The organism is Georgenia thermotolerans (assembly GCF_009193185.1).
In the GTDB taxonomy this organism is placed as follows: Bacteria; Actinomycetota; Actinomycetes; order Actinomycetales; family Actinomycetaceae; genus Georgenia; species Georgenia thermotolerans.
Window position 1 is genome coordinate 1 of sequence record NZ_VUKF01000036.1, and the last position, 49,589, is coordinate 49,589.

The 49,589-nt window shown below is 75.0% G+C and carries 42 protein-coding genes and 1 riboswitch; of the genes, 24 read left to right on the forward strand and 18 right to left on the reverse strand.

Annotation, left to right across the window (positions count from 1 at the left end; genetic code table 11):
- The 3 genes from GD970_RS15640 to GD970_RS15650 form a co-directional block, all read right to left on the reverse strand.
- The coding region (locus GD970_RS15640) for a DUF58 domain-containing protein (protein ID WP_152203834.1) at positions 1-1,171 on the reverse strand (1,171 nt) is incomplete at its 3' end.
- Entirely contained in the window at positions 1,168-2,148 is a 981-nt protein-coding gene (locus GD970_RS15645; RefSeq protein ID WP_152203835.1) for an AAA family ATPase, read from the reverse strand. The genes GD970_RS15640 and GD970_RS15645, both read right to left, overlap by 4 nt.
- A gap of 97 nt (positions 2,149-2,245) precedes the next feature.
- A complete protein-coding gene (locus GD970_RS15650; protein ID WP_152203836.1) occupies positions 2,246-3,559 on the reverse strand; it encodes a glutamate-5-semialdehyde dehydrogenase in 1,314 nt (437 codons plus the stop codon).
- A 223-nt stretch (positions 3,560-3,782) separates the two neighbouring features.
- On the opposite strand from GD970_RS15650, the gene GD970_RS15655 reads away from it, so the two are divergent.
- The 3 genes from GD970_RS15655 to trxA all read left to right on the forward strand — a co-directional run bounded on the left by GD970_RS15655 (position 3,783) and on the right by trxA (position 6,114).
- On the forward strand, positions 3,783-4,604 hold the full coding sequence (locus GD970_RS15655; RefSeq protein ID WP_152203837.1) for an alpha/beta fold hydrolase: 822 nt from the start codon (positions 3,783-3,785) through the stop codon (positions 4,602-4,604).
- Between the two features lie 105 nt (positions 4,605-4,709).
- The gene (locus GD970_RS15660) at positions 4,710-5,633 is read left to right on the forward strand and encodes an NADP-dependent oxidoreductase (protein WP_152203838.1); all 924 of its coding nucleotides are present in this window, start codon (positions 4,710-4,712) and stop codon (positions 5,631-5,633) included.
- A gap of 106 nt (positions 5,634-5,739) precedes the next feature.
- Complete coding sequence (gene trxA / locus GD970_RS15665; RefSeq protein ID WP_152203839.1) at positions 5,740-6,114, forward strand: thioredoxin; 375 nt, start codon at positions 5,740-5,742, stop codon at positions 6,112-6,114.
- 37 nt (positions 6,115-6,151) lie between these two features.
- Here trxA and GD970_RS15670 read toward each other — a convergent pair whose 3' ends face one another.
- Positions 6,152-6,991 carry an LLM class flavin-dependent oxidoreductase gene (locus tag GD970_RS15670; protein ID WP_152203840.1) on the reverse strand — a complete coding sequence of 280 codons (840 nt, stop codon included), beginning with the start codon at positions 6,989-6,991 and terminating at the stop codon, positions 6,152-6,154.
- A 211-nt stretch (positions 6,992-7,202) separates the two neighbouring features.
- Positions 7,203-9,173: a penicillin-binding transpeptidase domain-containing protein gene (locus GD970_RS15675; protein WP_226925386.1), complete on the reverse strand. Its 1,971-nt coding sequence runs from the start codon at positions 9,171-9,173 to the stop codon at positions 7,203-7,205.
- Between the two features lie 237 nt (positions 9,174-9,410).
- Between GD970_RS15675 and GD970_RS15680 the strand changes: the two genes are divergently transcribed.
- Together GD970_RS15680 and GD970_RS15685 are read left to right on the forward strand one after the other, a co-directional pair.
- Complete coding sequence (locus tag GD970_RS15680; protein WP_152203842.1) at positions 9,411-10,127, forward strand: head GIN domain-containing protein; 717 nt, start codon at positions 9,411-9,413, stop codon at positions 10,125-10,127.
- 225 nt (positions 10,128-10,352) lie between these two features.
- Complete coding sequence (locus tag GD970_RS15685; protein WP_249043225.1) at positions 10,353-11,540, forward strand: MFS transporter; 1,188 nt, start codon at positions 10,353-10,355, stop codon at positions 11,538-11,540.
- Here GD970_RS15685 and GD970_RS15690 read toward each other — a convergent pair.
- The 5 genes from GD970_RS15690 to GD970_RS15710 form a co-directional block, all read right to left on the reverse strand.
- Positions 11,464-12,213 carry a VIT1/CCC1 transporter family protein gene (locus GD970_RS15690; RefSeq protein ID WP_152203844.1) on the reverse strand — a complete coding sequence of 250 codons (750 nt, stop codon included), beginning with the start codon at positions 12,211-12,213 and terminating at the stop codon, positions 11,464-11,466. The genes GD970_RS15685 and GD970_RS15690 overlap by 77 nt on opposite strands.
- A gap of 111 nt (positions 12,214-12,324) precedes the next feature.
- Positions 12,325-12,789: a universal stress protein gene (locus tag GD970_RS15695; RefSeq protein ID WP_152203845.1), complete on the reverse strand. Its 465-nt coding sequence runs from the start codon at positions 12,787-12,789 to the stop codon at positions 12,325-12,327.
- A gap of 4 nt (positions 12,790-12,793) precedes the next feature.
- Positions 12,794-14,038: an SLC13 family permease gene (locus tag GD970_RS15700; protein WP_152203870.1), complete on the reverse strand. Its 1,245-nt coding sequence runs from the start codon at positions 14,036-14,038 to the stop codon at positions 12,794-12,796.
- Positions 14,039-14,435: 397 nt separating this feature from the next.
- Positions 14,436-14,717 (reverse strand): isoamylase early set domain-containing protein, encoded by a 282-nt coding sequence (locus GD970_RS15705; protein WP_152203846.1) that lies wholly within the window; start codon positions 14,715-14,717, stop codon positions 14,436-14,438.
- A 212-nt stretch (positions 14,718-14,929) separates the two neighbouring features.
- On the reverse strand, positions 14,930-17,626 hold the full coding sequence (locus tag GD970_RS15710; protein WP_152203847.1) for an ATP-dependent DNA ligase: 2,697 nt from the start codon (positions 17,624-17,626) through the stop codon (positions 14,930-14,932).
- A gap of 366 nt (positions 17,627-17,992) precedes the next feature.
- On the opposite strand from GD970_RS15710, the gene GD970_RS15715 reads away from it, so the two are divergent.
- From GD970_RS15715 to GD970_RS15735, 5 genes are all read left to right on the forward strand, one after another.
- On the forward strand, positions 17,993-19,633 hold the full coding sequence (locus GD970_RS15715) for an ABC transporter substrate-binding protein (RefSeq protein WP_152203848.1): 1,641 nt from the start codon (positions 17,993-17,995) through the stop codon (positions 19,631-19,633).
- 173 nt (positions 19,634-19,806) lie between these two features.
- Positions 19,807-20,886 carry an ABC transporter permease gene (locus GD970_RS15720; protein WP_405002586.1) on the forward strand — a complete coding sequence of 360 codons (1,080 nt, stop codon included), beginning with the start codon at positions 19,807-19,809 and terminating at the stop codon, positions 20,884-20,886.
- Complete coding sequence (locus tag GD970_RS15725) at positions 20,886-22,025, forward strand: ABC transporter permease (protein WP_152203849.1); 1,140 nt, start codon at positions 20,886-20,888, stop codon at positions 22,023-22,025. The genes GD970_RS15720 and GD970_RS15725 overlap by 1 nt, the downstream gene beginning before the upstream one ends.
- A complete protein-coding gene (locus GD970_RS15730) occupies positions 22,022-23,722 on the forward strand; it encodes a dipeptide ABC transporter ATP-binding protein (protein WP_152203850.1) in 1,701 nt (566 codons plus the stop codon). The genes GD970_RS15725 and GD970_RS15730 overlap by 4 nt, the downstream gene beginning before the upstream one ends.
- 118 nt (positions 23,723-23,840) lie before the next feature.
- Positions 23,841-24,452 (forward strand): mycothiol transferase, encoded by a 612-nt coding sequence (locus GD970_RS15735; RefSeq protein WP_152203851.1) that lies wholly within the window; start codon positions 23,841-23,843, stop codon positions 24,450-24,452.
- Here the strand turns inward: GD970_RS15735 and GD970_RS15740 are convergent.
- From GD970_RS15740 to GD970_RS15760, 5 genes are all read right to left on the reverse strand, one after another.
- Positions 24,439-24,720 (reverse strand): DUF6510 family protein, encoded by a 282-nt coding sequence (locus GD970_RS15740; protein ID WP_152203852.1) that lies wholly within the window; start codon positions 24,718-24,720, stop codon positions 24,439-24,441. The two genes, GD970_RS15735 and GD970_RS15740, sit on opposite strands and share 14 nt — an antisense overlap.
- Positions 24,720-25,463: a ferredoxin reductase gene (locus GD970_RS15745; protein ID WP_152203853.1), complete on the reverse strand. Its 744-nt coding sequence runs from the start codon at positions 25,461-25,463 to the stop codon at positions 24,720-24,722. The genes GD970_RS15740 and GD970_RS15745 overlap by 1 nt, the downstream gene beginning before the upstream one ends.
- Positions 25,433-26,038 (reverse strand): molybdopterin-dependent oxidoreductase, encoded by a 606-nt coding sequence (locus GD970_RS15750; RefSeq protein WP_152203854.1) that lies wholly within the window; start codon positions 26,036-26,038, stop codon positions 25,433-25,435. The genes GD970_RS15745 and GD970_RS15750 overlap by 31 nt, the downstream gene beginning before the upstream one ends.
- A 9-nt stretch (positions 26,039-26,047) precedes the next feature.
- Entirely contained in the window at positions 26,048-26,680 is a 633-nt protein-coding gene (locus GD970_RS15755) for an NADPH-dependent F420 reductase (RefSeq protein WP_152203855.1), read from the reverse strand.
- A gap of 199 nt (positions 26,681-26,879) precedes the next feature.
- The gene (locus tag GD970_RS15760; RefSeq protein WP_226925387.1) at positions 26,880-27,638 is read right to left on the reverse strand and encodes an NADPH-dependent F420 reductase; all 759 of its coding nucleotides are present in this window, start codon (positions 27,636-27,638) and stop codon (positions 26,880-26,882) included.
- A 320-nt stretch (positions 27,639-27,958) separates the two neighbouring features.
- Here GD970_RS15760 and GD970_RS15765 point away from each other — a divergent pair, with 320 nt between their 5' ends.
- The 11 genes from GD970_RS15765 to ku all read left to right on the forward strand — a co-directional run bounded on the left by GD970_RS15765 (position 27,959) and on the right by ku (position 40,206).
- On the forward strand, positions 27,959-28,480 hold the full coding sequence (locus GD970_RS15765) for a MarR family winged helix-turn-helix transcriptional regulator (RefSeq protein WP_152203856.1): 522 nt from the start codon (positions 27,959-27,961) through the stop codon (positions 28,478-28,480).
- Between the two features lie 160 nt (positions 28,481-28,640).
- Positions 28,641-29,468, forward strand: a complete 828-nt coding sequence (locus tag GD970_RS15770) for an alpha/beta fold hydrolase (RefSeq protein WP_152203857.1) — start codon at positions 28,641-28,643, stop codon at positions 29,466-29,468.
- Positions 29,465-30,256 (forward strand): alpha/beta hydrolase family protein, encoded by a 792-nt coding sequence (locus tag GD970_RS15775; RefSeq protein WP_152203858.1) that lies wholly within the window; start codon positions 29,465-29,467, stop codon positions 30,254-30,256. The genes GD970_RS15770 and GD970_RS15775 overlap by 4 nt, the downstream gene beginning before the upstream one ends.
- Before the next feature lie 212 nt (positions 30,257-30,468).
- Positions 30,469-31,293, forward strand: a complete 825-nt coding sequence (locus GD970_RS15780) for an ABC transporter ATP-binding protein (RefSeq protein WP_152203859.1) — start codon at positions 30,469-30,471, stop codon at positions 31,291-31,293.
- Positions 31,294-31,388: 95 nt separating this feature from the next.
- Positions 31,389-32,417, forward strand: a complete 1,029-nt coding sequence (locus tag GD970_RS15785) for an aliphatic sulfonate ABC transporter substrate-binding protein (protein WP_405002587.1) — start codon at positions 31,389-31,391, stop codon at positions 32,415-32,417.
- Complete coding sequence (locus GD970_RS15790) at positions 32,414-33,349, forward strand: ABC transporter permease (RefSeq protein ID WP_226925388.1); 936 nt, start codon at positions 32,414-32,416, stop codon at positions 33,347-33,349. Before GD970_RS15785 ends, GD970_RS15790 begins: the two co-directional genes overlap by 4 nt.
- Before the next feature lie 2 nt (positions 33,350-33,351).
- Positions 33,352-35,388, forward strand: a complete 2,037-nt coding sequence (locus GD970_RS15795) for an AMP-binding protein (protein WP_152203860.1) — start codon at positions 33,352-33,354, stop codon at positions 35,386-35,388.
- A complete protein-coding gene (sfnG, locus tag GD970_RS15800) occupies positions 35,385-36,644 on the forward strand; it encodes a dimethylsulfone monooxygenase SfnG (protein WP_152203861.1) in 1,260 nt (419 codons plus the stop codon). The genes GD970_RS15795 and sfnG overlap by 4 nt, the downstream gene beginning before the upstream one ends.
- Positions 36,641-38,134, forward strand: a complete 1,494-nt coding sequence (locus tag GD970_RS15805; RefSeq protein ID WP_152203862.1) for an O-acetylhomoserine aminocarboxypropyltransferase/cysteine synthase family protein — start codon at positions 36,641-36,643, stop codon at positions 38,132-38,134. The genes sfnG and GD970_RS15805 overlap by 4 nt, the downstream gene beginning before the upstream one ends.
- Positions 38,131-38,628 carry a CoA-binding protein gene (locus tag GD970_RS15810; protein ID WP_152203863.1) on the forward strand — a complete coding sequence of 166 codons (498 nt, stop codon included), beginning with the start codon at positions 38,131-38,133 and terminating at the stop codon, positions 38,626-38,628. The genes GD970_RS15805 and GD970_RS15810 overlap by 4 nt, the downstream gene beginning before the upstream one ends.
- Positions 38,629-39,072: 444 nt before the next feature.
- On the forward strand, positions 39,073-40,206 hold the full coding sequence (gene ku / locus GD970_RS15815; RefSeq protein ID WP_152203864.1) for a non-homologous end joining protein Ku: 1,134 nt from the start codon (positions 39,073-39,075) through the stop codon (positions 40,204-40,206).
- A gap of 28 nt (positions 40,207-40,234) precedes the next feature.
- On the opposite strand, the gene GD970_RS15820 is transcribed toward ku, so the two are convergent.
- Positions 40,235-41,230, reverse strand: coding sequence for a TIGR03557 family F420-dependent LLM class oxidoreductase (locus GD970_RS15820; protein ID WP_152203865.1), 996 nt, complete (start codon positions 41,228-41,230; stop codon positions 40,235-40,237).
- Positions 41,231-41,487: 257 nt separating this feature from the next.
- On the opposite strand from GD970_RS15820, the gene GD970_RS15825 reads away from it, so the two are divergent.
- Together GD970_RS15825 and GD970_RS15830 are read left to right on the forward strand one after the other, a co-directional pair.
- Positions 41,488-43,479 carry an ABC1 kinase family protein gene (locus tag GD970_RS15825; protein ID WP_152203866.1) on the forward strand — a complete coding sequence of 664 codons (1,992 nt, stop codon included), beginning with the start codon at positions 41,488-41,490 and terminating at the stop codon, positions 43,477-43,479.
- 155 nt (positions 43,480-43,634) lie between these two features.
- Positions 43,635-44,966, forward strand: coding sequence for an HNH endonuclease signature motif containing protein (locus tag GD970_RS15830; RefSeq protein ID WP_170297294.1), 1,332 nt, complete (start codon positions 43,635-43,637; stop codon positions 44,964-44,966).
- Between the two features lie 166 nt (positions 44,967-45,132).
- Here GD970_RS15830 and GD970_RS15835 read toward each other — a convergent pair whose 3' ends face one another.
- Positions 45,133-46,215 carry an LLM class oxidoreductase gene (locus GD970_RS15835; protein ID WP_152203868.1) on the reverse strand — a complete coding sequence of 361 codons (1,083 nt, stop codon included), beginning with the start codon at positions 46,213-46,215 and terminating at the stop codon, positions 45,133-45,135.
- 291 nt (positions 46,216-46,506) lie between these two features.
- Positions 46,507-46,632, reverse strand: a riboswitch (SAM riboswitch).
- A gap of 102 nt (positions 46,633-46,734) precedes the next feature.
- The gene (proB, locus tag GD970_RS15840; protein ID WP_152203869.1) at positions 46,735-47,880 is read right to left on the reverse strand and encodes a glutamate 5-kinase; all 1,146 of its coding nucleotides are present in this window, start codon (positions 47,878-47,880) and stop codon (positions 46,735-46,737) included.
- 213 nt (positions 47,881-48,093) lie between these two features.
- Here proB and GD970_RS15845 point away from each other — a divergent pair, with 213 nt between their 5' ends.
- A complete protein-coding gene (locus tag GD970_RS15845; RefSeq protein WP_226925389.1) occupies positions 48,094-49,518 on the forward strand; it encodes an FAD-binding oxidoreductase in 1,425 nt (474 codons plus the stop codon).
- The last annotated feature ends 71 nt before the right edge of the window (positions 49,519-49,589 follow it).

Here is a 49,589-nt window from a genome sequence, read left to right on the forward strand (position 1 = left end):
AGCCCGCCGTGCGGGCGAGCCGGGCGAGGCGCTCGGCCCGGTCCCCGTCGTCGGCGCCGGCCGGCGCGGCCAGCGCCCCGCGCGCGAAGGTCTCGGCGCGCACCAGGAGCAGCACCCCGGCCGCGCCGTACGGGCGGGCCGGGACCAGGCGCCGCAGCGCCGGCTCGTCGTGGTCGGTGGCGACGGCGACCACCGCGCCGGCGGGCAGCTCCCGGGCGGCGTGCAGCACCGGGTCCAGGTCGCCCCAGTCCACCTGGGCGCGGGCCAGCTCGCGCAGCACGGCCTCGGCGCCGAGCACCCGCGCCGCGGTGCCCTCGCGGACGGTCTCTGAGGTCACCAGGGACAGCGACCAGCCCTGCCGGCCGAGGTGGACCGCGGCGGAGGCAAGGGCGCTGACCGCCCACTCGAACGAGCCGTCCTCGTCGGTGCCCCAGTGGGCCCGGGCGCGCGAGTCCAGCACCAGGGTCGCCCGGCGGCGCGCCGGGCGCTCCTCCTGGCGCACCATGAGCTGGCCGCGGTGGGCGGTGGCCGGCCAGTGCACGCGCCGCAGGTCGTCGCCGTAGCGATAGTGCCGGGTGCTCACGTCGTCCTCGCCCTGGGGGGCGACGCTGTGCGGGACGTGCCAGTCGCCCGCGTCGCCCTCGCGGGGCAGGCGCGCGCCGCCGAGCTCGTGCACGCGCGGCAGCACCACGAGCTCGGCCTGCTCACCGGGCTCGAGCCCGGACCGGGTCAGGCCGAAGGGGTCACGCAGCTCCAGGGCGAGCGGCCCGAGGGCGTACACGCCGCGCCGAGCCGGATGGAGCCGGTAGGTCACGGCGTGCCGCTCGCCGACCCGCAGGCGCGGGAGCACCAGGCGCGGCGTCTCCCCCAGCACGAGGTCGAGCCGCTCGGCGGCGAGGAACGGCAGGGTCGGGCGCCGGCCCTCGTTGCGCACCTCGAGGGTCACGGTGGCCTCGCCGTCGGGCCAGAGCAGGTCCGGGGCGACGCCGCGGCGCACGCCCAGCCGCGGGGTGCGGCGCCACCCGGTCAGCACCGCGAGCACCGGCAGGGCCGCGAGGAGCACCCCGATCCGGGTGATGTCGGGGTAGCCGAGGACGACGGCGGCGACCGCGGCCGCCAGCCCGGCGGCGAGGAAGGCCAGGCCGCGGGTGGTCAGCCGCGGCGGCCTCATCGCGGGCGGCTGGGGACGGGGACGTCGGCCAGGACGGCGCCGAGCACGTCCTGGGCGCCCATGCCGCTCAGCTCGGCCTCGCTGGCGAGCAGCACCCGGTGGGCGAGGACGGGGACGAGGAGCTCCTGGACGTCGTCGGGCAGGACATGGTCGCGGCCCTGGAGGGCGGCGCGGGCACGGGCGGCGCGCAGCAGCTGCAAACCGGCACGGGGGCTGGCGCCCAGGCGCAGGTACCGGCTGGCGCGGGTGGCGCTGACCAGGTCGACGACGTACTGGCGCACCGCCGGGCTGGCGTGGAGCCGCTCGACCACGCGGACGAGGCCGGCGACGGTGGCGGCGTCGGTGACCGGCGCCAGCCCCTCCAGCGGGGACCCGGCCCCGTGGGTGTCGAGCATGGCGAGCTCGGCCGCCGGGGAGGGGTAGCCCATGGAGATGCGCGCCATGAAGCGGTCGCGCTGCGCCTCGGGCAGGGGGTAGGTGCCCTCCATCTCCAGGGGGTTCTGGGTGGCCATGACGATGAACGGGGCGGGCAGGGGGTAGGTGCGCCCGTCGACGGTGACCTGGTGCTCCTCCATCGACTCCAGCAGCGCCGACTGGGTCTTCGGGGAGGCGCGGTTGATCTCGTCGCCGACGACCACATTGGCGAAGATCGCCCCGGGGCGGAACTCGAACGCGTGGGTGTCCTGGTTGAACACGCTCACGCCGGTGATGTCGGAGGGCAGCAGGTCCGGGGTGAACTGGATGCGCCGCACGGTGGAGTCGATGGTGTGCGCGAGCGTCTTCGCCAGCAGGGTCTTGCCCACGCCGGGCACGTCCTCGATGAGCAGGTGCCCGCCGGCCAGGAGCACGGTCAGGGCGGTGCGGACCGCCTCGTCCTTGCCCTGGACCACGGTGGTCATCGCGCGGTGGACATCGCCGACGACGGCGTGCAGGTGGTCGAGGTCGGTGTCGACGTCCCCGATGACGGCCGGTTCCATGGGCTGATGGTCCCGCATGGGACCCCTCCACGAAACCGTAATCGCCGTCCGATTTCAGCGAGGCGTCAACTTTCCTTGCCGAGGCGCCCCGATCCGGCTACTCCCGGATCTGCCCGTCGCCCTCGACGATCCAGGTGGTCGTCGTCAGCTCGCCCAGCCCCATCGGGCCCCGGGCGTGCAGCTTCTGGGTGGAGATGCCGATCTCCGCCCCGAGCCCGAACTGGCCGCCGTCGGTGAAGCGGGAGGAGGCGTTGACGATGAGCGCGGCGGCGTCCAGCTCGGTGGTGAACCGGCGGGCCGCGGCGAGGTCGCGGGTGCAGATGACCTCGGTGTGCCCGGAGGAGTAGCGCCGGATGTGCGCGAGCGCCTCGTCGAGGGAGTCCACGACCTTGACGGCCAGGTCGAGCGAGAGGTACTCGGTCTCCCAGTCCGCCTCGGTGGCCGGCTCGAAGCGCACGCCCGCGGGGGCCGCGGCGGCGGTGGCGTCGTCGCCGTGGATCGTCACGTCCTTCGCGCGCAGCGCCTCGAGGACGGCGGGGAGGAACTCCCCGGCGACGTCCCGGTGGACCAGGAGCGTCTCGGCGGCGTTGCACACGCCGGTGCGCTGGGTCTTGGAGTTGAGCACGATCGGCAGCGCCTGGGCGACGTCGGCGCCGGCGTCGACGTAGACGTGGCAGTTGCCCACGCCGGTCTCGATGACCGGCACCAGCGACTCGCGCACGACCGTCTGGATGAGGTCGGCGCCCCCGCGCGGGACGAGCACGTCCACCAGCCCGCGGGCGCGCATGAGCTCGACGGCGCCGGCCCGCCCGTGGGCGTCGATGGACTGCACCAGCTCGCGGGGCAGGCCCTGGGCGGCGAGCGCGTCGCCGAGGATCTCCACGATGAGCGCGTTCGAGCTCGCCGCGGCCGAGCCGCCGCGGAGGATGACGGCGTTGCCGGACTTCAGCGCCAGGCCGGCGGCGTCGACGGTGACGTTGGGCCGCGCCTCGTAGATCATCCCGACGACGCCCATGGGCACCCGTACCTGGCGCAGGCGCAGGCCGTTGGGCAGCGTCGAGCCGCGCACGACCTCCCCCACCGGGTCCGGCAGGGCGGCCAGCTCGCGCAGCGCGTCGGCGATGGCGCCGATGCGGGCCGCGTCCAGCGCCAGCCGGTCGAGCAAAGAGGTCTTCATGCCCGCGGCGCGGCCGCGCTCGAGGTCGTCGGCGTTGGCCTCGACGATGCGGGCCGCGCCGGCGACGAGGGCGTCGGCCATGGCGTGCAGCGCGGCGTCCTTCTGGGCGCGGGTGGCGGTCGCCAGGGCCCGGGAGGCCTCCTTGGCGGCGCGGGCGACGTCGAGGACGGCCGTGCGCACGTCAACGGCGGACGCGCCCGGCTCCTGGGCGGGCGAGACGAGGGTGTCGCTCATGGCCTCAGGGTACGGGGACCGCCCGACAAGCGGTATGACGCTGCTCACGTGCTGGGAACGGGCGGGTCGGCCCGGGCGGGAACGGCGCCCACGGCGCCCCGCGCGCGACGGGGTCCGCTCCCCCACCCGCGGTCCGGTTCCCGCCCCCGCCTCATCTGGCCGGTTGCCGTCCGTAGCGCGGGCTGGGCGAGGCCGAACGCCGGAAGTTCGTTAGATTTCGGCTATGGCATCCCTGTCCGACCTCGGCGAGACCCTCCAGGTGAACGGCTGCGGCCTGCGGTACTGGAACCACGGCGAGGGCGGGCCCGTGGTGCTCACCCACGGCGCCGGCACCGACCACACCGTCTTCGACCCCCAGGTCCGCTTCCTCGTCGAGGCCGGCCACCGGGTCATCACCTGGGATCGTCGTGGCACCGGCCAGTCCGTGCCCTGGGACGGCGGCGCCGGCGTCGACCGGTCCACCGAGGACCTCGCCCGGCTCCTCGAGACGCTCAGCGTGGTCCGGCCCGTCCTGATCGGGCAGGGCCTGGGCGGCACCATCGTGCAGGAGTACGCCCGGCGCTACCCCAACCACGTGCGTGCGCTCGTCGTCATCGGCGCGGGGTCCAACGCCGGGCGGGTGACGCTGACCGAGCGGCTCACCGGCGCCGTCAAGGGCCAGCTGCTGCGCCGGATGCCGCCGCGCCGCCTGCGCCGCGTGCTCGCCCAGCGCTCGGCCACCACGCGCGCCGGGCGCACCTACGCGGCCCAGGCCTACGCCCGCATGCAGCCCGAGCGGCTGCTGGAGGAGTGGACCGCCGCCTGGCGCTTCCGCACGCGCAAGCGCTTCTACCGCACCCCGGTGCCGCTGCGCCTGGTCCGCGGCGAGGCGGACCACACCGGCACCGTCGTCAGCTCGATGCGCCGCTGGGCCCCGCGCGAGCTCACCCGCCAGGTCGTCATCCCCGACGCCGGCCACCTCGCCACGCTCGACGCGCCCGAGGCCGTCAACGCCGTGCTGGCCGACTTCCTCGAGGACATCCGCCCGGCCGAGCGGGTGTGGTGACGCCGCCCGCCCCCTGACCCGGCACGCCCGGGCGGGCGCGCCCCGCACCGCCTCGAGAACCCCACCGGGTTGCGGCCGGTCCACGGCCGTCCGAGGCTCGGGAGCATGAAGGCAGCAGCGATCCGGTCCTTCGAGGGCCCCGACGCCGTCGAGATCACCGAGCTCGACACCCCACCCCTCGGCCCCGACACGCTCCTCGTGGAGATGGCGGCGGCCAGCATCAACCCCGTCGACTGGCAGATCCTCCACGGCAACCTGCGCGGCGCCTTCTACCACCACCTGCCCGTGGTCCCGGGCTGGGACGTCGCCGGCACGGTGGTGGCCGCCGGACCGGCCGTGCGCGGCGTCGTCCCCGGGAACCGGGTGGCCGCCTACGCCCGCAAGGACCACATCCAGGACGGCACCTTCGCCGAGATCGTGTCGGTGCCCGAGCGGTCCTGGGCGCACATCCCCGACGAGGTGCCCTTCGACGTCGCCGCCTGCGTGCCGCTGGCCGGGATGACGGCGGACATGACGCTCGACGCCGCGCAGGTCCGGGCCGGCGACACCGTGCTCGTCCACGCCGCGGCCGGCGGCGTGGGCTCCTTCGCCGTCCAGCTGGCCCGGCTGCGCGGCGCCACCGTCCTCGGCACCGCCAGCCCGCACAACCACGACTACCTCGCCGGCCTGGGCGCGACCCCGGTGGCGTACGGCGAGGGCCTCGTCGAGAACGTCCGGGCCGTCGCACCCGACGGCGTCGACGCCATCGTCGACCTCGTCGGCGGCGAGGCGCTGGACGCCACCGACCATCTGCTGCGCGAGGGCGGCCGGGTCGCCTCGGTGATCGACCCGACCGTGCGGGAACGCTTCGGCGGCGTGTACGTCTTCGTCCACGCCGACCGCGAGCGCCTGGCGCGCCTGCTCCGCCTGGTGGCCGACGGCAGCGTGCGGGTGGAGATCGCCGAGCGCTTCCCGCTGGACGAGGCGCGCCGCGCGCTGCAGCTCAGCGAGGGCCGGCACGTGCGGGGCAAGCTGGTCCTCCTGCGCTGACCGCGGTTCCCCGGGTCGTCGCGGCCCACCGGCCCGCCCCCGCGCCCGGGAATGTTGGCGCAGGCGGGTTGTTGTAGCCCCTAAGCAACCGTGAAGGAGACACAGCATGGCGACCAAGAACCTCACCACCCAGGAGTTCGAGAGCGCGGTCAGCGGGGAGGGCATCACCCTCGTCGACTTCTGGGCCGACTGGTGCGGCCCGTGCAAGATGTTCGCGCCGATCTACGAGCAGGCCTCCGAGGCGCACCCCGACATCACCTTCGCCAAGGTGGACACCGAGGCCGAGCAGGCCCTCGCCGCCGGTCTCGAGATCACCGCGATCCCGACCCTCATGGCGTTCCGCGACGGCATCCTCGTCTTCTCCCAGGCCGGGGCGCTGCCGGCGAAGAGCCTCGAGCAGCTCATCGACGGCGTCAAGGGCCTGGACATGGACGACGTGCGCAAGCAGATCGCCGAGCACGAGACCTCGCACCAGCACTGAGCGCCTCGCACAGCCGGTGGCGGGTGGGCGGGCGCCGTCAGGCCCGCGGCGGGCCCCGGCGGGCCCGCTCGAGCAGGCGCTCGGGCGTGGCTGCCTCCCCCTCCCACCGCGACTCGATCCACCACGTGACCCCCGCCGCGGCGAGCTCCTCCACGCGCTCCGCCGCGGCGGAGGGGTCGTCGGGCAGCACCCCCTCGACGACGACGTCGAAGGAGCCGGTCCGTCCGGCCGCGGCGCGCTGCTCGGTCGTCCAGGCCACGACCTCGCGCAGCTCCGCAGCCGAGAACGGTTCGAACGGGTCGCCGTGGCGGGAGGGCAGGACGCCGTCCCAGCGGACGGCCCGCTGCATCGACCGCGGCACCGGCCAGGAGGCGACCACCCACACCGGGATGCGCGGCCGCTGGACCGGCCGGGGCCGGAAGACGAGATCGCGCACCTGGTACTGGGCGCCGGTGTAGCTGAACGGCTCGCCCGTCCACGCGCGCTCGAGAATGGCGAGGGTGTCGTCGAGGCGCTCGGCGCGGGTGCGGCGGTCGACGTCGTCGCCGCTGACCCGGCTGTACCCGCCGTCGTCCGTGGCGCCGAGGCCGACGGGGATGACGAGCCGGCCCCCGCTGAGGTGGTCCACCGTGAGGGCCTCGCGCGCGACCTTCCAGGGCCGGCGCCGCGGGAGGGAGAAGACCATCGCGCCGAGGCGGATGGTGGAGGTGCGGACGGCGATCGCGCCGAGCAGCGTCCAGGGGTCGAAGGTGTCGACCTCCCCGACGCTGATGCCGTCCCAGGTGAAGAAGCCGTCCCAGCCGGCGCGCTCGGCCTCCACCGCGAGGTCGACCATCTGCCGGGCGGAGCCGAAGGTGCCCACGAGCCCGAACTTCATGTCGCGCACCGTAGCGCCCGCCACCGACAACGGGGTGCGTCTCGTCCCCGGTCTACGGCCGGGGCGCCGATCGAGCCTGGCCGGATGCGCCACGCGACCGTGACGCCTCGCGACCAAGTTGACGCCTCGCGACCGAGTTGACGCCTCGCGACCAAGTTGACGCCTCACGACCAAGTTGACGCCTCACGACGAAGTTGACGCCTCGCGGGGGTCAGGCGGCGCGGCGGAGGAACTCCTCGAGCAAAGGGCCCGCGGTCTGGGCGCCGGCGATGCCGTCCTCGACGAACGTGGCGACGGCGAGGTCGCCCTGGAAGGCGATCATCCACGCGTGGGCGCGCGGGGGCTCGGAGGTGCCGTACTCGGCGGTCCCGCTCTTGGCGTGCACCGGCTCGCCGGGCACGTCGGCGAGGAAGCTGCCCGTGCCGTCCTCGACGACGGCGCGCATGAGCGAGCGCAGCGCCTCGGCCTCCGCCGCGGTCAGCGGGGCGGCGTCCGGCCCGCCGGCGTCGGCCGCGTCGGGCTCGCTCGGCGGCTCGCCGCCCGCGTCGCGCACGAGCACCGGGGCCACCCGCTCGCCCCGGGCGACCGACGCCGCCACGGTGGCCATGGCCAGCGGGGAGGCCTGGATGCGGCCCTGGCCGATCATGGCGGCGGCGTGCTCGGTGCCGCTGGCGTCCGCGGGCACCTCGCCGGCGAGGTAGGGCACCCCGAGCGCGGCGGGCACGCCGAGGCCGAGGGCCGCCGCGGCGTCGGTGAGGTCCTGGGCGTCGACGCGGTCGCGCTCGGCGATGAGGGCGGCGTTGCACGAGCTGGCGATGGCGCCGCGCAGCGTCGTCGGGCCGAGCTCGGCGGCGGGGAAGCCCGGGTAGTTGGAGAACTCCCGGCCGTCCGCCGTCGCCGTCGGCGTGCACTCCACGGGGCTGTCCGGGGTCAGGCCCGCGCGCAGCAGCGCCAGCGCGGTGGCGACCTTGAACGTCGAGCCCGGCGCGTAGGCGCCCAGGGTGGCCGTGCTCAACCCCTGCCCGCCGGGACCGCTGGCGGCGGCGAGCACCTCGCCGGTCGAGGGGCGCAGCGCCACGATGGCGCTGGCCGGCTCGACGCCGGCGAGGATCTCCTCGGCCGCGGTCTGCAGCCGGGCGTCGAGGGTGACGGTGACGTCCTTGCCCGATCGGGGCGCGGCGCTGAGGAGCTCGGCGGCGCTGCCGTCGCCGCGGCGGATGAGCATGGTGGTGCCGGGCCGGCCGCGCAGCACCTCGTCGTACTGGCGCTGCAGGCCGGACAGGCCGGCCTGGTCCCCGGGCCGGACGGCGCCGTCGGACTCCTCGACGATCTCCGCCGTCGCCGGGCCCACCGTGCCGAGGATGGGCCGGGCGAACTCGCGGGTGGGCGCCAGCGGCAGCTCCCCGGGCACGAGGAGCACGCCGGGCAGCCGGCGCACCGCGTCGAGATCGACGTCGCCGGGGTCCTCCTGGCGCACGGTGATCGCCTCGACGAAGGCCTTCGGGCCCGCCGCCGCGGCCCGGTCGGCGAAGGCCTGCGGGTCGTCGAAGCCGAGCGTCTCGGCCAGGCCGGTCGCGACGTCCGCGACGGCCTCGGCCGCGACGTTGGCCTTGTCCACGCCGATGCGCAGCACCGGCCGGGGCGTCACGAGCGGGCTGCCGTCGCCGGCCAGGATCCGGCCGCGCTCGGCGGGGACGGTCTCGACCGCCAGGACCCCGTCGCCGATCGCGGCGTGGACGAGCTCGCGTGACCACGGCGCGGTCCACTCCTCGCCGTCGTGGGTGAGCGTGGTGGTGGTGCGGTAGGTGAGGTCCTCCTCCCCCAGCTCCCAGGTCCACTCGAGGGTGACCGGGGCGGTGAGGGTCTCGCCGTCCTCGCGCACCTCCCCCGCGGTGGCGGTCACGGCGCGGTCCACCTCGCCGGTGCCGGCGAGGGCCTCCGTCAGCTCCGCCTCGGCCCGCTCGCGGTCGCCGTCGGCGAGCGGGGCCTGGTCGAGGTTCCCCTCGGCGAGGGCGGCGGCGAGCGCCGCGGCCGCGTCGGTGGGGTCCGGCCGGTCCGGGGAGCAGGCGGTCAGGGTCAGGGCCAGGACGACGGCGAGACCGGCACCCGTGGCGCGCGCGAGCGGGCGCCGGGCACGCGTCCTCGCCGCGAGCGGCGTCCGTGCCGCGGCTGGGGGATGCACGGCACGTACGATCCCACAGTTGCCGCCGGGCGACGACCAAAATGACGGCCGGAGGCGGCGGCGCCCGGCGGACGGCGCCCGGGCGACCTCCCCCGGCGGCCCCCTGACGACCCGCACGCCGATCTCAGGGGCCGACCCGGGCGAACCCCCATATCCGGCGGACATCCCCCGCTGCCAGGCTGGACGCAGCCCGGCCGGAGAACGGCCGGATCCCCGGACCGAAGAACTGGACCCGCCATGACCCTGCCGAAGCTCGCCCTGCTCCTGCTCGCCGTCGCCCCGCCCTTCGCCCTGACCGGCTGCGCCACCGGACTGGACGTGGCGGCGGGCGAGCCCACCACCGAGCGGCGGGACATCCAGGAGGTCTCCGCCGTCACGCTCGCCTCGGTGGGCGACCTCCACATCAGCACCGGCGCCGAGCCCTCCCTCACCATCACCGCCGGCGACCGCGTCCTCGACCGCGTCACCAGCGAGGTCCGCGACGGCACGCTGGTGCTCGACCTCGAGGGACGCTTCCTGCGCAACCCCGGGCGCATCACCTACGACCTCGTCCTGCCGGAGGTGGACGAGATCCGCCTCGACGGCGCCGGCGCGGTCGACGCCGACCTCGCCGCCACGGACCGCCTGTACGTCGAGCTCGCCGGGGCCGGGGACATCACCGCCCACGGCGTCGACGTCGACGACCTCACCGTCCGCGTCGACGGGGCCGGCTCGGTGACCCTCGCCGGCAGGGCCGGGCGGCAGGACGTGGAGATCGACGGCGTCGGCGGGTACTCCGGCGAGGACCTCACCAGCGCCGCGGCGGACGTGACGATCGGCGGCGCCGGGGACGCGCGCGTGCACGTCACCGACACCCTCGCCGCCGCCGTCGACGGCGCCGGCGAGATCGTCCACACCGGCGGCGCCCGGGTCACCAGCAGCGTCAGCGGCCTCGGCGCCGTGCGCCAGGGGTAGCACCCCGGGGACGGCGCCGGCCGCGCCCGGCCCGTCCCGGAAAACCTGTGGCCCCGGCGGCGCGCCCGCCCTAGCCTGGGCGCCATGCGACATTGATCCTCGACGCCCCCGCCGGCCCGACGGCTCGCCCGGCTCACCACCGGCTGGGCCCTCCTCGCCGAGACGGTCCCGCTGTACCCGCTCTACGCGCTGCTCTTCGCCGACACGGGCCTGAGCGACGCGCAGATCTCCGCGCTCTTCGCCCTCTGGTCCGCGGTGGGCCTCCTCGCCGAGGTCCCTACCGGGATGCTCGCCGACCGTGTCCCGCGCCGGGCGGCGCTCGCCGCCGCCGGCGTGGTGCAGGCGGCCGGGTTCGCGCTCTGGCTCCTCGCCCCCGGCTTCCCCGGCTTCGCCACGGGCTTCGCGCTGTGGGCGATCGGGGGCGCGCTGACCTCCGGCGCCCTGGAGGCCCTGCTCTTCGACGCCCTCACCGCCGTCGGGGCCGCGGAGCACTTCCCGCGCCTGCTCGGCCGCGTCACCTCCGCCGGGCTGCTCGCCCAGCTCCCCGCCGCCGCGCTGGCCACCGTGCTGTTCGCGCGGGGCGGGTACGCCCTGGCGGGGTGGGCGAGCGTCGGCGTCTGCCTGGCCGCCGCCGCCCTCGCGGCCGCCCTCCCCGAGCGACGCCCCGGTCCACCGCTCCTCGACGACGCGCCCACCGTCGCCGCCGGCGCTTCCGAAGACGCCGCGGAGCCCGGCGCCCCCGCGGCCGTCGCCGGCGGTCTGCTCGCCGACCTGCGCGCGACGGCGGCGCTGCCCGGCGCCGCCGGGTGCGCCCTCGCCGTCGCCCTGATGACCTCCCTCGACGCCGTGGAGGAGTACGCCGGCCTGCTGGCCCAAGACTGGGGCGTGCCCACGACCGCCGTGCCCCTCGCGCTGGTCGCGGTGCCCCTCGCCGGCGCCGCCGGGGCGGGCCTGGCCGGGGCGGCCGCCCGGCTGCGCGCGGGGTCTCTCGCCCTCCTGGTCGCCGCCGCCGCGGCCCTGCTGGCCGCGGCGGCGCTGCTCGCCCGGCCCGCGGGCGTGCTCGCAGTCGCCGCGTTCTACGGGCTCTGTCAGCTCGCCCAGGTGGTCCTCGCCGCCCGGCTGCAGCAGCGGATCCCGGCCGCGCGCCGCGCGACGGTCACCTCGGTGGCGGGCCTAGCCGCAGAGGTGACCTCGCTGTTCGTCTTCGCCGCCTGGGCGCTCGGCGGCGCGCTCGCCGTCGCCGTCCTCGTCGCCGTCGTGGCCGCCGCCGTGCCGCGGCTGCTGCGGCCCGGCCGCGAGCATCGGCCCGGCCACCCGCGCCGGCTCGGCCGCGGCGTCAGCCGGCGACGCCGGTGGTCCCGAAGAGCAGGCCCACGAAGAACGTCGCGGCCAGCGCGAGGGCCCCGCCGATGACCACCCGCAGCGAGGCGCGGCCGCGCGCGGCGCCGCCGATCCACGCCGCGATGTAGCCGGTCAGTGCGAGCGCCACGAGCGTGACGACGAAGGTGATGAGCACCCGCACGCTCGGCCCGGGCAGCAAGATCGCGAGCAGCGGCAGCACCGCGCCGATGCTGAAGGAGATGAACGAGGCGCCCGCGGCGTGCCAGGGGCTGACGACGTCCTCCCGGTCGATGCCGAGCTCGGCGCGCAGGTGGGCCGCCAGGGCGTCGCGCTCGGTCAGCTCGACGGCGGCCTGCCGGGCGGTGGCCGGCGAGATGCCCTGGGCGGTGTACAGCCTCGTGAGCTCGTCCAGCTCGCCCTCGGGGTCCTCGGCGAGCTCGCGCCGCTCCTTCTCGATGAGGGCGTGCTCGGTGTCGCGCTGGCTGCTCACCGAGACGTACTCGCCCAGCGCCATGGAGACGGCGCCGCCGACGGCGGCCGCGGCGCCGGCCGTGGCGATGGCGCCGGTGCTCGAGGCCGACGCCCCGGCCACGCCCACCACCACCGCGGCGGTCGAGACGATGCCGTCGTTGGCGCCGAGCACCCCCGCGCGCAGCCAGTTCAGCCGCTGGGCGAGGTTGGTGCGGTGCGGCTCGGGTCGGCCCTCGTCGTGCGTGGTGGCCTGGCCCTCCTCCGGTGCGCTCATACAGGCAGCGAAGCACCGTGACCGGGCCCCGGCAACGGCAGGCGGTCCCGCCGTCCGGGGCCGGAGCTGCCCGGCGGAAAGTCCCGGGCCGGCGGCCCGTCCCCCGGGCCGTCAGGGCTGGGCGGCGGGCCCGTCCGGCGCGACGAGCAGCACGTCGCACGGCGCGTGGTCGACGACGAAGCGGGTGGGCGGCTCGAGGCTGCGCGGGCCCAGCCGGGCGCCGTCGTCGCGGGCGAGCACGAGGAGGTCGGCGCCGGCGACGGCGTCCACCACGACGCGCTCGACGCGACCGCGGCGCAGGTCACGGCGCGCCTCCCGCCCCAGCAGCGCGGCCGCCTCGGCGAGGAGCTGGTCCCCGGAGCGGCGCGCGAGGTCGTCCAGCGCCCCGGGCACCCCGCGGCCCGGCGGTCGGCGTCCCCGGCCCAGCAGCCCGGCGGCGGCGCCGCCGGCCACGCCGAGCAGGTCCTCGCTCTCGACGTACAGCAGGGTCAGCCGCGCGTCGTCCGGGACGAGCCGGCGCACGCCCGCGACGCATCCCGGCCAGGTCGCCTCCGTCAGCCAGACCACGACGTCCACGGGCTCATCCTCCCGCGAGCGCCAGGGCGAGCGACAGCGCGGCGACGCCCGCCACCAGCCCGGCCGGCACGCTGACCAGGCCGAGCCGGCTGAACTCCCACAGGCCGGGCTCGACGTCATGGGCGCGGAGCACGCGGCGCCACAGCAGCGTCGCGAGCGAGCCGACGTAGGTGAGGTTCGGCCCCACGTTGACCCCCACGAGGACCGCGAGCACCGCCGCCGCCCCGCCGACGGGTGCCACCAGCGGCAGTAGCAGGAGCACCGCGGGAAGGTTGTTGAGGAGGTTGGCCAGCACGGCCGCGAGCGCCGCGGTGCCCAGCAGCGGCAGGAACGCCGTGCCGTGGGGCAGCGCGGCAGCAACGACGTCGCCCAGGCCGCCGCGGACCACGGCGCTGACGACGACCCCGAGGGCCAGGACGAAGACGGCGAAGGGCAGGTTGGCGGCCCCGAGCAGTGCCGCGGGGCCCGTGCGACGGCGGGCCAGCGCGCGCACCGCGAGCACGGCGGCGCCGCCGGCGGCCGCCCACGCCGGCTCGACGCCCAGCACCGCGGCGAGGACGAAGGCGGCGAGGGTGACCAGCACGAGCGCGACCGTGCCGCGGGAGACCGGCGCCGCCCGCGGGGCCTCGCGCGGCGCCCGCAGCGCCAGGTCCACGGCGAAGAAGCGGCGCAGCACCACGTACTCGACGGCGATCACGGCGAGCCAGGGCAGCGCCATCACCGCGGCGAAGCGCGCGAAGGTCAGCCCGCTGGCGCGCAGCGCCAGGAGGTTGGTGAGGTTGGAGACCGGCAACCACAGCGACGCCGAGTTGGCCAGGTGGGTGCACGCGTAGACGAACGGCTTGGGCCGCACCCCGGCGCCGGCCGCGGTGGCGAAGACGACCGGGGTGAGCAGCACGACGGTCGCGTCGAGGCTGAGTACCGCGGTCACGAGCGAGGCGGTGACGAACACCGCCACGAGGAGGCGCTGCGGGCGCCCGCCCGCCACGCGGGCCATCGCCGCGCCGGCCGCGTCGAACAGGCCCTCGGCGTCGCACAGGTGCGCGAGGACGAGGACGGCGACGAGGAAGGCCACCACCGGCAGCAGCGCCCGGACCTCCGCCCACGCCCCGGCCGGGGTGACGGCGCCGAGGGCCACGACGGCGACGGCGGCCGGGACGGCGGCGACCGCCTCGGGCAGCCCGCGCGGGCGGGCCACCGCGAAGCCCAGCACCGCCACCAGCAGCGCGACGACCACGACGGTCTGCAGCACCGGCTCATGATCCGGCGGGAGGCCGCGGGCCGCACCGCGTGGGCGTCGGGCGGCCGGGACCGCGCGGCGGCGCCGTGGGTGACCGGGGCCGGGACGAGCAAGGCGCGGGCCGTCCAGCGGACGGCCCGCGCCTGTTCACACTCGCGCTGAGGCGGTGGCCTCCCGCGGCTGCAGGCCGCGGCGCGCTTCCGTTGCGCGAGCTGCACACCCTCCCCCGGTTGGCGCGCGCCCCACGGCACCACGCTCGCGCGGGCACCGCTCCGTGACCGGCTCGAGACCGGCCGCGACCAGCGTACCGGTCCCGACGGGGTGCCCAACACCCCGAGGTCCCGAATTTCGGAGCGTGCCCCCGAATCTCGGGGCAGCCCGTCCTCGATGCTGCGCTGGCCTGCGGCTACGCGTGGACCAGGCCGCCCTCGTGGGTGAGCGCGTCGGCGTCGGGGTCGTCGAACCACTGCCCGTTCTCACCGAGGTAGCGGAAGACCACCGGCGTCCCCTCCGGGACCGTCACGGTCACGCTCTTCGTGCCGTTGCTGCGCCGGCGGAGGACGTGCACCCCCGGGGTCCAGTCGTTGAAGCTGCCGACCACGGAGACCGTCCCGGCCGGGTGATCGGCGGGCAGCGCGAACGTCAGCTTCCGGCCGGCGCCCCTGGGCGCGCGAGACTGCTTGATCACGGTCCTCCCCCTTGTCTCATGACCTGTGACAGCAGCCTGACAGGCGCGCGGCGGCCCGTCCCCGGATCGGGGCACCATCTCAGGTGACGACCACCACACGTGGCCGCCGCGGCCGCCGTCCGGCCACGGGGCGCGAGGCCCCGTCCGGCCACTGGCCGGGAGGCTCCGCCCGGCCCGGGGCGCGAGGCACCGTCCGGCCCCGGGCACAAGGCTCAGTCGGGGACCTCGCGCACGACGCCCCCCGGCGCCTTGTCCGGCCGCCACCCGCGCCAGCGGGGGTGCCGCAGCCGCCCGTCCCCCGTCCACTCCGACAGCTCCACCTCCGCCACGCGCGAGGGCGTGACCCAGCGGGCGTCGCGGGCGTCGGCGCGCGGGACGTCGGGCGCGGGCGGGTCGGGCCGCTCGTCGCCGGCGAGCTCGCGCTGCCACTGCTGGGCCTCCTTGAGGGTGAAGCCGGTGCCCACGCGCCCGACGTAGCGCAGCGGCCCGCCCGGCCCGTCGGGCACGGCCAGCAGGAGCGAGCCGACGGCGCCGCCGCGCGAGCCCTGCCCGGGGCGCCAGCCGATCACCACGACCTCCTGGGCGAGCGTGTGCTTGATCTTCACCCACGCCCGCGAGCGCCGGCCCGGGGTGTAGCGCGAGTCGCGCCGCTTGGCCATGACGCCCTCCAGGCCCCAGGCGCGGCTGGCCGCCATCGCGGCGTCGACGTCGCCGTCGAAGACGTCGGGGATCTCCACGAGCCGGTGCCGTTCGGGTTCGACCACCTCGTGGAGCAGCGCGCGGCGCTCGTCGTAGGGCAGCCGCACGACCGACGCGCGGTCGACCTCGAGGACGTCGAAGAGCATGAGCCGCACGGGAGCGGCCGCGGCCAGCCGGGCGACCTGCCGGTCGTCGCCCAGCCCGAACCGCTTCTGCAGGACACCGAAGCTGGGGCGGCCGCGCGCGTCGAGCGCGACGATCTCGCCGTCCAGGACGGCGCTGTGCGCGCCGAGGGTGGCGGCGACGTCGCCGAGCTCGGGGTACTGGCGGGTGACGTCGTTGCCGTTGCGGCTGAACAGGCGCACGGTGCCGGCGTCGACCTCGACGACGGCGCGCACGCCGTCCCACTTCATCTCCAGCGCCCACTCCTGCTCGTCCGAGAGGTCGTCGACGGTGCCCAGGGTGGCCAGCATGGGCGACGGCGGCGGGTCGCCGGGCCGGCGCGCGGGCGTGGCGGTCGCCGTCGTCACGGCGTCGCCGCGCGCCCCGGCGGTCGCCGTCGACTCGTCATCGCCCCGCGACCGGCGCGGGCTCGGTGCACGCGCCGGTGCCGGCTCGGCGGAGGTGCCGGCCGCGACGGCGGGCCGGGACGAGCCCTTGCGGCGCGTCCGGCGCTCGCCGGCCCGTGCGGGGTCCATGAGATGGATGAGCCACTGGTTCGGCTCCACGCCGCCGCGCCCGCCGGTGTGGATGAGCGCCACCTGGCAGGTGCGCCCGGGCCCCTGGGTCTCCAGGCCGCCGCCCTCCTGGCCGTGCAGGACGACGATGACCTCCCGGCCCTCGTGCCACTTGCGCAGCTCGAAGGTGCCCGAGTCCCAGATGGTCACCTCCCCGCCGCCGTACTCCCCCTTCGGGATGGTCCCGGCGAACGTGCCGTACTCCATCGGGTGGTCCTCGGTCTGCACGGCGAGGTTGTTCCGGCCCGCGTCCGTCGGCACGCCCTTGGGCAGGGCCCAGCTCACGAGCACGCCGCGGTGGGACAGGCGGAAGTCCCAGTGCAGGCGGCTGGCGTGGTGCTCCTGGATGACGAAGGTCTGGGCGGCTTCGGAGTAGTCGTCGAGGACCTCCTCGGGCACCGGCTCGGGGGTCTTCGCGGGGTCGCGCATGGCGCGGTAGGTGGCCAGCCGGTCGAGCCGGCGCCGGGCGGCGACGGCGTTCGTGACGTCTCGCGCACTACTTGACGTCTCGCGGGGCGAGGGGGCGAGGGGCGGCGCGTCAGGGGCGCGCCGGCCGGGGTCGGCGTAGGGCTCCTCGTAGGCGCCCAGCAGCGCCGCCAGGGGGTCCCCGCGCCGGCGCACCAGCTCGAGGACCTCGGGGTACTCCAGGTGGCGCAGGTCCGGGTCCTCCAGCTCCTCCCAGGTCCGGGGCGTCGCGACGGTCGGGTGCGGGCGCCCGCGCAGGGAGTACGGCGCGATCGTGGTCTTGTTGCCGTTGTTCTGCGACCAGTCGACGAGCACCTTGCCCCGGCGCAGCTCCTTCTTCATGTCCGAGACCACGAGGTCCTTGTGGTCGGCCTCGATGGCCTTGGCCAGCTCGTGGGCGAAGGCGTTGACCTGGTCGGAGGTGTTCGACCCGTCCAGCGCCGCGTACAGGTGGATGCCCTTCGACCCCGAGGTCACCGGCATCGGGTCCAGGCCCATGCCGCGGAGCAGCTCGCGGGCGATGCGGGCGACCTCGGCGCACTCGGCCAGCCCCGTGCCGGGGCCGGGGTCGAGGTCGAGGACCAGCCGGTCGGGGTTGCGCGCCTCGCCGTCGCTGCGGAAGGTCCACTGCGGCACGTGCACCTCGAGGGCCGCCACCTGGCCGAGCCAGACCAGCGTGGCGACGTCGTCGACCAGCGGGTAGCTCTTGGCGCCGGAAGAGTGCCCGACGTCGGCGCGCACCACCCACTCCGGCGCGCTCGGCTCGAGGTTCTTGATGAAGAAGACCTCCCCGGGCTGCCCGGCGGTGCCCACGCCGTTGGGCCAGCGCTTGCGGGTGGCCGGGCGACCGGCGCAGTGGGGCAGCATGACGGGGGCGATCTCGGTGAGGTAGGCGAGCACCTCGGCCTTGGTCGTGCCGGTCTCGGGGTAGAGCACCTTGCCCAGGTTCGTCAGCCGCAGGCGGCGGCCCTGGATCAGGACGGTCTCCGGCTTCTCGCTGGCGGGCATGCCTCATCGTGGCGCGGGCGCGGGGCCGGCGCACCCGCGTCGGGCGGGTGCTCGCCCGTCACGCGGGGGCCCTCGCGCCCGCCACGCGGGGCCCTCGCGCCCGCCACGCGGGGCCGTCCGCGCCCGCCACGCGGGGCCGCCCGCGCCCGCCACGCGGGGCCGCCCGCGCCCGTCACGCGGGGCCGCTCACCCTCCCGCCGCCGCTCGGTCACAACACGGTTGCAGATCAGACACCGGGATGCCGGGTGTCATTTCGTGAAACACCGGCGTGGTAGGAAGTATCCCCACATGAGAGGCACGCCACGGTGGCGCGCCCCTGGCCCCCGCGTCGCCGACCGTGGCGCGGGCCTGACGAAGGAACTTCACATGGCACTTGCTGGACACCGGCGCCGTGCCCTGGGCGTGGTCGGCATCTCCGCCGCCCTCGCCCTGGTGCTCGCCTCCTGCGCCGAGACCGACGACACCACCGGCGGTGACGGCACCGGCGGCGGCTCCGGCGGCATCAAGGTCGGCACCACGGACGTCATCACCTCCCTCGACCCGGCCGGTTCGTACGACAACGGCTCCTTCGCCGTGCAGAACCAGGTCTACCCGTTCCTCCTCAACTCCCCCTACGGCAGCCCCGACGTCGAGCCCGACATCGCCGAGAGCGCCGAGTTCACCTCGCCCACCGAGTACACCGTCAAGCTCAAGGACGGGCTGAAGTGGGCCAACGGCAACGACCTGACGGCCTCGGACGTGAAGTTCAGCTTCGACCGTCAGCTCGCCATCGCCGACCCCAACGGCCCCTCCTCGCTGCTGTACAACCTCGACAGCACCGAGACGACGGACGACCTCACCGTCGTCTTCCACCTCAAGAGCGAGAACGACCAGATCTTCCCGCAGATCCTCTCCTCGCCGGTGGGCCCGATCGTGGACGAGGAGACCTTCTCCGCCACCGAGCTGACGCCGTCGGCGGACATCGTCAAGGCCAAGGCGTTCGCCGGCCCGTACACGATCACCGACTACACCGAGAACGAGCTCATCCAGTACGCCGCCTACGACGGCTACCAGGGCCTGCTCGGCGCGCCCAAGACGGCCTCGGTCACCGCCCAGTACTTCACCGACGAGACCTCCCTCAAGCTCGCGGTCCAGCAGGGCGACGTCGACGTCGCCACCCGCAGCCTGAGCCCGACGGACCTGGCCGACCTGCGCAAGGACGAGAAGGTCAAGGTCTACGACGGCCCCGGCGGCGAGATCCGCTACATCGTCTTCAACTTCAACACCCAGCCCTTCGGCGCCACCACGCCGGAGGCCGACCCTGCCAAGGCGCTGGCCGTGCGCCAGGCCGTCGCGCACCTGCTCGACCGCGAGGCGCTGTCGAACGAGATCTACAACGGCGCCTACACCCCGCTGTACTCCTACGTGCCCGAGGGGCTGACCGGCGCCGTCGAGCCGCTCAAGGAGCTCTACGGCGACGGCAACGGCGGCCCGGACGCCGCCAAGGCCAAGGCGGCCCTGGAGGGTGCCGGCGTGGCCACGCCGGTCAAGCTGAGCCTGCAGTACAGCCCCGACCACTACGGCAACTCCTCGGACGAGGAGTACGCCATGGTCGAGAAGCAGCTGGAGGCCGACGGCCTGTTCGACGTCACCCTGCAGTCGACGCTGTGGGACGTCTACAGCGCCGAGCGCACCGACGACCTGTACCCGGCCTACCAGCTCGGCTGGTTCCCGGACTACTCCGACGCCGACAACTACCTCTCGCCGTTCTTCCTCAAGGAGAACTTCCTGGCGAACCACTACGACAACGCCGAGGTCAACGACCTGATCCTGCAGCAGGCCACCACCCCGGACGCCGACCAGCGCACCGAGCTGATCGGGCAGATCCAGGAGAAGGTCGCCCAGGACCTGTCCACGCTGCCCTTCCTCCAGGGCGCCCAGGTGGCCGTGGCCGCCCCGGACATCACCGGCGTCCAGGACACCCTCGACGCCTCGTTCAAGTTCCGCTACGCGGCCCTGGGCCGCTGACCGACGGCGCGGCGCCCGCGGGCGCCGCGCCGGGCCGGCCCTCGCGGCCGGCCTGCACAGACCGTGGGTGGTCACGGCCCCGGCCGTGACCACCCACCGGCGCGCGGGGGCGGTGCCGGGAACGGCACGGCACCGCCCCGCCGCCTCCGACCTATCGAGAGGACACCCACGCGGTGACGATCGTCGACGAGCGGACCGTGGGCACCACGGCGACCGCCAAGACCGGAGGGGGCTCGGGGCTGGGCCGGTACATCCTGGTCCGCTTCCTGCTCATCATCCCCACGGTGCTCATCCTGGTGACCCTGGTCTTCTTCCTCATGCGCGTGGTCGGGGACCCGATCACCGCCTCCGTGGGCGGGCGCCTGACCCAGGAGCAGCTCGCCGAGCGGCTGCACGCGGCCGGGTACGACCGGCCGATCCTCGTGCAGTACCTCGAGTACCTCGGCCAGGTGTTCACCGGCGACTTCGGCCGCACCATCACCGACAACCGGGCCATCGGGGAGATCCTCGTCACCTACGGCACCGCGACCCTGGAGCTGGTCCTGTACTCGCTGGTGGTCGCCCTCGTGGTCGGCATCCCGTTCGGCATGCTCGCCGCGTACCTGCGCGACCGCTTCCCCGACGCCTTCCTGCGCGTCTTCGCGATCCTGTGCTACGCCACGCCGGTCTTCTTCGCCGGGCTGATCCTCAAGCTCGTCTTCTCCGTGTGGCTGGGCTGGTTCCCCCTGGGCGGGCGGGCCAGCACCGACGTCCAGCTCATCCTCGGGCGCATCTCCGGCTCGACCGGCATCAACACCATCGACGCCCTGCGCACCGGCCGGTGGGACCTCATCAGCGACGTCCTGGCGCACGCGGTGCTGCCCGCGGTGGCGCTCGGCCTGCTCACGGCCGGGGTGTTCCTGCGCCTGGTGCGCACCAACGTCATCGGCACCCTCGGCATGGACTACGTCGACGCCGCCCGCTCACGGGGCGTGCGCGAGACCCGCCTGGTGCGCCGGCACGCCTACAAGCCGGCGCTCATCCCGATCATCACCGTCATGGGCATGCAGATCGCGCTCATGATGGGCGGGGCGATCCTGACCGAGACCACGTTCGAGTGGCGCGGGCTCGGCTTCCAGCTCGCCCAGTACCTCGGCGCCCGGGACTACGTCGCGGTCCAGGGCATCGTCGCCCTCATCGCCGTGATCGTCGCCGTCACCAACTTCATCGTGGACGTCATCGCCGCGCTGATCGACCCGAGGGTGAGGTACTGATGAGCCAGCTCCGCTCCGAGGCCGCCGAGCGGCCCGCGGTCGACCACCCGGCCGCCGCCGACGTCGTCCTGCCCGGCGCCTCCGGCGAGGCCCGCTGGAAGAAGCTGCCGGTGATCTGGCACCTGCGCCGCAGCGTCGGCCTGCAGCGCGGCATGCTCGTCGCCGGGCTGGTGCTGTGCGTCGGGTTCGTCCTGCTCGCCGTGCTCGCCCCGCTCGTCACCCCGTACTCCTACAACCAGCTCAGCGGCCCGGACGGGAACTTCGCCCGTCAGGCCGCGCCGTCGGGCGAGCACGTCTGGGGCACCACCGTCGGCGGCTACGACGTCTTCTCCCGGGTGGTGTGGGGCTCGCAGACGGCGCTGCTGACCGTGGTCCTCGCCGTCGCCGCCTCGATCTTCCTCGGCGTGGCGCTGGGCCTGCTCTCCGGCTACCTCGGCGGCTGGGTGGACCGGGTCCTGGTCACCGTCGCCGACGCGATCTACGCCATGCCCTCCCTGCTGCTGGCGATCGTCATCTCGATCATCATCAGCGGCGGGCAGTCCGGCTTCCTCAGCGGCATCACGGCCGCGGCGCTGTCGATCACCGTGGTGTTCGTGCCGCAGTACTTCCGGGTGGTGCGCGCCGAGACCGTCCGCCTCAAGGCCGAGCCGTTCGTGGAGTCCGCCCGGGTCATCGGCACCTCGACCCCGCGCATCCTCGGCCGTCACGTGCTGCGCAACGCCACCCGGTCCCTGCCGCTCATCGTCACGCTCAACGCCTCCGAGGCGATCCTCACCCTGGCGGGCCTGGGCTTCCTCGGCTTCGGCATCAACCCGACGGCGGCGGCCGAGTGGGGCTACGACCTCAACCGCGCGCTGGCCGACGTCGCCAGCGGCATCTGGTGGACGGGCATCTTCCCCGGCGCCGCCATCGTGCTCCTCGTCCTCGGGGTGACGCTGGTGGGCGAGAGCCTCAACGACCTGTCCGACCCGCGCCTGCGGATCCGCCGGCGCGCCCCGCGCCGTGTCGCCGGCGCCCCGGCGCCCACGCCGGCCTCGCCGGACACCGCCGCGGACGCCGTCCCCGCCTCGCCCGCCGCAGCACCCACCGCGAACCCGGGCGGCACCGCCCCCACCGCGCAGAACGGAGACCAGGCGTGAGCGCCGTCGTCGACATCACCAACCTCGAGGTCACCTTCGCCACCGACGCCGCCCCGGTGCCCGCCGTGCGCGGGGTGTCGCTGAGCGTCGAGCCGGGCGAGGTGCTGGCCATCGTCGGGGAGTCCGGCTCGGGCAAGACGGTGACCGCCAAGACCATCCTCAAGCTGCTGCCGGACAGCGCGACCGTCTCCGGCGCCGTCGTGCTCGCCGGGCAGGACGTCGTCAGCCTCACCGGCGACGCGCTGCGCGGCGTGCGCGGCCGCGACGTGGCGATGGTGTTCCAGGAACCGTCGACGGCGCTCAACCCCGTCTTCACGGTGGGTTGGCAGATCGCCGAGGGGCTGCGGGCGCACGGGGAGTTCTCCAGGAAGGAGGCCCGCGCCAAGGCGATCGAGATCCTCGGCAAGGTCGGCATCCCCGACCCCGAGCGCCGCGTGGACCACTACCCCCACCAGTTCTCCGGCGGGCAGAAGCAGCGCCTGGTCATCGCCATGGCGCTCGTGCTGGGGCCGAAGGTCATCGTCGCCGACGAGCCCACCACCGCCCTCGACGTCACGGTCCAGGCCGAGATCCTCGACCTGCTGCGCCGGGTGCGCACCGAGTTCGGCACCGCCATCGTGCTCATCACCCACAACATGGGCGTCGTGGCCGACCTCGCCGACCGCGTGGCGGTGATGTACCAGGGCGAGCTGGTCGAGGTCGCCGGCGTGCGCGAGCTGTTCGCCGCCCCGCGCCACGAGTACACCCGCAGCCTGCTCGCGGCCGTCCCCCGGCTCGGTGCGGGTGACGACACCGGCGCCCGCGACCGGACGGACGCTCCGGCCGCCGCGCCGCGGCACCGTCAGGACGACGGCGCCGCGGCGGGGAGCGCCGGACCGGTCGTCGAGGCGCGCGACCTCGAGATCGTCTACCCCGGCCGCCTCGGGCAGAGCGGCTTCCGGGCCGTGGACCGGGTGAGCCTGACGATCGCGCCGGGCGAGGTGCTCGGCCTGGTCGGCGAGTCCGGCTCCGGCAAGACCACGATCGGGCGGGCCATCGCCGGGCTCACCCGGGCCACCGGCGGGTCGCTGCGGGTGCTCGACCACGAGATGGTCGGCTTCCGCGAGCGCCGGTTCCGGCCGCTGCGCGCGCGCATCGGCTTCGTCTTCCAGGACCCGGCCACGAGCTTCAACCCGCTGCTCACGCTCGAGGAGGCGATCGCCGAGCCGCTGGTCGTGCACGGCCGGGCCCGCGACGTCGCCGCCGCCCGGCCGCGGGTGCGCGAGCTGCTCGACGCGGTGCACCTGCCGGTCGCCTACGCCGGGCGCTACCCGCACGAGCTCTCCGGCGGGCAGCGCCAGCGCGCCAGCCTGGCGCGGGCGCTCGCCCTCGACCCCGAGCTGCTCATCGCCGACGAGCCCACCTCCGCCCTCGACGTCTCCGTCCAGGCCCGGGTGCTCGAGGTCTTCACCGAGCTCCAGGAGCGGCTGGGCTTCGCCACGCTGTTCATCAGCCACGACCTCGCCGTCGTTGGCATGCTCGCGGACCGGATCGCCGTGCTGTACCGGGGGAAGCTGGTCGAGGAGGGCACGGGCACGCAGGTGCTCGGCGCCCCGCAGCACCCCTACACCCAACGGCTTCTGGCGTCGGTGCCGGTGCCCGACCCGGTCGAGCAGGAGCGGCGCCGCGAGGCGCTGGCGGCGCTGGGCGAGCGGTAACCGACGAGGCGCGGGAGGCGCTCGGTGAGCGGTGACCCGCGCCGCCCGCCACCTGCCCGACGCCGCCTCGGTCGTCAACTCGCGACGGGGCGGAGCGTGCGGGGGCTACCGTCCCGTCATGGACGCCGCTCCCCCGCCGTGGGAACCGCCGCTCGCCGGCACCGAGGTCGAGCACCTGCTCGGCGCCCTGGACCGGCTGCGCATGACGTTCCGGTGGAAGGCGGACGGCCTCGACGCGGCCGGGCTCCAGGCTCGCGTCGGGGCGTCCGCGCTCACCCTCGGCGGCCTGCTCAAGCACCTCGCGGTCGTGGAGGACAACCTCTTCACCGCCAAGCTGCGCGGGGAGCGCCTGGGCGAGCCGTGGGCGACGCTCTGGGACGGCGACGACGACTGGCCGTTCACCTCCGCCGCCGACGACCCGCCCGAGCGGCTCTACGCCTTCTGGGACGAGGCGGTCGACCGGTCGCACGACCGCCTCGCCGCGGCCCTGGCCGAGGGCGGGCCGGACCAGCTCGTGCACGTGGCCGACGGCGCCGGCCACCACGCCAGCCTGCGCCGGCTCCTGTGCGACCTCCTCGAGGAGTACGGACGGCACACCGGGCACGCCGACCTCATCCGCGAGGCCGTCGACGGCCGCGTCGGGGAGGACCCGCCGGAGGAGTGGCGGCCCGTGAGCGGGCCGGCGGCGGACGCGCCGTGGCCCCCACGGCGCACCGTCACGCGTCGGTGAGGTCGACGGTGATCAGCCGCGCCCCGGTGAGGTCGAGGCGCAGCCGCCCGTCGGCGGAGCCGAAGCGCAGCACCACGCCGCTGCAGCTCGGGCAGCGCACCACCAGCGCCGGGGCGTCGGCGTAGAGCAGGTGCGCGGCCAGCGGCGCCGCCGAGCCGCACCCGGCGCAGGTGGCCACGGCCGCGGCCAGGTCCACCGTGAACAGCTCGGCCAGCGGGCCGGCCGCCGCGTTGCCGTCGAGGCGGCGCTCCTGGGGGTCCTCGTCCATCACTGTCCTCCGGTCGCTCCGAACCGCTCGGTCCGCACCTGCGCGGGCTCGTGGCCCAGCGCGAGCAGCTCGCGGGCCACCGCCTCGACGAACCCGGTCGGCCCGCACACCAGCACCCGGGGGCGGGCCGCCGCGGGCAGCGCGTGCGCGGCCAGCATCGCCCGGTCCACCCGGCCGGTGGGCCCGGCCCAGCCCGCCGGGGCGCCGCGGGTCAGGGTGAGGACCACCTGCGCGCCGGCGCCGGGCTCGGCCAGCTCCTCGCGGCCGATGACGTCCTCCAGCGTGCGGGCGGAGTAGAGCAGCCGGACCTCCCCGCCGGCGCCCCGCTGCCGGCGGGCGGCGAGCATGCTGAGGAAGGGCACGACACCCGAGCCGCCCGCGACGAGCTGGACGGCGGCGGCGTCGTCGGGCCAGACGAAGTACCCGCCGATCGGGCCGCGCAGCTCGACCAGGTCGCCGGGGACCAGGACGTCGGTGAGGTAGGGCGAGACCTCGCCGTCGTCGAGGCGCTCGACGACGAGCTCGACGTGCCCGGCCCGCGGGGCGGAGGCGATGGAGTAGCTGCGCTGGGCGGTGTAGCCGTCCTCCGCCGTCAGCCGCACGTCGAGGTGCTGGCCGGGCACGTGCCCGGGCCAGTCGGGCGGCGCGAGGCCGAGGCGCCAGGCCCGGGCGCTCTCGCGCCGGGTGCCGCTCACCTCGGCCCGCTGCCAGGTCAGTCGCCGGCGTACCGCTGCTCGCGCCATGGGTCCCCGCGGTTGTGGTAGCCGAACGTCTCCCAGAACCCCGGCGCGTCGCGCAGGGTGAGGGTCAGCCCGCGCACCCACTTCGCCGACTTCCAGAAGTACAGGTGGGGCACGAGCAGCCGGGCCGGGCCGCCGTGCTGGGGGTCCAGGGGCGCGCCGTCGAAGGTGTCGACCACCCACGCCCGCCCGCCGCGCAGGTCCGCCAGCGGCAGGTTGGTGGTGTAGCCGCCGTCGCAGAAGGCGACGGCGAACTCGGCCGGGGTGTCGACGCCGTCGAGCAGGGTGTCCACCGACACGCCCTCCCAGCGGGTGTCGAGCTTCGACCAGCTCGTCACGCAGTGGATGTCGACGGTGGGGGCCGCGCGCGGGAGGTCGCGGAACTCCTCCCAGGTCCACCGGCGCAGGTGGTCCACCTCGCCGCGGAGCGTGAAGTCCCACTCCTCCAGCGGGGTGTGGGGCGTCGGCCCGGCGGAGAGCACCGGGAAGCCCTCGCCGACGTCGTACTGCCCCGGCGGGAGGCGGCCGGGCGGGCCGGCGCGCCGGCGGCCGGTGAAGCCGCGCGAGACGAAGGACATGGCCGCCCCCTACGACGTGCCGAGCACCTTGATGGCCGTGCTCCAGGTGTTGCCCAGCCCGGCCTGCATCGTCATCTGGAGGAAGCCGAGCGCCTCGAGCTCGTGGGCGCGGCGCAGCGGCCCGGCGTCGAGGGCCCGCAGCCCCGCCGACTCGACGAGGTCGGTCACGGCGGCCTTGGCGTCCTCGTCGTCGGCGGCGACGAAGACGTCGAGGAGGTGGCCGTCCACCTCCCCCGCCGTCAGCGGCCCGGCGAGGGTGGTGTTGAAGGCCTTGACCACCCGCGAGCCGGGCAGCTTCTTCTGGATCTCCTCGGCGGCCGAGGAGGTCGGCGGGGTGACGAGGCCGTCGAAGGTCTCGGTGTCGACCGGGTTGGTGATGTCGACGACGACCTTGTCCTCCAGCTCGGGCCCGTAGTCCTTGATCACGCTCATCACCGGTTGGTAGTACAGCGCGAGGACGACGACGTCGCCGGTGAGCGTCTCGCCCAGCTGGGCCGCCGTGGCGTTGCCGCCGAGCTCCTGCGCGAGGGCCTCGGCGTGCCCGCGGTCGCGGTCGACGATCTGGATCTCGTGGTGGCCGGCCGCCGCCCTGGTGGCGATCGCCCGGCCCATGTTCCCCGTGCCGATGATGCTGATCTTCATCGCCGCCCCTCCTCCCGGCGCCGCCCCGTCGCGTCGCCTCGGGAGCCATGATGCGTCCGCGCGGGCGCTCCGGCATCCCCCGGAGGACGGCACCGGCCCGCGCCGCGCGATGGTGCGCGGCGCGGGCCGGTGGCGCCGCCGTCCGGAGGTGGCGTCAGGCTCCGTCCGGAAGTGGCGTCAGACGCGGCCGGAGGTGGCGTCAGGCGCCGATGATCTTGACGGCGGTGCTCCAGGTGTTGCCGAGCTGGCCCTGGACGGCCATGTGCAGGAACCCGACGCCCTCGAGCTGGTGGGCGCGCTTGAGCGGGCCGGCGTCGATGGCGCGCATCCCGGCGGACTCCACCAGGGCGGCGACGGCGTCCTTGGCCTCGGCGTCGTCGGCGGCCAGGGCGACGTCGAGCTTCTCGCCGGCGACCTGACCGGCGACGAGGGTGCCGGCGAAGACGATGTTGAAGCCCTTGACGACCTTGGAGGCCGGGATGGCCTTCTGGATCTCCTGGGCGGCCGAGGAGTCGTCCGGGGTGACGAGGCGGTCGAAGGTGGCGAAGTCGACGGGGTTGGAGATGTCGACGACGACCTTGCCGGCGAGGTCGTCGCGGCGCTCCCCGGCGACGGCGAGGTTCGCGTCGTAGGGCAGGGCGAGGACGACGATCTCGCCGGTGATCGGGGCGGTCTGGGCGCCGGAGGTGGCGCCACCGAGCTCGCCGGCGAGGGCGGCGGCCTTGGCCTCGTCGCGGGCGAGGACCTGGACGTCGTGCCCGGCGGCGAGGGCGCGGGTGGCGATGCCGCGGGCCATGTTGCCCGCGCCGATGATGGTGATGGCGGTCATCTTGCTGCTCCTTGAGGTGCTGGACGACGGCGCCGGGGTCGGCGTCGGGGTGGTCTCCGAGGCCGGGGTGGCCTCGGGAGCGGGCGCCGCGGGGGTCTTCCCGCGGCGGAAGCGGTCGAACAGGCCCATGGGTCTCTCCTGTCGGAAGGTGCGGATGGTGCAGCCGGCGCCGAGAAGCCCGGCGGCCGTACGCGCCCGCCGGCCCTCACCGATTGCTTGAACCGACAACTAAGACGGTAGACCCATGAACTTGAAGCGTCAACCACTTGCGCCGGCGCGCACCCTTCCGGCCCGCGAGGCCCGTCGGCGTCGGCTCGAGAGGCCCGTCGGCGCCGGCCCGCGAGGCTCGTCGGCGCCGGCCGACGAGGCCTGCCGGCACCCGTCGACTTGCGCCCGTCCACCACTCTTTTGTTTGAATCGTCAATTTTCCGGGCGGTAGACTGCCGGCCATGGACGAGACGACCCAGTGGCTGACGGCGGAGCAGGAGTCTGCCTGGCGGTCGCTCATGGCGGCGATCCTGCTGCTCCCCGGCGCCCTGGACGCCCAGCTGCAGCGCGACGCCGAGCTCACGCACGCCGGGTACGCCGCGATGTCCGCGCTCTCCGAGGCGCCCGGGCGGGCCATCCGGATGAGCGAGCTGGCGCACATGGCCAGCCTGAGCATGTCACGCCTGTCCCACCTCGTGGACCGCCTCGAGCAGCGCGGCTGGGTCAAGCGCGAGCCCGTCCCGGGCGACCGGCGCAGCACCATGGCGGTGCTCACCGACGAGGGCTGGCAGAAGGTGGTCGCCACCGCGCCCGGGCACGTCGACCTCGTGCGCTCGCTCATCTTCGAGGACCTCTCCCCGGCCCAGACGCGCCAGCTCAAGGCGATCTTCGACAAGATCGTGCCGAAGCTGGACCCCGAGAACCGGCTGCGCTCCTGCGGAGCGGCCCGCGCGGGCAAGGAGGCCGCCCCGGCGACGGACTGATTCCCGCCGGGAGATCGCGGCCCTCACGCCTCGTCAGCGGCTAGCGTGGTGATGCTGCCGGCCCTCACCGCCGAGTCGACGAGCCGGTCGCACGACGTCCCCGTCGTCCGAGCCAGGACGGCACCTCGCCACCCGCTGCCGAGCGAAACGGACCAGAGCCGTGGAACGTGTCACCGCCGACGACGGCACCCCGCTCGTCCTCGAACGCCATGGCGACCCGGTGCCCGGCCGGCCGCCGGTCGTTCTGCTCACCCCGGCCCTCGCCGACCGCACGGACCTCGTGGCCCTCGCCGAGGCGCTCGCGCCCAGCGGCCTGACCGTCGGCTACGACCGGCGCGGTCGCGGCGGCAGCGGGGACAACGCCGACGCCCTCGACGGCGCGGTGGCCCGCGAGCTGGCGGACCTGCGGGCGGTCATCGCGGCCGTCGGCGGCCCGGTGGTCCTGCTCGGGCACTCCTCGGGCGCCATCCTCGGGGCCGTGGCCGCCGCGGCCGGCCTGCCCGTGGCGGCCGTCGTGATGTTCGAGCCGCCGTTCCTCCCCCACCCCGGCGCCCGGGGGCTCCCTGCCGACCTGCCCCAGCGGCTGTGGGACCTCGCCACGGAGGGCCGCGGGGACGAGGCGGTCGCGCTGTTCCAGACCGGCGCCGTGGGGCTCCCCGCGGAGATGGTGGCGCAGTTCCGGCAGTCGCCGGGCTGGGGTCGCATGACGGCGATGGCCCGGTCGCTCGCCTACGACACGGCGGTGACGTCGGAGCACGAGGACCCGGCCGACCTCGCGGCCGGCCTGACGGTGCCCGTCCTCGTCCTCGCCGGGCGGGGCACGTGGCCCGAGCTGGCCGAGTCGGCCCGGCGTGCCGCCGAGGCCCTCGGCGCCGAGCACCGCACGGTCGAGGGCGACCACCACGCGCTCGTCCCGGCGGCGGTGGCGCCGGTGGTGACCGACTTCGTCGACCGCATCGTCGCGGGACAGCTCCCCCAGCGCCCGTGACCACCTACGCCATCGTCCACGGGGCCGGCGGCAGCGGCTGGGAGTGGCACCGGGTGGCCGCCGAGCTGCAGACCCGTGGGCACCACGTCATCGCGCCGGACCTGCCGTGCGAGGACGACGACGCCGGGCTCGCCGCCTACACGGACACCGTCGTGGACGCCGTGGAGGAAGCGGGGGTGGCGCGCGACCGGCTCGTGGTGGTCGGTCACTCGCTCGGCGGCTTCACCGCGCCCCTGGTCGCCGCCCGGCTGGGCGCCCAGCACCTCGTGCTGGCCGCCGCCATGGTGCCCCGGCCGGGTGAGACCGGGAGCGAGTGGTGGGAGGCCTCCGGGTACCAGGCGGCGACGCGGGCCGCGACGGCGGGCACGGCGGACGATGCCGGCGGGCCGGACGGCCCGCGGGCCACGGATGGCGAGCCCGGCACCTGCGCTGACGATGTCGAACCCGAACCCGGCGCCCCGGCTGACGACGGCGAGCCTGAGCCCGACGCGTGGCTGATGGAGACCTTCTTCCACGACGTCGATCCGCAGCTGGCGGCCGAGGCCCTGCGCCGCACCCGGGACCAGACCATGGCCGTGATGTCCGACCCCTGGCCGCTGGCCGCCTGGCCCGACGTGGCGACGTCGTACGTGCTCTTCCGCGACGACCGGTTCTTCCCCGCCGCCTTCCTGCGGGCGATGGTTCGCGAGCGCCTCGGTCTCACGGCCGCCGAGGTGCCGGGTGGCCACTGCGCCTACCTGTCCCGCCCTGCGGAGCTGGCCGGCTGGCTCGCCGCCGCGCCCTCCTGACTCCCCGCCCGCCCCGCCGCCGGCGCACGACCGCACCCTCCGACCGGCCCGCCGCTGTGCCCGCCGGCTGAGAATCGGGACGCCGCCGCACCCCCGCCGTGCCACATGGCGAGATTCTCCGTCCCGCGCGCGGCACCGCCCTGACCGGCGACGACATGATCCCCACCGATGCACGTCGCGCCCGGCGCCGTGCCCGGCGTCCGGAGGTGACCATGACCGCCAGCGTGCTCACGCCCCCCGCGGCCGAGGAGCGCACCTCCACGATGCGCGCCCTGGAGGTCCGGTTCGAGCGCACCGAGAAGACCTTCCGCAGCGGCGGCGTCGCCCGCACCGTGCTCACCGACGTCTCCTTCGCCGTCGCCCCCGGCGAGGTCGTCGCCATCCTGGGCCCCAGCGGCTGCGGCAAGTCCACGCTGCTGCGCATCGCCGCGGGGCTGGAGACGGCGAGCGGCGGCGCCGTGAGCGTCGACGGCACGCCCGTGAACGGGATCGACGCCCGCTGCGCCGTCGCCTTCCAGGAGCCCCGGCTGCTGCCGTGGCGCACCCTGCGCGACAACGTCGCCCTCGGCCTGCCCCGCGGCACCGGCCGGCGGGCCGGCGCCGCCGTCGTCGACCGCCTCCTCGAGCTCGTCGGCCTCGCCGGCCACGCCGGCCACCGGCCGCGGGAGGTCTCCGGCGGCATGGCGCAGCGCGCCTCGCTGGCCCGCGCCCTGGCCCGCACCCCCGGTGTCCTGCTCCTCGACGAGCCGTTCGGTGCCCTCGACGCCCTCACCCGCCTGAAGATGCAGGACCTGCTGCTCGACGTCCACGCCGCCGAGCCGACCACGGTCCTGCTCGTCACCCACGACGTCGACGAGGCGCTCCAGCTCGCCGACGGCGTCCTCGTCCTCGGCCGGGACGACGCCGCGGGGCCGGCCGGCGTCCGCTCCGTGGTCACCGTCCCCGGCGCCCGGCCGCGCGACCGGTCCTCGGCGGCACTCGCCGCGCTGCGCGGCGACCTTCTCGCCGCCCTCGGCGTCGAGCGCGCCCACCACTGACCCACCACCACTGATCCGCCGACGGCGCCGCACCGGCGCCGTCGACCGCCGCGCGGTGCCACCGCGCGGCCCTCTCCCACCAGAAAGGTCCACCCGTGTCCCGCACCCGCACCGTGTCCGCCGTCGCCGCCCTCGCCGCCGCCGGCGCCATGATGGCGGGCTGCTCCGCCGGGGAGGACGCCAAGGCATCCGGGACCACGACCAAGGCCCAGACCCTCGAGATCGACTACGCCACCTACAACCCGCTGTCGCTGGTCATCAAGGACAAGGGCTGGCTGGAGCAGGCCCTCGGCGAGGACGTCAAGGTCACCTGGGTCTTCTCGGCCGGGTCGAACAAGGCCAACGAGTCCCTGCGCGCCGGCGCTGTCGACGTCGGCTCCACCGCCGGCTCCGCGGCGCTGCTCGCCCGGTCCAACGGCAGCCCCATCCAGGTCATCGACCTGTACTCCCAGCCGGAGTGGTCCGCGCTGGTCACCCGGCCGGACTCCGGCGTCGCCAGCGTCGCCGACCTCGCCGGCAGGTCGGTCGCGGCCACCAAGGGCACCGACCCCTACTTCGTGCTCCTCCAGGCCCTCGACGAGGCCGGCGTCGCCCCGGGCGACGTCACCGTCCAGAACCTCCAGCACGCCGACGGCCGCCGCGCCCTGGACAACGGCGACGTCGACGCCTGGGCCGGCCTCGACCCGATCATGGCCGACGCCGAGCGCGGCGGGGACGTGCTGTTCTACCGCAACATCGACTTCAACACCTACGGCTTCCTCAACGCCACCGAGGACTTCCTGACGAACCAGCCCGAGGTGGCCCAGACCGTCGTCGACGTCTACGAGCACGCCCGCCAGTGGGCGCTGGAGCACCCGGAGGAGACGGCGCAGATCCTCGCCACCGAGGCCGACATCGACCCCGAGGTCGCCACGGCCGTGCTCGAGCGCACCCACCTCGACATCGACAACGTCCCGGGCCAGAAGCAGCTGGACGTCCTGCGCGGCATCGGCCCGTTCTTCGTCGCCAACGGCGACGTGGCGAACCAGCAGCAGGTCGACGACGCCCTCGAGACGATCGTCCACCCCGACCTGGCCGAGCAGGCCGACCCGGCCCGCGTCGCGGGCGCGCTGGAGGAGCAGTGAGCGGGGCGGGGCGCGAGACGGTCGTCGCCGGCACCGGGATCGGGACCTTCGCCACCGGCGCCTCGGCGGTCGCCGGCCCGGGCACCGGCCCGGGCACCGGCCCGGGCACCGGCCCGGGCACCGGCCCGGGCACCGGGGCCGAGCCCGGCTCCCCCGCCGCCCCGGACGCCGCGCGCCGTCCGGGCCGCGGCCTCGGCGCGCTGGCCGGGCTCGTCCTGCCCGCGGTGCTCGTCGCCGCCTGGCACGTGCTGTCCACCGCCGGGGTGTTCAGCGCGGTCGAGCTGCCCGCCCCGCTGCGGGTCCTCGAGGCCGGCGCGGACCTGCTCGCCCGCGGCGAGCTGTGGACCCACGTGCAGATCTCCACCCAGCGGGTGCTGCTCGGCTTCGCCGTCGGCGGCTCCCTCGGCCTGGCCCTCGGGGCCCTGCTGGGCCTGTCCCGCCGGGCCGAGGTGCTCCTCGGCCCGACCGTCGGCGCCTTCCGTGCCGTGCCGTCGCTGGCGTGGGTGCCGCTGCTGCTCATCTGGGTCGGCATCGGCGAGGACTCCAAGGTCACCCTCGTGGCCATCGGCGCCTTCTTCCCGGTGTTCACCACCGTCTCCGGGGCCCTGCGCCACGTCGACCGCCACCTCGTCGAGGCCGGCCGCGCCTTCGGCCTGCGCGGGCTGTCCCTGCTCACCACGGTGCAGCTGCCCGCCGTCCTGCCCGCGATCATCTCGGGCCTGCGCCTGGCCCTGGCCCAGGGCTGGCTCTTCCTCGTGGCCGCCGAGCTCATCGCCGCGTCGATGGGCCTGGGCTTCCTCCTCACCGACTCCCAGAACAACGGCCGCACCGACCGCCTGCTCCTCGCGATCGTGCTGCTGGCCGTGCTCGGCAAGCTCTCCGACGCCGTCCTCGGCGTCTTCGAGCGCTGGGCGATCACGAAGTGGGCCTGACCATGACCACCACCATCAGCGCACCCGCCCCGAACCCCGCCCTCGTCTCCGACGAGGCCCGCATCGACTTCTGGGCCCGCCAGGCCGGCCGCCTGGACTGGGCCACCCCGTGGCACACCACCCACCGCTGGCAGCCGCCCGCCGCCGTCGGCACCGAGCCCGACGGCACCGTCCGCTGGAGCGTGCCGGAGATCGGCTGGTTCGAGGGCGGCACCCTCAACGTCGCCTACAACTGCGTCGACCGCCACGTCGAGGCCGGCCGCGGGGACCACATCGCCCTGTACGTCGAGGGCGAGCCGGGCGACCGGCGCACCTACACCTACGCCGAGCTCCAGCGGGAGGTCTCCCGCGCCGCCAACGCCCTGCTCAGCCTGGGCGTGGAGGCCGGCGACCGGGTGGTCCTCTACCTGCCGGTCATCCCCGAGACGGTGATCATCACCCTCGCCTGCGCCCGCATCGGCGCCGTGCACTCCCTCGTCTTCGGCGGCTTCTCCGCCGAGGCGCTGCGCTTCCGGGTCGAGGACACCGGCGCCAAGGTGCTCGTCACCACCGACGGGCAGTTCCGCCGCGGGGCCGCCGTGCCGGTCAAGGCCGCCGCCGACGAGGCGGTCTCCGGCGAGAACGCCATCGAGCACGTGCTGGTCGTGCGCCGCACCGGCGAGACCGACGTCCCGTGGACCCCCGGCCGGGACATCTGGTGGCACGACCTGCTCGCCGGCCAGAGCGACGTCCACGTCCCCCGGGCCTTCGACGCCGAGACGCCGCTGTTCATCATCTACACCTCCGGCACCACCGGGCGGCCCAAGGGCCTGGTGCACACGATGGGCGGCTACCTGGTCCAGGCGGCCTACACCCACGCCCTGCTCTTCGACCTGCTGCCCGAGACGACCGGCGAGGACGGCGTGGCCCGCCCCGACGAGCTCGCCGCCGTCAACGACCCGGCCAAGGTCGAGAGCACCGTCCACTGGTGCACCGCCGACCTGGCCTGGGTCACCGCCCACACGTACGAGATCTACGGGCCGCTGGCCAACGGCGTCTCCGAGGTCATCTACGAGGGCACGCCGACCACCCCGCACCCGGGCCGGCACTTCGAGATCATCGAGCGCTACGGGGTGACCACCTACTACACCGCCCCCACGCTGGTGCGCTCGCTCATGGCCGCCTTCCCCGACGGCGTCCCGGCCACCTACGACCTGTCCTCCGTCCGGCTCCTCGGGTCCGTCGGCGAGGCGATCAACCCCGAGGCGTGGCGGTGGCTGCGCGCCCAGGTCGGCCGCGGCACCGCCCCGGTGGTGGACACGTGGTGGCAGTCCGAGACGGGCGCGACGATCCTGTCGCCGCGCCCCGGCGATGCCCAGTTCGACGACGGCGCCACCGCCAAGCCCGGCTGCGCCACCCGGCCGGTGCCCGGGGTCAGCGTGCGGGTGGTCGCCGAGGACGGCGCCGACCTCGCCCCCGGCGAGCACGGCCTCGCCGTCGTCGACAAGATCGGCCCGTCGATGGCCCGCACCGTGTGGGGCGACCCCCAGCGCTACCTCGACTCCTACTGGCGCGCCTTCGCCGAGCAGGGCTGGTTCCTCGCCGGCGACGGCGCGAAGGTCGACGCCGACGGCGACATCTGGATCCTTGGCCGGGTCGACGACGTCATCAACGTCTCCGGCCACCGCCTGTCCACCATCGAGATCGAGTCTGCGCTCGTGGCCCACCCGTGGGTCGTCGAGGCGGGCGTGGCCCCGACGGCGGACGCGCGCACCGGGCACGCCATCACCGCGTTCGTCGTCCTGCACGACGGCGTGCCCCTCGCCGACGTCACGCCCGTGCTGCGGGCCCACGTCAGCCACGAGATCGGCCCCATCGCCAAGCCCGCGCACGTCGCGGTCGTCCCGGACCTGCCCAAGACCCGCTCCGGGAAGATCATGCGGCGCCTCCTCACCCAGCTCTTCGAGGGCACCGAGCTGGGCGACACCACCTCCCTGCAGAACGCGCCCGCCATCCCTGCCATCGCCGACGCGGTGGCCAGCTGGAAGGACAACTCATGACCACCATCGACTACGCGACCCCGCTGAAGTTCGCGTACTGGGTCCCCAACGTCTCGGGCGGCCTGGTCGTCTCCACCATCGAGCAGCGCACCAGCTGGGACTACGACTACAACGCCACCCTCGCCCGCATCGCCGAGGACAGCGGCTTCGAGTACGCCCTGACCCAGACCCGCTACGCGGCCAGCTACGGCGCGGACAAGCAGCACGAGGCGACGAGCTTCTCCCTGGCCCTGCTGCTGGCCACCCAGCGGCTGAAGGTCATCGCCGCCGTCCACCCCGGGATGTGGCACCCCGGGGTGCTGGCGAAGTTCATCATCACCGCCGACCAGCTCTCCCACGGCCGCACCGCGGTGAACATCGTCTCCGGCTGGCTCAAGGACGAGTTCACGGGCTTCGGCCTGCCGTGGCTCGAGCACGACGAGCGGTACGTGCGCACCGAGGAGTTCATCCGGGTGCTGCGCGGGCTGTGGACCGAGCAGGGCTACTCCCAGTCCGGGAAGTACTACGACATCACCGACTTCACGCTCAACCCGCCGCCGGTGGCCGTGCCGGGCCGACCCCACCCGGAGATCTTCTTCGGCGGCAACTCCACCGCCGCCCAGCGCGCCGCCGGCCGCACCGCCGACTGGTACTTCTCCAACGGCCGCGACCTCGAGGGGTTCAAGGAGAACATCGCCGGCGTCACCCGGGCGGCCGCCGAGGCCGGCCGCCACCCGCGCTTCGGCCTCAACGGGTTCGTCATCGCCCGCGACAGCGAGCGCGAGGCCCGCGAGACCCTGCGCGAGATCGTCGCCAAGGCGCACCGGCCCGCCGTCGAGGGCTTCGCCTCGGCCGTCAAGGAGGCCGGGCAGGCCACCCAGGACGGCAAGGGCATGTGGGAGGACTCCACCTTCGAGGACCTCGTGCAGTACAACGACGGCTTCCGCACCCAGCTCATCGGCACCCCCGAGCAGATCGCCGAGCGGATCGTCGCCTACAAGGCGATCGGGGTGAACCTCTTCCTCACCTGCTACCTGCACTTCCAGGAGGAGATCGTCGCGTTCGGCCGCGACGTCCTGCCGATCGTCCGCGAGCTCGAGGCCGACCTGGCCCGCCAGCACGGCACCGAGCTCGACACCGACCTGCTGCCCGCCGTCGACCTCGACCGCGCCGCAGCGGCCGTGACCACCACCCCGGCGGGCACCGCGCCCGCAACCCCCGCGGGTGCCGCGCCCGCGACTCCCACCTCGATCCTGACGGAGGTCAGCGCCCGATGAGTGAGCGCCAGTTCGGGTTCCGCACCCGCGCCCTGCACGCCGGCGGCACGCCCGACGCCGAGCACGGCGCGCGGGCGGTGCCCATCTACCAGTCGACGTCGTTCGTGTTCAACAACGCCGACGACGCCGCCAACCTCTTCGCGCTGCAGAAGTACGGCAACATCTACTCGCGCATCTCCAACCCCACCGTCGCCGCGCTCGAGGAGCGGGTGGCCTCGCTGGAGGGCGGCATCGGGGCGGTGGCGACGTCGTCGGGCATGGCCGCGGAGTTCATTACCTTCGCCGCGCTGGTCCAGGCCGGCGACCACATCGTCGCCTCCGCCCAGCTCTACGGCGGCACGGTCACCCAGCTCGACGTGACGCTGCGCCGCTTCGGGGTGGAGACGACGTTCGTGCCCGGCACCGACCCGGCCGACTTCGCCGCCGCGCTGCGCCCGGAGACCAAGGCGATCTACACCGAGATCGTGGCCAACCCGTCCGGGGAGGTCGCCGACCTGGAGGGGCTGGCCGCCGTCGCGCACGGCGCCGGCGTCCCGCTGGTCGTCGACGCCACGCTGTCCACGCCGTACCTCATCCGGCCGTTCGAGCACGGCGCGGACATCGTCATCCACTCGGCCACGAAGTTCCTCGGCGGGCACGGCACCACCCTGGGCGGCGTCGTCGTCGAGTCCGGCCGGTTCGACTGGGGCAACGGCAACTTCCCGACGATGACCGAGCCGGTCCCCTCCTACGGCAACATCTCCTGGTGGGGGAACTTCGGCGAGTACGGCTTCCTCACCAAGCTGCGCTCGGAGCAGCTGCGCGACATCGGGCCCTCGCTGTCCCCGCAGGCGGCGTTCCAGCTGCTGCAGGGCATCGAGACCCTCCCCCAGCGCATGGACGCCCACCTGGCCAACGCGGCGCAGGTGGCGGCCTGGCTCGACGCCGACCCCCGGGTCGCCTACGTCAACTACGCCGGCCTGCCCTCGCACCCGCACCACGAGCGGGCGCGCAGGTACCTCCCGCTGGGCGTCGGATCCGTCTTCGCCTTCGGCGTGGCCGCGCCCGACGGGCAGGACGCGCGGGCGGTGGGCGAGCGGTTCATCGAGTCGCTGCAGCTGGCCAGCCACCTGGCCAACGTCGGCGATGCCAAGACCCTCGTGCTGCACCCAGGCTCGACGACGCACCGGCAGCTGAGCACCGAGCAGCTCGACGCCGCGGGGGTGCGTGGGGACCTCATCCGGCTCTCCGTCGGCCTGGAGGACCTCGAGGACATCCTGTGGGACCTCGACCAGGCCCTGACCCGGGCCACCGGGCGCACCCGCGACGGCGCGCCGGCCGACGTCGTCGCCGAGTGGGACGCCGCGGGCGCCCCCGACGCTCCCGGCGACGCCGGGATCCCGGCCGGCCCGGCCGCTGATGCCACCGTCCCGGCCGGCGCCTCCGTCCCGGCCGGCGTCGCATCCATCCAGGCGGGCGCCGCCTGCACCATCGAAGGAGCCCGCGCATGACCGCCACCGCCGAGCGCACCTGGGTGGGGCCCTCCGCCCCCGAACGGCTCGCCATCCTGCGCCGCACCCGCTCGATCGCCATCGTCGGGGCGTCGGACAAGCCCTCCCGCGCCTCGTACTTCGTGGCGACCTACCTGCTCTCCTCCACCCCGTACCGGGTGTACTTCGTCAACCCGGTGGCCAAGGAGATCCTGGGCCGGCCCGTCTACCCCTCGCTGGCGGACCTGCCCGAGGCGCCCGACCTCGTCGACGTCTTCCGCCGCCACGACGACCTGCCGCAGGTGCTGGAGGAGACCGTCGCCGTCGGGGCCAAGACCCTGTGGCTGCAGCTGGGGTCCTGGCACGAGGATGTCGCCCGCGGCGCCGAGGCGGCGGGCCTGGAGGTGGTCATGGACCGCTGCGTGAAGATCGAGCACGCCCGCTTCCACGGTGGCCTGCACCTGGCGGGCTTCAACACCGGGGTGATCTCCTCGCGGCGCCAGGTCCGCGCCTGACACCGCTGCGTTCTGCCCTGGCCGGCCCCGGCGCCCGTGCGGCGCCGGGGCCGGTCTGGCTGTGCCGGCCGGTGCCCGAGGCGCGCCGCTCACGACGCGCGCCGCTCACGACGCGCGCCACGCACGACGCGCGTTGCGGCCCCGCCGCGACGCTTCCGGCCTCGATCCTGCTTGTGGCGTCACTTCCGTCAGGCATAGCCGGACGAAAGTGACGCCACTGTGCCGACCGCCGCCTGACGACGTCCCCGCGATGCCCCGGCGCCGAGCTGCCGCCGTCGGCCACGTGGCGTCCCCCCGCCCGGTCCACCGGGTCTCCACGAGGCCGGGACGCCAGCCGCACGCCCAAAACCGCGACCTTTCGCGCAAATCGTCCCGATTCCGGTGGCACCGCCGGGGCCCGCCGGGTTGACTGGGACGAGGTACCGGCGTCGAGAGGAGCGTACGATGCGCGCGATCTGGAAGGGGTCGATCAGCTTCGGCCTGGTCAACGTGCCCATCAAGCTCTTCAGCGCCACGGAGAGCCACGACGTCGAGCTGCACCAGGTGCACAACGCCGACGGTGGCCGCATCCGCTACCAGCGCCGTTGCGAGGTGTGCGGCAAGGTCATCGACTACGGGGACATCGCCAAGGCCTTCGACGACGGCGACCGCACCGTGATCCTCACCGCGGAGGACTTCGACGCGCTGCCGGTGGAGAAGTCCCGCGAGATCAGCGTGCTGGAGTTCGTCCCCTCGGACCAGCTCGACCCGATCATGTTCCAGAAGCCGTACTACCTGGCGCCGGACTCGAAGTCGACGAAGTCGTACGTGCTGCTGCGCCGCACCCTCGAGGAGACCGACCGCACGGCGATCGTGAACTTCACCCTGCGGGAGAAGACCCGCCTGGGAGCGCTGCGGGTGCGCGGGGACGTCCTCGTGCTGCAGTCGCTGCTGTGGGAGGACGAGGTCCGCCAGGCGGACTTCCCCGAGCTCGAGCAGAGCGTCAAGCTCAGCTCGAAGGAGATGGAGATGGCGGCCGCCCTGGTCTCCAGCTTCGAGTCCGACTTCAACCCCGACGAGTTCGAGGACGAGTACCAGGTCGAGCTGCGCCAGCTCGTCCAGGCCAAGCTCGAGCAGGGCGAGGCGGTCGACACGGAGAAGACCTTCGGCGAGACCGGCGAGGAGGAGGGCGGCGAGGTGCTCGACCTCATGGAGGCCCTGCGCCGCTCCGTGGAGGCCTCGCGCAGCCGCAAGTCGGGAGGCCGGCGCACGGGCACCGACGACGAGGCCCCCGCAGAGGCGCCGGCGGACGAGGCCGACGAGGCTGACGAGGAGAAGCCCGCGCGCAAGAGCACCGGGACGAGGCGGCCCGCCCGGAAGAGCGCCGAGGAGAAGGCGACGGCGGCCGAGAAGGCCCCGGCGCGGAAGACCGCCGAGAAGACGTCGGCACGCCAGACCGCCGAGAAGGCACCCGCCCGGAAGGCGCCGACGCGGCGAAGCACCGCGACGCGGGCGAGCGGGGAGGGGGCGGAGGAGAAGCCCGCCGCGAAGAAGACGACGACCCGCACCAAGAAGGCGCCGGCCAAGAAGACCGCCTGAGCGGCAGCTGGCCGTTTGGAGGCGGCGTTCAGCCCTCGTCGGCCGGCGCGGCCGCCCGCAGCTTCTCGAGCAGCGGCCCGGCGGCCTCGTCGAGGAACGCCTGCTGGCCCTCGTCACCGATCTGGACCAGGGCGATGTCGGTGAACCCGGCCTCCCAGAACGCGGAGACCGCCTCCACCACCGCGTCCAGGTCGGGCCCGCACGGGATGGAGGCGGCCACGTCCTCCGGCCGGACGAACTGCGTAGCGTCCTTGAAGGACCGGGTGGTGGGCAGGTCCGCGTTGACGCCCCACCCGCCGCCGAACCACCGGAACGTCCGGTGCGCGCGCTCGACCGCGGCGTCGGCGTCGCGGTCCCAGCAGATGGGGATCTGGCCGAGCGCCCGGGACGCGGGGAGGTCGGCGTCGGCGCGCAGCTGACGCCACAGCTTCAGCGGCTCCGCCTTCGGCTCGGTGCTGATGAGGTGGTCGGCCATGTCGGAGAACCGGTGCACCGACTGCTCCCCGGACACGGCGACGCCGATCTCCACCGGGCTCTCGGGCAGGTCCCACAGCTGCGCCGAGTCCACCCGGAAGTGGTCGCCGTCAAAGGTGAGGTGGTCGCCGTCGAGCAGGTGGCGAATGATGACGAGCGCCTCCTCGAGCATGTCGTGGCGCTCCCCCACCGCCGGCCAGCGCTCGCCGACCACGTGCTCGTTGAGGTTCTCCCCCGCGCCCAGGCCGAGGACGAACCGCTCGTCGGAGAGCACCGCCAGGGTGGCCGCCTTCTGGGCGACGACGGCGGGGTGGTAGCGCATGGTCGGGCACGTCACGTAGGTCATGAGCTCGACGCGCTCGGTGGCCTGCGCGACCGCCCCGAGCACCGTCCAGGCGTAGGGCGAGTGTCCCATCTCGTCGAGCCAGGGGAAGTAGTGGTCGGAGGAGACCTCGAAGTCGAAGCCGGCGCGCTCGGCGCCGACGGCGTAGCTGACGAGCTCCTTCGGCCCGCTCTGCTCGGTCATGAGCGTGTACCCGAATCGCACCATGCCTCCCAGGCTGACACGGGCCTCGGGGAGCGGCACCCCGGGCCTCGCGACCCGCCCGCGCAGACGTGGCGCTCTCCCTTGTGCGCCCGCCGGTAGGGGTCCACCCCGGGCCCCGACGTCCGGGGGCGTCCCGGGCGGCGTCGTCCCGTTGGGCGTCGTCCGAGGCGGCGTCGTCCGGGGCCGGCGTCGCCCGGCGCCGGCGGCCCCGTCCCCGATTTCCGGACGACGGCGGGCGGGCTCGCTGCCACACTGCGACCATGGGCTTCGTCCTCTGGATCCTCGCCGCGGTCAGCTACGTCGTCGGCGTCGTCGTGCTCGTCGCGATCGTGCGCCGCTTGCTCGGGGTGCGGGTGTCGTTCCTGCGTTCCGCGGTCGCGGCCGTCGTGGCGCTCCTTATCGCCAGGCCCCTGCTCGACTCCCTGGTCGACGAGCCGGTGGCCGCCAGCGACCCCTCCGGCGCCGCCACGACGGAGGTCCTGCTCTACCTCGCCCTGCTCACGGTGTTCGCGTTCGTCGTGGCCATGGTGCTGCTGGTGATCGCCGAGGTGCTGGTCCCGGACGGCTCGGTCCCCGGCCCGCTGGACCTGTGGCGCAGCTGGCGCGCCCGGCTCAGCCGCTCGGGGCGCTACGTCGAGATCCTGCAGATCGCCACCCGTCACGGCCTGGCACGGTTCCTGCGCGGGCGGCGCCACCTGGCGCTCGGCACGGGCGCCGAACGTCGGGAGCTGGCCCGGGCGCTGCGCCGGGCGCTGGAGGACGGCGGGGTCACCTTCGTCAAGCTCGGCCAGCAGCTCTCCACCCGCCACGACCTGCTGCCCGCCGAGTTCATCGCCGAGCTCGCGCAGCTGCAGGACGGCGCCGCCCCGATCCCGTGGGAGCAGGTCCGCGACCAGATCCGGCGCGAGACCGGGCGGGACCCGGAGGAGCTCTTCGCCGACGTCGACCCCACGCCCCTCGCCTCGGCCTCCATCGCGCAGGTCCACGCCGCGCGGCTGCGCACCGGCGAGCGCGTCGTCGTCAAGGTGCAGCGGCCCGAGATCGCCCACGACGTCGACCGCGACCTCGACATCGTGTGCCGGCTGGCGGCCACGCTCGACGCCCGCACCGACTGGGGCCCGGCGCTCGGCGTGCGCGAGCTTGCCGCCGGCTTCGCGGCCGCCCTGCGCGAGGAGCTCGACTTCCGCATCGAACGGGACAACATGCTCGGCGTCGCCGCCGGGCTGGCCGACGGCAACGGCGGGCACATCCGCGTGCCCATCCCTGTCGCCCCGCTCAGCGGGAGCCAGGTGCTGGTCATGGAGCGGCTCGACGGCGTCCCCCTCGGCGCGGCTCAGCAGGTGCTCGCCCGGTTCGATGAGCAGGAGCGCCGGCGCATCGCCGACACCCTGCTCCAGACCGTCGTCGACCAGCTGCTGCAGACCGGGATCTTCCACGTCGATCTCCACCCGGGCAACGTCCTCGTCGGCGCGGACGGCAGCCTGGGCATGCTCGACCTCGGCTCCGTGGGCCGGCTGGGCGCGAAGACCCGCCGGGCGATGGGCCAGTTCCTCGCCGCCATCGGCACCGGTGACTCGATGGCGGCGACCGACGCGCTCCTCGAGCTCGTCGAGCGGCCCGAGGACGTGGACGAGCGCGGCCTCGAGCAGGCCCTGGGCGTGCTCATCCTCCGGTTCACGGCCGGCGGCGGCGTCGACGGCGCCGCCGCGTTCACCTCGCTGTTCGGCCTCATCAACGACTTCCGCCTGGGGGTGCCGCCCGAGGTCGCGGCCGTGTTCCGCGCCATGGCCACGCTCGAGGGCACGCTGCGCGCCATCGACCCCGGCTACGACCTGGTCACCGAAGCCAAGGCGATGGGCCGCAAGCGGATGACGGCGATGCTCGGCCCGACCCAGCTCAAGGAGACGATGGAGCAGGAGCTCGGTGCGCTGCTGCCCATCCTCCGGCGCCTGCCGCACCGGGTGGACCGCATCGCCGACGCCGTCGAGCACGGGCGCCTGAGCGCCAACGTGCGCCTGTTCGCCGACGCCCGCGACCGGCGCATCGTCACCAACCTCGTCCATCGCACGCTCCTGACGGTGCTGGCCGCGACGGCGGGAATGATGTCCGTCGTCCTGTTCACCATCAAGGGCGGCCCGATGGTGACGGCGGACGCGAGCCTCTACACGGTGCTCGGCACCACCCTGTTCCTCGTGTCCGTGGTGCTCGTGCTGCGGGTCCTCATCATCGTGCTGCGCCGCGAGGAACCCTGACCCCCGTTGTCCACACCTGTGGCCGACCTGCTGGCCGGCGTCACCGCCGCCCGATACGTTGGGGATCATCGTCGAACATAGTTTCGAGCACGTCGATGGCGACGGGAGGTGTGGGCACCGTGTCGGGTCCTGCGTCCTCCCCCAGCGTGGCCGCAATGCTCGACGACGTCGGCACCCTCCTGGGCGACCTGCACGCCGTCGACCTCCAAGGCCTGCCGTCCCAGGCACTGCTCGATACCGTCGGTCGCATCGAGACGCTGCAGCGCCAGCTCGAGGGGCTGAACGCCAAGGCCCTCGCGGCGGCCGAGGCCGACGGGCTCTGGGCCACCACCGGCGCGCGATCGTTCGCCGCCTGGTACCGCAACGTCAGCGGCCGGCACACCAGCACCGCCCGGCGGCAGGTGCGCCAGGCCCGCGTGCTGCGCGATCGGCTCCCGGCCACGGCGAAGGCGCTGGCGGGCGGTGAGATCGGGCCGGACCACGTCGCCGCCCTGATCCGGCACACGACGAACAGCCCCCTCCGCCGGGACCAGCTCGGCGACGACGAGATGGGCGAGGAGTTCCTCGTGGCGCGCGCCAAGGAGCTCGACGCCGGGGACTTCACCCAGATCGTGAGGCACTGGGCGGTCAGGACCGATCCCGACGCCGCGGACCGGGCGTGGAAGGACGACGGCGACCGCGCCGAGCTCACCATCGCGGAGACCACCGGCGGCTACCACCTGGCGGGGTGGCTGTCGAAGATCGACGGGATGGCACTGGTGACGGCCCTCGACGCGCGCGTGGGCGTGCCGGCCGCGGACGATACCCGCACCGTCGCACAGCGCCGCGCCGGGGCCCTGGGCTCCCTCGTTCGCCTCGCCCTGGACGGCGGCACACTCAAGCCCGGGGCCCGGATCCGTCCGCACCTGGCGGTCCACGTGCCCATCGACACCCTGCTGCGCATGGTCGTCGCCTCGAGGCCCGCCGACTGCGACGAGGCGCCGAGCGACCCGGGGGCCCCCTTCGGCGGCGGCTCCTTGGAGACGCAGCCGCTCGACGTCATCCCCGCCGCGCTGGACCCCGAGGTTCTCGCCGGCGCCGAGCCGGCCACGCTCGAGGACGGCACGCCGATCCCGCACGCCGAGCTGGCCCGGCTGGCCTGCCAGAGCCAGCTCCACCGCGTGGTCTTCGGCCCCGACTCCGAGGTTCTCGACCTCGGGCGGGAGGAGCGGCTCTACACCGCCGCCCAGGCGCGGGCCATCATCGCCCGGGACCGGCGATGTCAGTACCCCGGCTGTGACGCCCCGCCGTACGAGGGCGAGATCCACCACAGCCTGTACTGGTACGCGCACGACGGGCCCACCGACGTCGGCAAGGGCGTGCTGCTCTGCTGGTACCACCACGACTACGTGCACCTGCACCGCATCGCGATCCACCGTTTCCTCGACCGCTGGCGCTTCGTGCGCACCGACGGCAGCGTCATCGGCGAGACCGGCGTCGCCGCCTGAGACACCCCCTCGTCACCGGGTTCCCGCCACGGGCTCGGGGCAACAGCGCCCGGCCAGGGCCGCGCGTCGGTCCCTCCCTGCCGAGGCCGTGCGTCCGGCCACGCCACGGGTCGCGCGTCCGTCTCCTCCCCTGCCGGAGGGGACGGACGCGCGCGTCGTGGTGTGCTCAGGCGACGGGCACGGCCGCGAGCTGGCCGCCCGGGCGCGCGCCGGTGGTCGTCCGCCGCCGAGCGGCGCCGACCCCGGCGCCCTGGCCATCAGCGGCCGGCCGCGCGGCGGGACGCTGCGCCGTCGGCGCGTTCGCCACGGTCTCCTCCGCGACGAGGCCGCGGGCGCGCAGCTCGGGCAGCACCCCGCGCAGCAGGCCCACGACGTCGGCGGGCAGCGACCCGGGCAGGACGACGAACCCGTCGGCCGCCCCGGCCTGCACCCAGGTCTGGATGAGGTCGGCGACGTCGCCCGGGGTGCCCACCGCGCTGAGCGCGTCCCGCCACGGCGCGTCCTCGCCGTCGATGTCGGCGACGAGCTCGGCCCGCGCCTCGGCGCTGGCGCGGTCGGCGGAGATCACCGCGTGCAGGTCGACGAGCACGCGCACGTTCTCGCGGCCCGCGGCCCGGGCGGCGGCGCGGACGGCGTAGCGCAGCTCGCGCGCCCACTCGAGGTCCTGCTCGCGGATGCGCACGACGTCGGCGAAGGACCCGGCGACCTCCACCTCGGACTCGGTGCTCACCGGCACGCAGACGCGGGGGCGCGCGGCCTTCGGGGCGCCCGCCCGACGCGGGAGCGTGCCGGTCACACCCGAGAGGGTGCGCGCCAGCGCGTCGGTGTCGCCGTTGTGGTCGGAGACCTGCAGACCCGCCCAGGCCCCGCCGGTCGCGCTGATCTGCGCGAGCTCGCCGGCGACGAGGGACAGGTCGGCGCCGCGCACCGGGACGCTGGGCACGAGGCCCGCGGCCGCGTGGGGGCTGATGCGGCGGGCGGCGACCACCGGGTCGAGCCAGGAGTCACGCCGCACGACGCGGTCGCTGCGCAGGCGGAACTGCTCGCCGAGGGAGACGAAGGAGACGCCGCCGCGGTGGGCGGAGCGCGTGTAGGAGGCCAGGCGGGCCAGGTCGGCCTTCTCGACGGGCAGGTCGGCGGAGAAGCCGTCGGTCGCGCCGCTCACGCCGAGACCGGTGAGGTCGAGGCCGATGGTGGCCGTGGCGGCAGACGGTCGGGCGTTGCGGGTAGGCAGCAGGGAGACAGACATGGGTGCACATCCAGAGGTGTCGTCGCGCGAGGCGCGGAAAGCAGGAAGGAGACCCGCCCGGCCGGTCCCAGGCCGCGGTGTGTCACGCACCCGGCGAGGGGGCTCTGGGGCAGGGGTGATGCGTCGGCGCAACTCAGCGCCGGGGCATCGCGGGGAACGTCGTCAGGCGGACATTCGCGAACGACAGCACATGGACATGCACATGGAGCGGCGAGGCGAGAGAGCGATCTGCCTGGGGCTCGGGTGCGTGTTCATCGTCGTTCTGGTTCCTTCGTGCTCATGCACCTGGAGGTGCCGTGCGTTGCCCCACGCGGACCGTGGGGCCAGGTCATCACCCGGGGCACCCCCAGCACGTGGGGGGTTGCCGACCAGCAAGCCGGGGCTTAGCGCACGTGGTGCGCACTGGTGCTCTGAACCTCGTGATCGAACCTAGGCGAGGCGTAGTTCAGGTGTCAACAATCCGGACCGCGCGTCTCGCGAGGTGGTCGAACGCCTGGTCAGGGCCGGCGCCTGTCGCCGTCAGCGCCGCCGGCGCGGCCGCACCTGCGCCAGGTCGTCGCGGTGGACGACGGCGCGCGGGTGCTGGTCGAAGTCGTCGACGAACTGATGGCTGGACTTGCCCATGATGTGCGGGATCTCGGCGGCGCCGTAGGCGGTCAGCCCGCGCGCGACGACGCCGTCGGGGCCCACCAGCTCCACGACGTCGCCGGCCTCGAAGTCGCCGTCGACGCCGACGACGCCCGCGGCCAGCAGGGACCGCTTGCCGTCGGTCACGGCGCGCGCCGCGCCGGCGTCGAGGTGCAGCCGGCCGCGCACCTGCGCCGCGTGCGCCAGCCAGAGCCGGCGGGCGGACTTGCGGCGCCCGGTGGCCGCGAACCAGGTGCCCACCTCCTCCCCCGCGAGCGCGGGCGCGATGTTGGCGGCGGAGGTGAGCACCACCGGGATGCCCGCGCCGGTGGCGATGGAGGCGGCGTCGAGCTTGGTGATCATGCCGCCGGTGCCGATGTCGCTGCCGCGCCCGGTCACCTCCACCCCGGCGAGGTCGGCGCCGGCGCGCACCTCCCGGATCAGGCGGGTGCCGGGCCGGGAGGGCGGCCCGTCGTAGAGGCCGTCGACGTCGGTGAGCAGCACGAGCGCGTCGGCGCGGACCAGGTGGGAGACGAGCGCGGCGAGCCGGTCGTTGTCGCCGAAGCGGATCTCGTCGGTGGCCACCGTGTCGTTCTCGTTGACGATCGGCACGACGCCGAGGGTGAGCAGCCGCTCGAGCGCCCGCTGGGCGTTGGCGTAGTTGGTGCGGCGGATGAGGTCCTCGGCGGTGAGCAGCACCTGCCCCACCCGGCGGCCGTGGTAGGCGAACGCCTCGGTGTAGCGCGCCACCAGCAGGCCCTGCCCGACGCTGGCGGTGGCCTGCGCCGTCGCCAGGTCCTTGGGCTTGCCCGGCAGACCGAGCGGCATGATGCCCGCCGCGATGGCCCCGGAGGAGACGAGGACGACCTGCTGCCCGGCGGCGCGCCGGTCGGCCAGCACCTGCACGAGGTGGTGGACGGCGGACAGGTCCAGGCGCCCGTCCGGGGCCGTGAGCGAGGACGACCCCACCTTCACGACGATCCGCTCGGCGGTGGGCAGCTCGGTACGGCTGGTCAGCGGCAGGTTCACGGCCCTCATCATCCCGCACCCGCGGCGCGGTCCGCGCCGGGCGTCCACGGCGCGCGCCCGCTTCGCCGCGCAACACTTGTCCCCCTCCGGCCCCCGGGGAAGAATCGGCCCGACAGCAGCCAGGCGGTCGTCGCGCGGTAGCCGGCGAGGGAGACGGACCGATCGGTGGCCGCGACGCGGGGCCGACGGCACCCGCGGGCGGACCCAGGGGCGGTGGTCGCCGTGAGCACGTCAGCATCCGGGCCGATGCTCGAGGCCCTGACCCGGCGCGTGGGCGGCGCGGTGTACCTGCCCGGCGACCCGGACTACGAGCAGGCCCGCCGGGTCTGGAACGGCATGGTCGACCGGCGCCCGGTCGCCGTGGTCCGCGCCGCCACCGCGGGCGACATCGGCGCCGTCGTCGAGTTCGCCAAGGAGGCCGGCCTGCCGCTGGCCGTGCGCGGCGGCGGGCACGGCGTCGCCGGCAACGGCACGGTCGACGACGGCATCGTCCTGGACCTGGGCAGCCTCAACTTCGTCAGCGTCGACCCCGCGTCCCGCACGGTCCACGCCGAGCCCGGCGCCACGATCGCCGACGTCGACGCCGCCACCTCCGTCCACGACCTCGCCGTGCCCCTCGGCGTGGTCTCGATGACCGGCGTCGCCGGGCTCACGCTCGGCGGCGGCATCGGCTGGCTGACCCGCGCCCACGGGCTGAGCATCGACAACCTCCTGGCCGCCGACGTCGTCACGGCCGGCGGCGGGACGCTGCACGCCAGCGCCGAGGAGAACCCCGAGCTGTTCTGGGGCATCCGCGGCGGGGGCGGCAACTTCGGCGTCGTCTCCTCCTTCACGTTCCTGGCCCACCCGCTGCCGCACGAGCTCTTCGCCGGAAACCTCGTCTACGGCGAGGACCGCTGGCTCGACGCGCTGCTGGCCTGGGAGGAGTGGACCCGCGACCTGCCCGACCTCATGCAGTCCATCGTGACCTTCCTCGTGCCGCCGCCCGCCTGGGAGCTCGGCTCCGTCCCGCTGATGCTCGTCGGCTTCGCCTGGGCGGGCGCGGATCGCGCGGAGGGCGCCCGGGTGCTGGAACCGCTGCGCGCGGCGGTCACGCCGGACGCCGAGGTCGTCGAGCCGACGGCGTGGACCGCCTGGCAGTCGGCCGCGGACGAGCTGTTCCCGCGCGGCTCGCGCGCCTACTGGAAGAACACCTCCTTCGACCGGATGGACGACGAGGTCGTGGAGACCCTCGTCCTCCGGGCCGCCGAGCAGCGCTGGCGCGGCACCGCCTTCGACATCCACCACATGGGCGGTGCCTACGGCCGCGTGCCCGAGGACGCCACCGCCTTCCCCACCCGCCGCGCCCGGTTCTGGCTCAACGTCTACGGCTACTGGCAGGACGCCGCCGACGACGACGCCCGCGTGGCCTTCGTCCGGGGCCTGGCCGCAGACATGGAGCCGTTCGCGACCGGCGGGACCTACACGAACTTCCTGGGCGCCGAGGCCGCGGGGCCCCCGGGAGAGCACCGGGTGCAGGCGGTCGAGCGCCGCGCGCAGGCCGCGACGGTGTGGGGCCCGGACAAGCTCGAGCGCCTGACCGCGCTCAAGCGCCGGTACGACCCGGGCAACCTCTTTCACCTCAACCACAACATCCCGCCGGCGTAGGGGCGCGCCGGGCCGCGCGGCCGCCGGGCCTCGCGGGCGTCGGGCCGCGCGGGCGTCGGGCCGCGCGGGCG

Excerpts from the sequence above, each read along its gene's own strand:
- GD970_RS15795 (WP_152203860.1), top strand. The coding sequence starts at position 33,352 with ATGACCACCACCATCAGCGCACCCGCCCCGAACCCCGCCCTCGTCTCC.
- GD970_RS15740 (WP_152203852.1), bottom strand. The coding sequence starts at position 24,720 with ATGGACGAGGACCCCCAGGAGCGCCGCCTCGACGGCAACGCGGCGGCC.
- GD970_RS15760 (WP_226925387.1), bottom strand. The coding sequence starts at position 27,638 with ATGGGCCTGTTCGACCGCTTCCGCCGCGGGAAGACCCCCGCGGCGCCC.
- trxA (WP_152203839.1), top strand. The coding sequence starts at position 5,740 with ATGGCGACCAAGAACCTCACCACCCAGGAGTTCGAGAGCGCGGTCAGC.
- GD970_RS15765 (WP_152203856.1), top strand. The coding sequence starts at position 27,959 with ATGGACGAGACGACCCAGTGGCTGACGGCGGAGCAGGAGTCTGCCTGG.
- GD970_RS15835 (WP_152203868.1), bottom strand. The coding sequence starts at position 46,215 with ATGTCTGTCTCCCTGCTGCCTACCCGCAACGCCCGACCGTCTGCCGCC.
- GD970_RS15805 (WP_152203862.1), top strand. The coding sequence starts at position 36,641 with ATGAGTGAGCGCCAGTTCGGGTTCCGCACCCGCGCCCTGCACGCCGGC.
- GD970_RS15735 (WP_152203851.1), top strand. The coding sequence starts at position 23,841 with ATGGACGCCGCTCCCCCGCCGTGGGAACCGCCGCTCGCCGGCACCGAG.
- GD970_RS15810 (WP_152203863.1), top strand. The coding sequence starts at position 38,131 with ATGACCGCCACCGCCGAGCGCACCTGGGTGGGGCCCTCCGCCCCCGAA.
- GD970_RS15755 (WP_152203855.1), bottom strand. The coding sequence starts at position 26,680 with ATGAAGATCAGCATCATCGGCACGGGGAACATGGGCCGGGCGATCGCC.
- GD970_RS15645 (WP_152203835.1), bottom strand. The coding sequence starts at position 2,148 with ATGGAACCGGCCGTCATCGGGGACGTCGACACCGACCTCGACCACCTG.
- sfnG (WP_152203861.1), top strand. The coding sequence starts at position 35,385 with ATGACCACCATCGACTACGCGACCCCGCTGAAGTTCGCGTACTGGGTC.
- GD970_RS15780 (WP_152203859.1), top strand. The coding sequence starts at position 30,469 with ATGACCGCCAGCGTGCTCACGCCCCCCGCGGCCGAGGAGCGCACCTCC.
- GD970_RS15710 (WP_152203847.1), bottom strand. The coding sequence starts at position 17,626 with ATGCCCGCCAGCGAGAAGCCGGAGACCGTCCTGATCCAGGGCCGCCGC.
- GD970_RS15830 (WP_170297294.1), top strand. The coding sequence starts at position 43,635 with ATGCTCGACGACGTCGGCACCCTCCTGGGCGACCTGCACGCCGTCGAC.
- GD970_RS15670 (WP_152203840.1), bottom strand. The coding sequence starts at position 6,991 with ATGAAGTTCGGGCTCGTGGGCACCTTCGGCTCCGCCCGGCAGATGGTC.
- GD970_RS15690 (WP_152203844.1), bottom strand. The coding sequence starts at position 12,213 with ATGAGCGCACCGGAGGAGGGCCAGGCCACCACGCACGACGAGGGCCGA.
- GD970_RS15725 (WP_152203849.1), top strand. The coding sequence starts at position 20,886 with ATGAGCCAGCTCCGCTCCGAGGCCGCCGAGCGGCCCGCGGTCGACCAC.
- proB (WP_152203869.1), bottom strand. The coding sequence starts at position 47,880 with ATGAGGGCCGTGAACCTGCCGCTGACCAGCCGTACCGAGCTGCCCACC.
- GD970_RS15715 (WP_152203848.1), top strand. The coding sequence starts at position 17,993 with ATGGCACTTGCTGGACACCGGCGCCGTGCCCTGGGCGTGGTCGGCATC.
- GD970_RS15650 (WP_152203836.1), bottom strand. The coding sequence starts at position 3,559 with ATGAGCGACACCCTCGTCTCGCCCGCCCAGGAGCCGGGCGCGTCCGCC.
- GD970_RS15825 (WP_152203866.1), top strand. The coding sequence starts at position 41,488 with ATGGGCTTCGTCCTCTGGATCCTCGCCGCGGTCAGCTACGTCGTCGGC.
- ku (WP_152203864.1), top strand. The coding sequence starts at position 39,073 with ATGCGCGCGATCTGGAAGGGGTCGATCAGCTTCGGCCTGGTCAACGTG.
- GD970_RS15750 (WP_152203854.1), bottom strand. The coding sequence starts at position 26,038 with ATGTCCTTCGTCTCGCGCGGCTTCACCGGCCGCCGGCGCGCCGGCCCG.
- GD970_RS15680 (WP_152203842.1), top strand. The coding sequence starts at position 9,411 with ATGACCCTGCCGAAGCTCGCCCTGCTCCTGCTCGCCGTCGCCCCGCCC.
- GD970_RS15820 (WP_152203865.1), bottom strand. The coding sequence starts at position 41,230 with ATGGTGCGATTCGGGTACACGCTCATGACCGAGCAGAGCGGGCCGAAG.
- GD970_RS15745 (WP_152203853.1), bottom strand. The coding sequence starts at position 25,463 with ATGGCGCGAGCAGCGGTACGCCGGCGACTGACCTGGCAGCGGGCCGAG.
- GD970_RS15660 (WP_152203838.1), top strand. The coding sequence starts at position 4,710 with ATGAAGGCAGCAGCGATCCGGTCCTTCGAGGGCCCCGACGCCGTCGAG.
- GD970_RS15655 (WP_152203837.1), top strand. The coding sequence starts at position 3,783 with ATGGCATCCCTGTCCGACCTCGGCGAGACCCTCCAGGTGAACGGCTGC.